Annotated in this window: 33 protein-coding genes and 1 pseudogene (2 of these 34 only partly in view); 20 read left to right on the forward strand and 14 right to left on the reverse strand. The window is 70.0% G+C overall.

Annotated elements, in window-relative coordinates; genetic code table 11:
• On the reverse strand, positions 1-66 hold the 5' portion of the coding sequence (locus ACIQM0_RS15495) for a LysR family transcriptional regulator (protein ID WP_401286422.1). 837 nt of this gene lie to the left of the window's left edge; 66 of the gene's 903 nt are visible here — the first part of the coding sequence; the start codon lies at positions 64-66; the stop codon falls past the left edge of the window.
• Positions 67-181: 115 nt separating this feature from the next.
• Here ACIQM0_RS15495 and ACIQM0_RS15500 point away from each other — a divergent pair, with 115 nt between their 5' ends.
• Positions 182-1,072: an oxidoreductase gene (locus tag ACIQM0_RS15500; protein ID WP_401286423.1), complete on the forward strand. Its 891-nt coding sequence runs from the start codon at positions 182-184 to the stop codon at positions 1,070-1,072.
• Between the two features lie 110 nt (positions 1,073-1,182).
• Here ACIQM0_RS15500 and ACIQM0_RS15505 read toward each other — a convergent pair.
• Positions 1,183-1,857 (reverse strand): annotated as a pseudogene (locus tag ACIQM0_RS15505) (NADPH-dependent F420 reductase); the annotation flags it as partial.
• Positions 1,858-2,029: 172 nt separating this feature from the next.
• On the opposite strand from ACIQM0_RS15505, the gene ACIQM0_RS15510 reads away from it, so the two are divergent.
• The 4 genes from ACIQM0_RS15510 to ACIQM0_RS15525 all read left to right on the forward strand — a co-directional run bounded on the left by ACIQM0_RS15510 (position 2,030) and on the right by ACIQM0_RS15525 (position 4,759).
• Positions 2,030-2,581: a glycoside hydrolase family 25 protein gene (locus tag ACIQM0_RS15510; protein WP_401286424.1), complete on the forward strand. Its 552-nt coding sequence runs from the start codon at positions 2,030-2,032 to the stop codon at positions 2,579-2,581.
• Between the two features lie 129 nt (positions 2,582-2,710).
• Entirely contained in the window at positions 2,711-3,736 is a 1,026-nt protein-coding gene (adhP, locus tag ACIQM0_RS15515; RefSeq protein WP_401286425.1) for an alcohol dehydrogenase AdhP, read from the forward strand.
• Positions 3,737-3,983: 247 nt separating this feature from the next.
• A complete protein-coding gene (locus tag ACIQM0_RS15520; RefSeq protein WP_401286426.1) occupies positions 3,984-4,454 on the forward strand; it encodes a MarR family winged helix-turn-helix transcriptional regulator in 471 nt (156 codons plus the stop codon).
• A gap of 35 nt (positions 4,455-4,489) precedes the next feature.
• The gene (locus ACIQM0_RS15525; RefSeq protein ID WP_363028189.1) at positions 4,490-4,759 is read left to right on the forward strand and encodes a hypothetical protein; all 270 of its coding nucleotides are present in this window, start codon (positions 4,490-4,492) and stop codon (positions 4,757-4,759) included.
• A gap of 30 nt (positions 4,760-4,789) precedes the next feature.
• Here ACIQM0_RS15525 and ACIQM0_RS15530 read toward each other — a convergent pair whose 3' ends face one another.
• Complete coding sequence (locus tag ACIQM0_RS15530) at positions 4,790-5,437, reverse strand: HD domain-containing protein (protein WP_401286427.1); 648 nt, start codon at positions 5,435-5,437, stop codon at positions 4,790-4,792.
• 463 nt (positions 5,438-5,900) lie between these two features.
• Between ACIQM0_RS15530 and chvE the strand changes: the two genes are divergently transcribed.
• The 4 genes from chvE (at position 5,901) to ACIQM0_RS15550 (ending at position 11,513) form a co-directional block, all read left to right on the forward strand.
• A complete protein-coding gene (chvE, locus tag ACIQM0_RS15535; protein ID WP_401286428.1) occupies positions 5,901-7,034 on the forward strand; it encodes a multiple monosaccharide ABC transporter substrate-binding protein in 1,134 nt (377 codons plus the stop codon).
• Between the two features lie 20 nt (positions 7,035-7,054).
• Positions 7,055-8,602, forward strand: coding sequence for a multiple monosaccharide ABC transporter ATP-binding protein (gene mmsA / locus ACIQM0_RS15540; RefSeq protein WP_401286470.1), 1,548 nt, complete (start codon positions 7,055-7,057; stop codon positions 8,600-8,602).
• 6 nt (positions 8,603-8,608) lie between these two features.
• Complete coding sequence (gene mmsB, locus ACIQM0_RS15545; protein WP_401286429.1) at positions 8,609-9,844, forward strand: multiple monosaccharide ABC transporter permease; 1,236 nt, start codon at positions 8,609-8,611, stop codon at positions 9,842-9,844.
• A gap of 133 nt (positions 9,845-9,977) precedes the next feature.
• Complete coding sequence (locus ACIQM0_RS15550; protein WP_401286430.1) at positions 9,978-11,513, forward strand: carboxylesterase/lipase family protein; 1,536 nt, start codon at positions 9,978-9,980, stop codon at positions 11,511-11,513.
• Positions 11,514-11,544: 31 nt separating this feature from the next.
• Here the strand turns inward: ACIQM0_RS15550 and ACIQM0_RS15555 are convergent, their stop codons facing one another.
• A complete protein-coding gene (locus tag ACIQM0_RS15555; protein WP_401286431.1) occupies positions 11,545-12,624 on the reverse strand; it encodes an SCO7460 family lipoprotein in 1,080 nt (359 codons plus the stop codon).
• Between the two features lie 273 nt (positions 12,625-12,897).
• On the opposite strand from ACIQM0_RS15555, the gene ACIQM0_RS15560 reads away from it, so the two are divergent.
• Both ACIQM0_RS15560 and ACIQM0_RS15565 read left to right on the forward strand, forming a co-directional pair.
• Positions 12,898-14,052 (forward strand): S1 family peptidase, encoded by a 1,155-nt coding sequence (locus ACIQM0_RS15560; RefSeq protein ID WP_401286432.1) that lies wholly within the window; start codon positions 12,898-12,900, stop codon positions 14,050-14,052.
• A 581-nt stretch (positions 14,053-14,633) separates the two neighbouring features.
• Entirely contained in the window at positions 14,634-16,124 is a 1,491-nt protein-coding gene (locus tag ACIQM0_RS15565; protein WP_401286433.1) for a UDP-N-acetylmuramoyl-L-alanyl-D-glutamate--2,6-diaminopimelate ligase, read from the forward strand.
• Between the two features lie 162 nt (positions 16,125-16,286).
• On the opposite strand, the gene ACIQM0_RS15570 is transcribed toward ACIQM0_RS15565, so the two are convergent.
• The 4 genes from ACIQM0_RS15570 to ACIQM0_RS15585 form a co-directional block, all read right to left on the reverse strand.
• Positions 16,287-17,048: a class I SAM-dependent methyltransferase gene (locus tag ACIQM0_RS15570; protein ID WP_401286434.1), complete on the reverse strand. Its 762-nt coding sequence runs from the start codon at positions 17,046-17,048 to the stop codon at positions 16,287-16,289.
• Between the two features lie 244 nt (positions 17,049-17,292).
• On the reverse strand, positions 17,293-17,808 hold the full coding sequence (locus ACIQM0_RS15575) for a DUF6630 family protein (protein ID WP_401286435.1): 516 nt from the start codon (positions 17,806-17,808) through the stop codon (positions 17,293-17,295).
• 364 nt (positions 17,809-18,172) lie between these two features.
• Positions 18,173-19,102: an LLM class F420-dependent oxidoreductase gene (locus tag ACIQM0_RS15580; protein ID WP_401286436.1), complete on the reverse strand. Its 930-nt coding sequence runs from the start codon at positions 19,100-19,102 to the stop codon at positions 18,173-18,175.
• Positions 19,103-19,170: 68 nt separating this feature from the next.
• Positions 19,171-22,380, reverse strand: a complete 3,210-nt coding sequence (locus ACIQM0_RS15585) for an alpha-L-rhamnosidase (protein WP_401286437.1) — start codon at positions 22,378-22,380, stop codon at positions 19,171-19,173.
• Between the two features lie 281 nt (positions 22,381-22,661).
• Between ACIQM0_RS15585 and ACIQM0_RS15590 the strand changes: the two genes are divergently transcribed.
• Positions 22,662-23,561 carry a GNAT family N-acetyltransferase gene (locus ACIQM0_RS15590; RefSeq protein ID WP_401286438.1) on the forward strand — a complete coding sequence of 300 codons (900 nt, stop codon included), beginning with the start codon at positions 22,662-22,664 and terminating at the stop codon, positions 23,559-23,561.
• Between the two features lie 77 nt (positions 23,562-23,638).
• Here the strand turns inward: ACIQM0_RS15590 and ACIQM0_RS15595 are convergent, their stop codons facing one another.
• A complete protein-coding gene (locus tag ACIQM0_RS15595) occupies positions 23,639-24,274 on the reverse strand; it encodes a DUF1707 domain-containing protein (RefSeq protein WP_401286439.1) in 636 nt (211 codons plus the stop codon).
• A 152-nt stretch (positions 24,275-24,426) separates the two neighbouring features.
• Entirely contained in the window at positions 24,427-26,190 is a 1,764-nt protein-coding gene (locus ACIQM0_RS15600; RefSeq protein ID WP_401286440.1) for a ricin-type beta-trefoil lectin domain protein, read from the reverse strand.
• A gap of 518 nt (positions 26,191-26,708) precedes the next feature.
• Here ACIQM0_RS15600 and ACIQM0_RS15605 point away from each other — a divergent pair.
• Positions 26,709-30,107, forward strand: a complete 3,399-nt coding sequence (locus ACIQM0_RS15605; RefSeq protein ID WP_401286441.1) for a CARDB domain-containing protein — start codon at positions 26,709-26,711, stop codon at positions 30,105-30,107.
• 105 nt (positions 30,108-30,212) lie between these two features.
• Here the strand turns inward: ACIQM0_RS15605 and ACIQM0_RS15610 are convergent, their stop codons facing one another.
• The 3 genes from ACIQM0_RS15610 to ACIQM0_RS15620 form a co-directional block, all read right to left on the reverse strand.
• Positions 30,213-31,049 (reverse strand): alpha/beta fold hydrolase, encoded by an 837-nt coding sequence (locus ACIQM0_RS15610; protein ID WP_401286442.1) that lies wholly within the window; start codon positions 31,047-31,049, stop codon positions 30,213-30,215.
• Positions 31,046-31,639: a TetR/AcrR family transcriptional regulator gene (locus ACIQM0_RS15615; RefSeq protein WP_401286443.1), complete on the reverse strand. Its 594-nt coding sequence runs from the start codon at positions 31,637-31,639 to the stop codon at positions 31,046-31,048. Before ACIQM0_RS15615 ends, ACIQM0_RS15610 begins: the two co-directional genes overlap by 4 nt.
• A gap of 73 nt (positions 31,640-31,712) precedes the next feature.
• Complete coding sequence (locus ACIQM0_RS15620; protein ID WP_401286471.1) at positions 31,713-32,351, reverse strand: LysE family translocator; 639 nt, start codon at positions 32,349-32,351, stop codon at positions 31,713-31,715.
• Between the two features lie 714 nt (positions 32,352-33,065).
• Here ACIQM0_RS15620 and ACIQM0_RS15625 point away from each other — a divergent pair.
• The 6 genes from ACIQM0_RS15625 (at position 33,066) to ACIQM0_RS15650 (ending at position 49,302) form a co-directional block, all read left to right on the forward strand.
• Positions 33,066-33,914: a sterol desaturase family protein gene (locus ACIQM0_RS15625; protein ID WP_401286472.1), complete on the forward strand. Its 849-nt coding sequence runs from the start codon at positions 33,066-33,068 to the stop codon at positions 33,912-33,914.
• Between the two features lie 86 nt (positions 33,915-34,000).
• Positions 34,001-43,423 (forward strand): amino acid adenylation domain-containing protein, encoded by a 9,423-nt coding sequence (locus ACIQM0_RS15630; RefSeq protein ID WP_401286444.1) that lies wholly within the window; start codon positions 34,001-34,003, stop codon positions 43,421-43,423.
• The gene (locus ACIQM0_RS15635) at positions 43,413-45,089 is read left to right on the forward strand and encodes a phytoene desaturase family protein (RefSeq protein ID WP_401286445.1); all 1,677 of its coding nucleotides are present in this window, start codon (positions 43,413-43,415) and stop codon (positions 45,087-45,089) included. Before ACIQM0_RS15630 ends, ACIQM0_RS15635 begins: the two co-directional genes overlap by 11 nt.
• A gap of 50 nt (positions 45,090-45,139) precedes the next feature.
• Entirely contained in the window at positions 45,140-46,837 is a 1,698-nt protein-coding gene (locus tag ACIQM0_RS15640; protein ID WP_401286474.1) for a phytoene desaturase family protein, read from the forward strand.
• The gene (locus ACIQM0_RS15645) at positions 46,834-47,889 is read left to right on the forward strand and encodes an MDR family NADP-dependent oxidoreductase (protein ID WP_401286446.1); all 1,056 of its coding nucleotides are present in this window, start codon (positions 46,834-46,836) and stop codon (positions 47,887-47,889) included. Before ACIQM0_RS15640 ends, ACIQM0_RS15645 begins: the two co-directional genes overlap by 4 nt.
• 219 nt (positions 47,890-48,108) lie before the next feature.
• Positions 48,109-49,302 carry a cytochrome P450 gene (locus ACIQM0_RS15650; protein WP_401286447.1) on the forward strand — a complete coding sequence of 398 codons (1,194 nt, stop codon included), beginning with the start codon at positions 48,109-48,111 and terminating at the stop codon, positions 49,300-49,302.
• 5 nt (positions 49,303-49,307) lie between these two features.
• Here the strand turns inward: ACIQM0_RS15650 and ACIQM0_RS15655 are convergent, their stop codons facing one another.
• A complete protein-coding gene (locus tag ACIQM0_RS15655; protein WP_401286448.1) occupies positions 49,308-50,216 on the reverse strand; it encodes a hypothetical protein in 909 nt (302 codons plus the stop codon).
• A 277-nt stretch (positions 50,217-50,493) separates the two neighbouring features.
• Here ACIQM0_RS15655 and ACIQM0_RS15660 point away from each other — a divergent pair, with 277 nt between their 5' ends.
• Positions 50,494-57,671: the 5' portion of a type I polyketide synthase gene (locus ACIQM0_RS15660; RefSeq protein ID WP_401286449.1), read on the forward strand. 991 nt of this gene lie beyond the right edge of the window; only the first 7,178 of its 8,169 coding nucleotides appear in the window; it begins with the start codon at positions 50,494-50,496; its stop codon lies off the right edge, out of view.

Consider the following 57,671-nt stretch of genomic DNA (forward strand, 5'->3'; position numbering starts at 1 on the left):
GGCGGCCCGCCCCAGGTTCTCCTCCTCGGCGATGACCGTGAGGTAGTGCAGCTGACGCAGCTCCATCCAGGGATCATAAGCCGTCTTTATCGGTCCGGAGAGTCTCTGTCTTGGACCGCCCGGAGAGCCGGATGACATAACGGAGTCACCACAACAACCCCGAGATCACATGGAGTTACGTATGAACGCCGAGCACCGCACGGAGGCCGGACACGACGCGGCGATCCGGGACCGGGCGCCGGGCCGCGTCTGGCTGATCACCGGGGCCTCCTCCGGATTCGGTCGTGCCCTCGCCGCGGCCGCTCTCGCCGCCGGGGACACCGTCGTTGCCACGGCCCGCAGGCCGGAAGCGCTCGACGGCCTCGTCGCCGCACACCCCGACCGCGCCGTCGCACTCCAACTGGACGTCACCGACACGGCGCGCATCGCGGACGTCGTCGCGGACACCTTGCTCTGGTACGGGCGGATTGACGTGGTGGTCAACAACGCCGGGATGGGGATGATCGGCGCCGTCGAGGAGACCGGCGACCGCGAGCTGCGTGATCTGATGGACCTGCACTTCTTCGGGCCCGCCGCGCTGGTGCGCGCCGTGCTCCCGCACATGCGCCGCAACGGCTCCGGCGCCGTGGTCCAGATGAGCAGCATGGGCGGCCGCTTCACCTTTCCCGGTGTCGGCGCCTACTCGGCGACGAAGTTCGCCCTGGAGGGCCTGTCAGAGGCGCTCGCCGCCGAGGTGGCCCCGCACGGGATCAAGGTACTGATCGTCGAGCCCGGATCGTTCCGGACCGGGTTCGCCGGGGGCGGTGCTCTGCACCAGACCGCTCCGCTCCCCGCCTACGAGGAGACCGTGGGCCCGGTCCGCACCGGTCTGCCCGGCTCCGACGGCAAGCAGGAGGGCGATCCGGACAAGGCGGCCGCGGCCATCCTGACCGCCCTGGCCGCAGAGCACCCCCCGCTCCGGCTGCCCCTCGGCAACGACGCCACGGACGCGGTCCTCGCCGGCCTCGACGTCTCTCGCACCGAGCTCCTGACCTGGGAGACGCTCAGCCGCAGCACCGCATTCGAGGGCTGAGGCGCCGGCGCCCCGGGGCCGTGGGCGCGGAACGGGCACCCGCACGAGCGTGCACCCCGAGGCCCCGCAGGCGAGGCCCGGACCTCGCGCCCGGACCCCCGCAACCGGTCTCAGGCCCGCCACTCGGCGGTGCGCTCGGGGGACGCCGAGGCCAGGGCCTTCTCGATCGCCGCCGCATCACCCCGGTTGCCGTACACCGGAGTCCCCGGCTGCTGGCGCCACGACGTGTCGAGCCCGCCGGCGTCCACCGTGTCGAAGCCCAGCTCGTCGATCAGCTCACGGACGGTCTGCTTGGCGGCCGTGTCGTCACCGGCCACCGGCAGGGCCTGCCGGTCCGCGGTGCCGGCGGGCCGGCCATGGGTGATGAGGTCCTGCGCGTACGTCCCGTTGAAGGCCTTGATGACGGGGTGGCCGATCTGCGTCTCCGTCCAGCGGCTCTCCGGCAGGCCCTCCTCGATGGCGGCGATGCGGCCGTCCCGCTGCGGGTAGTAGTTGCCGGTGTCGATGACCGCGACGCCCTCGGCGGCGGCGTCGAGGAAGCCGGCGGGCAGTACCGGAACGGCCTTGAGCGGAATGGTGACGACCACGACCTGGGCGCCCCGGGCTGCCTCCGCCGCGGTGACCGCGGTGGCGCCGGTCTCCTCGGCCAGGGCGGCGAGCGTCTCGGGGCCGCGTGAGTTCGCGACGGACACCTCATGGCCCAGGCCGGTGAGGCGCCGGGTGAGATTGCCGCCGATGTTCCCTGCTCCGATGATGCCGATCTTCATGGATCCGACCTTCCGACGGTGCCTGCGCTGCGTGACATGGTCCCTGCCGGTTCACCAACCCGGCACTGCCCGGAGCTATTCCGGGTGACGGAGAAACGATTCCTCTACCACTCCGACGGATGGGACCCGCAAGTCGCGGGCACTTAACGGATGAAAGCGGAATCACGCGGACCACTTGAAGGCGGTGCCCATGCTCCATGGTGTCGATGTCAGCTCGCACCAGTCGTCCTTCGACACGGCCGGTCTGGACTTTGTCTTCATCAAGGCCACCGAGGGGCGTTCGTACGTCAACCCGCATCTGACCGAGCAGACGAAGCGCGCACGGGACGCGGACTGCGTCGTCGGCTTCTACCATTTTCTGTGGCCCGGGAACATCACGGCGCAGGCGGAGTACTTCCTGAGCAAGGCGCCGGAGAAGGCGGGGGAGCTGCTGGCCGTCGACTGGGAGGAGAACGGTGAGGGCACCCGTGCGAGCAACGCCGAGAAAGACCGGTTCATCCGCGAGGTCAAACGGCTGCGGCCGCACCACCGGGTCCTGCTGTACTGCAACCGCTACTTCTGGCTGAACCACGACACCACGTCGTACGCCGGGGACGGTCTCTGGATCGCCGACTACGTCACCGCGGGCAAGCCCCGCATCAAGGCCACCTGGCGCATCCACCAGTACACCGACCATCCTCTCGACAAGGATGTCGCGAAGTTCTCCTCGCGGTCCGCGATGCACACCTGGGCGCGGGGGTAACGACCGGGCCGGTAGCGAGAAGGGGCGAGAACCGGCCATCCGAAATACTCTGTTCCGAGGCTTGTGTGCCTGGCCGGCGCGGTTTCGCGCAGGAGGCCGGGCACACCGCACCGAAGCGGAGGAGTACTCATGAGAGCCGCCGTCGTCCGCAGTTTCACCGAGCCTCTCGTCATCGAGGACAGGCCGGTCCCCACCCCGGCCGGACACCAGGTCCTGGTACGCATGGAGGCCTCGGGGCTGTGCCACACCGACATCCACGCTGCCCACGGGGACTGGCCGGTCAAACCGAGTCCGCCCTTCGTCCCCGGCCACGAGGGCATCGGCATCGTCGAGGCGGCCGGCGACCAGGTCACCCATCTCGCGGTGGGGGACCGGGTGGCCATCCCCTGGCTCGGCGAGGCGTGCGGACACTGCGACCACTGCGTTTCCGGCTGGGAGACACTGTGCCTGGCGCAGCAGAACAGCGGCTACTCGGTCGACGGCAGCCATGCCGAGTACGCCCTCGCCCACGGCACGTACGTCGTGCGCGTGCCCGACGGCATCGATCCGCTGGACGCGGCGCCCCTGACCTGCGCGGGCGTCACCACGTACAAGGCGGTGAAACTCTCCGGGGCGCGCCCGGGGACCCGCGCCCTCGTCTCCGGGATCGGCGGACTGGGCCACCTCGCCCTGCAGTACGCGCGGATCTTCGGCGCCGAGACCATCGCCGTCGACGTCACTGACGAGAAGCTGGCGCTCGCTCGGGAGCTGGGTGCCGATCATGTCATCGACGCCCGCGTCCAGAACGTCGCGGAGGAGACGCACCGGCTCGGCGGCGCCGACGCGGCCATCTCGCTCGCGGTGAGCAACGAGTCGTTCGGCGCGGCCTACGGTGCGCTGCGCCGGGGCGGCACGCTCGTCCTCGTGGCACTGCCGGCGGAGGGGAAACTGGAACTCCCGGTCTTCGACACGGTACTGAACGGCACGAAGGTCGTCGGCTCGATCGTCGGGACACGTGAGGACCTGGCAGAGGTCTTCCGGCTGCACCGGCTCGGCCGCACCCGTGTGGTCCGCGAGAGCCGCGCTCTGGCGGACATCAACTCCGCGATCGACGAAGTCCTCAACGGGAAGGTGTCGGGACGCCTCGTCTTCGACCTCGCCAGCCCGCCGGCATGACCGCCGGACCCGGGGCGCAGGGCTCCCGCCACCGGCCCGGCCAGTAGGACTGCAGCTCGATGAGGTTGCCCTCGGGGCCCCACGCATGGGCGGTGCGGAGCCCGGGACCCCACCCGGCCGCTCGCACGCCTCCGCGACCGGAACGGCACCGTGGGCCGGGCAGACGAACATCGGGGGTGCAGTGCGTTCATGACAGCGTGATCGGTAGGTGCTCACCCATCATTGGGTGGGCCCTACGATATACGTGATGAACACGAACGAGACCCCGCCCAGCCTCCTGGGACTCACGACCTATCTGATGTCCAGGACCGGCAAAGTCGCGCGCGGCCGGCTGGCGGCCCGGCTGACGGAGCGCGGGCTGCGGCTCTGGCACCTGGCCGTGCTGGCGGCACTGGTCGACTTCGGCCCTCATGTGCAACGGGAACTGGCGGCCCGGCTCTCGATCGACCGCAGCGACGTCGTGAAGATCGTGGACGACCTGGCCGTCGCCGGGCTCGTGGAGCGGGCCCGCGACGTCACCGACCGGCGCCGCGTCACCGTCACCGTGGCGCCGGAGGGCCGTACGCTGCTCGACCGGCTCCACGCGGAGGCGCTCACCATCCAGGACGGCCTGCTCGCGCCTCTGACCGTCGCGGAACGTACGCAGCTGGCAGCCCTGTTGAGGCGCGTGCACGACCACGTCCAGGACGATGCCGGGCCGCGGCGGCCAGGTCGATGACTGATTCGGGCCCCTTGGTGCGGCAGACTTCTGCGGTGACCACAGCCGCGGCTCAGCCGCCTCGTGACCGTGCGCTCGGGCGCGGTATCTCCACCCTCATCCCGCAGGCCGCGACCGAGACTCCGGCCGAGCAGGCCGCTGCGGTTCTGACCGCGATGCAGAGCGTTCCGGTCCGTGTCGGTGTGCTCCAGGCGGCGGTGGTGCTGCTGGAGGAGCGGGTGCGTGCGACAAGTGACGAAGCGGAACGCGCGGCGGCCGCGACCACCGTGGCGATGCTCCGCACCGCGATCAGCCAGGCCCGCTGACCCGGCGCGACGGCAGCGCGACGGCCCGGCTCATTCCGGCCAGGGTGAGTCGAGGATCGTACGGACGAAATCGCCCCGCTCGAACCCCGGCACGTAGTGCTCCAGTACATCCGCCTTGACGTTGCCGAACGTCGTCTCCGGCTTCTGGCGGATGCCGTCGGTGAACGCGCCGAGGATGCGCTGCTTGAAATCCGGACGTGGGTGCAGCGCGACGATCCGGGACCGGTCCTCCTCGGAGATGTCCTGGTAGCCGATGCCCAGTACGTCGTACTCGACCCCGGCGGTCACCAGCGCCACCTCGGGCTCCAGGTACTGCGGGATACCCGGTGTGGTGTGCAGCGCGATGGCCGTCCAGACCCTGCGGACGCTGTCCTCCGGGACGTGGTGCCCCTGGAGGAACCGCCGCGCCTCGTCCGCGCTGTCCACCTCGAAGCGGCGCCCGCTCGTGCGGAAGCGCTCGCCGAGACCGAGGTCGTGGAACATCGCGCCGATGTAGAGGAGTTCGGGGTCGTAGCCGAGATCGCGGTTGCGGCCCTGGAGTGCCCCGAACCAGAAGACGCGGCGCGAGTGGTGGAAGACGAGTTCGCTCGTGATGTCCCGGACCAGTTGGGTCGCCTCGCGCGCCAGTGCCGTATCCGGGACCCGTAGCCCGGCCACGGAAGTGGGTTCGTTGGTCACGGCGTTCACCTGGCCCTCCGGGGCGTTCGGCCGGCGGACGGTACGGGGGGCCCATACGTCCGGCGGGCGGTGTGACGAACCGCCCGCACCTCCACCATCCGCGTCCGTCCCACGGGCCACAACCCGGCGCCGCTCCGGGCGGGCCGCCTGCCGGTGCTCGGACCGGACGGCTGAAAGTCGTTCCTCGGCCGGAGCCGTGATGGCTGTGCCTGCGCGAACCATTGACACCCCTCCCGGCCTCTCACTACCGTCACGCCAGCATTTCGAACGAACGACGAAATATCGAACACCGTGATGCGGCTGTTTCGCCATCCGGCTCGACAGGGGTGGCCGGAGGCGGCTGCCTGCTGAGTCGAGCGTTCTTCAGCTGCACAATTGCCCGAACCGCGTCCGAAATACCGAACAACCTATGAGGGGTATCCCCGGCCCGCCCAGCCGTTTCCCTCGCATCCGGAGGATCGACATGCGTACCTCACCCACCGCGACCGTTCCGCGTGCCGCACGGACCGCTACGGTCCTCACCGCCCTTGCCCTGTCCGTCACCCTCGCCGCCTGCGGACAGAGCGGCGAAGGCGGCAGCAAGGAGAAGAAGGCGGGCGGAAAGGGCTCCACCATCGGAATCGCCATGCCGACCAAGTCATCGGAACGCTGGATAGCCGACGGCAAGAACATGGCCGCCGAGTTCAAGAAGCTCGGCTACAAGACGAATCTGCAATATGGCGAGGACGACGTCGATCAGCAGGTCTCCCAGATCGAGAACATGATCACGAAGGGGGTGGACGTCCTGGTCGTCGCCGCCATCGACGGCCGCGCACTCAGCGACGTGCTGCACCAGGCGGGGGAGCAGGGCATCAAGGTCATCTCGTACGACCGGCTCATCCTCGGCACTCCGGACGTCGACTACTACGCCTCCTTCGACAACGAGAAGGTCGGCGAGCTCCAGGCCGGCTACATCCTCGACAAGTTGGGGCTGAGGTCCGGCAGCGAGAAGGGCCCGTTCAACATCGAGCTGTTCGCCGGATCCCCGGACGACAACAACACGCGCTACTTCTTCCAGGGCGCCTGGAAGACCCTCAAGCCCTACATCGACAAGAAGCAGCTTGTCGTCCGCAGCAAGCAGACCGAACTCGACCAGATCACCACCCTGCGCTGGGACGGCGGCACCGCCCAGAGGCGCATGGACGACCTGCTGACGAGCGCCTACTCCTCCGCCCAGGTCGATGCCGTGCTCTCCCCGTACGACGGCATCTCGATCGGCGTCATCTCGTCCCTGAAGTCGGACGGGTACGGCACCGGCGCCAAGCCGTACCCCGTCGTCACCGGCCAGGACGCCGAGGCCGCGTCCGTGAAGTCGATCATCGCGGGACAGCAGACACAGACCGTCTACAAGGACACCCGCGCCCTGGCCAAACAGGCGGTCCAGATGGCCGACGCCGTACTCAACGACAAGAAGCCCGAGGTCAACGACACCAAGACGTACGACAACGAGAAGAAGGTCGTGCCCGCCTTCCTCCTCGACCCGGTGAGCGTCGACAAGAGCAACTACCTTGCCCAGCTGGTCGATTCCGGCTACATCAAGGCGAGCGACCTCCGATGACAGATCCTACGGCGGGCCCGGTGGCAGGGCCCGCCCCGGTCCTGGAGATGCGGTCCATCGTCAAGACGTTCCCCGGCGTCAAGGCCCTCTCCGACGTCTCCCTGACCGTCGCCGAGGGGGAGGTGCACGCCATCTGCGGGGAGAACGGCGCCGGGAAGTCGACCCTGATGAAGGTCCTCAGCGGAGTTCATCCGCACGGCAGCTACGAGGGCGAGATCCGCCTTCGGGGCGAGGACTGCGCATTCAAGGACATCCGGGCGAGCGAGGCGCGCGGCATCGTGATCATTCACCAGGAACTCGCCCTGGTGCCGTACCTCTCCATCGCGGAGAACATCTTCCTCGGCAACGAACACGCCCCACACGGCTTCATCAGCTGGAACGAGACGCTGCGCCACGCGGCGGACCTCCTCGACCGGGTCGGTCTGCGGGAGAATCCGCAGACCAGGATCGCGGACATCGGTGTCGGCAAGCAGCAACTCGTCGAAATAGCCAAGGCCCTGGCCAAGAAGGTCGAGCTGCTGATCCTGGACGAGCCGACCGCCGCGCTGAACGACGAGGACAGTGCCCAGCTCATCACCCTCATCAAAGAGCTGAAGAGCCAGGGCATCTCGTCGATCATCATCTCGCACAAGCTCGGGGAGATCGCCGCGGTCGCCGACTCCGTCACCGTCCTGCGCGACGGCCGGACCGTCGAAACCCTCGACGTGCACGCCGAATCGACGACCGAGGCGCGCATCATCCGGGGCATGGTCGGCCGTGAACTGGACAGCCGCTTCCCCGAACGGACCCCGTACGAAGGGGAACCGGGGGCCCACCCCGCCCTGGAGATCCGCGACTGGACCGTGCACCACCCGATCGACCGGCACCGCAAGGTCGTCGACCACGTCTCCGTACGGGCCCGGCGCGGGGAGATCGTCGGCCTCGCCGGACTGATGGGCGCCGGCCGCACCGAACTGACCATGAGCGTCTTCGGCCGCAGCTACGGGACCGACATCAGCGGCACGGTCCTCAAGGACGGCCGGGAGATCCGGACCCGGACCGTCTCCGAAGCGGTCCGCCACAAGATCGCCTACGTCACCGAGGACCGCAAGCAGTACGGCCTCAACCTCATCGACACCATCGGCCGCAACATCAGCCTCGCCGCCCTGGGCAAGGTCTCAAGGCGCGGGATCGTCGACGAGCACGAGGAGACCCGGGTCGCCGAGTCGTACCGCACCTCCATGAACATCAAGGCCCCCACCGTCTTCGAGCAGACCGGCCGACTCTCCGGAGGCAACCAGCAGAAGGTCGTCCTCAGCAAATGGATCTTCGCCGGTCCGGACGTCCTCATCCTCGACGAACCCACTCGCGGGATCGACGTCGGCGCGAAGTACGAGATCTACACCGTCATCGACCGGCTCGCCGCCCAGGGCAAGGCCGTCGTGCTCATCTCCTCCGAACTCCCCGAACTCCTCGGCATGTGCGACCGCATCTACACCATGTCGGCCGGCCGGCTCACCGGCGAAGTCCCGCGCGCACAGGCCACCCAGGAGGTCCTCATGCGCCATATGACCAGCGACAAGAGGTAGCAGGAAATGGCCCAGACCCCCACCGCCACCCCAAAGCGCACCGGCAGGGCGGCCCCCACCCCCTCCGTGACGACCGGCGCGGTCCTGCTGGACGCGGTCCGCCGCAACACGCGCCAGTACGGGATGCTCATCGCCCTCGGACTGATCGTCGTGCTCTTCGGGATATGGACCGACGGCGTCCTGCTCAAGCCGAACAACGTCACCAACCTCGTCCTCCAGAACAGCTACATCCTGGTCCTGGCCATCGGCATGATGATCGTCATCATCGCCGGGCACATCGACCTCTCGGTCGGCTCACTGGCCGCCTTCGTCTCCGCCGCCTGCGCCGTGATGATGGTCGAACACGACGTGCCCTGGGTGCTCGCACTCGTTCTCGGCCTCGCCCTCGGGGCGGTCGCGGGTGCCTGGCAGGGCTTCTGGATCGCGTACGTCGGCATCCCCTCGTTCATCGTGACGCTGGCCGGGATGCTGCTGTTCCGCGGCGGAACGCAGATCCTCCTGGGCAGCCGCTCGCTCGGCCCGATCCCCGACGGCTTCCAGAAGATCTCCACCGGATACCTCCCGGAGGTCGGACCGCACACCAACTACCACAACCTCACCCTGCTCCTGGGGCTCGTGCTGCTGGCCTTCGCCCTGCTCCAGGAGGTCCGCGACCGACGCCGCCAGAAGCGCTACGAACTCGACGTCCTGCCCCGGAACCTCTTCCTCGCCAAGTGCGCGGCCATGGCCGCGGCCGTACTCGCTTTCACCCTGACCCTGGCCAGCTACCGCGGTGTCCCGGTGGTGCTGCTCCTGCTCGCCGTCCTGCTGATCGGGTTCGGGTACGTGATGCGCAACGCGGTGATCGGCCGTCATGTGTACGCACTCGGCGGCAACCGAGCCGCGGCGAAGCTGTCCGGCGTCAAGGACCAGCGCGTCACGTTCCTCGTGTTCGTGAACATGGGCGTGCTCGCCGCACTCGCGGGCGCCGTCTACGCGGCCCGTCTCGGCGCCGGCGTGCCGCAGGCCGGCACCAACTTCGAACTGGAGGCCATCGCCGCCGCGTTCATCGGCGGCGCCTCCATGAGCGGCGGTGTCGGCACGGTCTTCGGCGCCGTCATCGGCGGCCTCGTGCTCGGCGTACTGAACAACGGAATGTCGCTCGTGGGTATCGGTACCGACTACCAGCAGGTCATCAAAGGCCTCGTGCTCCTCGCCGCCGTCGGCTTCGACGTCTACAACAAACGCAAGGTCGGCTCGTGACCACTCCTCCCCGGACGGCGGCCCGGCGCCCTCCTCGTGGTGACGATCATTTCGGTGGCGCCGCGACCAGGGGCTCTGCGATCCTGCTCACTGCGCCCGGCAGGGGCGGTGAGCGAAGGACGGCAGAGCAACCTTGACGAGTGTCTTCGACACGACATGCGGGCAGGTACGGGGCAGCGGCCCGGACCGGGGCGTCGTCGCCGTCCTCGGCATTCCGTACGCCGAGCCGCCGTTCGGAGCGGACCGGTTCCTGGCGCCACGCCCCCGCCGCCCCTGGGCGGGCATCCGCGAGTGCGTGGACTTCGGGCCCGTCCCACCGCAGTCGGCGCAGCTGCCGGGAGCCCCGGGCTGGTCGCCCGGCGACGAGGACGTCCTCAGCCTCAACGTCTGGACTCCGGCCACGGGCAGCGCCGCCCCCGGCCTCCCTCGGCCGGTGCTCGTCTGGATCCACGGGGGCGCCTACACCTTCGGGTCCGGTGCGCAGCCGGACTTCGACGGCGCCGCGCTCGCCCGCGCCGGCCTGGTCGTCGTCACGCTCAACTACCGCCTCGGCTTCGAGGGCTTCGGCCACGTCCCGGCCGACGGCGATGAACCCTGCCCGCCCAACCGCGGGCTGCTCGACCAGATCGCCGCCCTGACGTGGGTGCGCCGCAACATCGCCGCCTTCGGCGGGGACCCGGGAAACGTCACCGTCGCCGGGCAGTCCTCCGGAGCGACGTCGGTGGCCTGCCTGATGGTCATGGACGGCGCGCGGGGGCTGTTCCGGCGCGCGATGGCGCACAGCGCGGTCGGCCCCTGTTACTCGCCGGAACTCGCCGGACACCTCATGGAGATGGTGGCCGCCGAGGCGGCGGTCCCCGCGACGCGCGCCGGACTGACAGCCGCCTCGCCGCACACGCTGGTGAAGGCGTCCGACGCCGTCACGGACGGATACCGGCGGAACCCGCACTCCGGACGCCATCACTGGGACCCGGTCATCTACGGCCCGGTCGCCGACGGGGTGCACCTGCGCTCCGACCCGCTCGCCGCCCTCGCCGACGGGGCCGCCTCCGGTATCGACCTGCTCGTCTGCCACACCACCCAGGAGTACTGGCTGCTGGACGCCGTCGGCAGCAGCGCGAAGGTCACCACAGAGGAACAGCTGGACCGCTTCGCCGGGGACTTCGGGCTCCCGGAGCCCTTGACGCGGGGCTACCGAGGGCTCATGCCCGAAGCCCCCGTGGGCGACGTCCACCTCGCCCTGCACGGAGACCTGATGTTCGGCGAGTACAGCAGCCGGCTCGCCGACGCCCACGCACGGGCCGGCGGGCGCACCTTCCTGTCCCGCTTCGCACGGCAGCGGGGCGGATCGCAGCCGGTCGCGTACGCCTGGCACTGCGCGGACGTCCCGTTCGCCTTCGGGAACCTCGGTGAGCAGAGTGTCTGGTTCCTGACCGGTGGCGCGCCGACGGCCGCGGACCATCACCTCTCGGACCGGATGGCCGCCGCCTGGGCCGGATTCGCCGCCACCGGCGAACCGGGGTGGGAGCCGCTCGGCACCTCCGGCGGCCCGGTCCGGACCTGGGAGACGACGGACACCACCAGGGCACCGGCCCCCGGCCACTGGTCGGACAGCGGGACGGTCCGCGCACTGTGGCGGAGCTTCGGCTACCGGCCCCCGCGGCCGTGACACGATGCGCCCGGCGGGAGGCCGGCGGTCCTCACAGGGGCGGCAGCCGCAACGGCCCCCTGCCCTCCCGTACCTTGCCGGCCTCCCGCACCTCGCCCACCGGCTCGCCCCGCGCATCCGTCGTCACCACCACGGCCCGGTCGCCCAGGCACCGCTTCTCGCCGTCCGGCCGCTCGCAGTAGAGCACGTACCCGGTGAGCCGGTCGACTGTTCCCGGCTCCAGCCTCCACACCCCCTGGTACGCGCTCATCCGCACATTCGGGTACGACGCCCGGAGCCGCGCCCTCACCGCGGCCCCGACAGTCGCGGCGAACCTCTGCCGTGTCTCGAAGGGCTGGACGATCCGGGCGCTGCCCGTGGTGTCGATGCGCCCCTGCGAAGCGGAGTAGCTCGCGACGAAGTACGGACGCGACTGCAAGGAGGCCAGCAGACGCGTTTCGCTCAGCCGCATCGCGGTCGGCTGCGACTTCTTGCCGGCCGGGCGGCGCCGGGCGGCTGCGGGGGAGGCGATGTTCACCGAGGCACCCCGCGCGTGCGCGGTCCCACCGCTGTGCCCGTCCTCCTCCACCCAGCGCCGGACGCAGGATCCGATGTCATCGAGTACGCGTGACACGGTGGCGTCGGTCGGCGAGGCCACGATCCACGGGGCTCCGGACGAGGGCTCCACCCCGATCACCTCGTGGCCGCAGCTCCTGAACGTACGGGTGAGGAGCCGCAGCCGGGCAGCTTCGGACCGCCCCCGTCCGACCGCGTCGTCGAGGACTTTCCGGCAGTCATGCGTATGGCACGTTCCGGCCGCGGCGTCGACGCGGATCCGGACGACCGCGTCGGGGTCGCCGGTCACGGAGAAGGCCACCTCCGAGCCGCCCGCCTGCGGGAACAGCTTGCGCACCTCGACCACTCGGAGCACTCCCGGGTAGTGCTCGTCGGCCAGCGTCTCGGCGAACCGGCGGTCCTCCTTCGTGGTCAGCACCCCGCAGCCGCCGAGCACGAGCGCGACCGAGCACATCAGGGCACCGGTCAGCCGGGCTCCGATCCTGCGCGGCGTTCCCGATGAACCGCGCCCCGACGATCCGCGTCCCCATGACCCGTCTCCCGACGATCTGTGCATATCCGCTCTCCTCGTCCAGCCCGCCCCGAACGGCACCCTCCGGCACCGCCCCGTTGTTCATCTGACGTGACCGTAGGGCGAGTTCGGGGCCACGGGATGAGTACGTCTACTCAACGGGTGAGCCCGAGAGGCCACTCATGCATTGGCATGGACCTGTAAACGACTCTGGGCTACAGTCCGGAACGGCACACTCTGAGAGCGCTCTCAGGAGACGTCTCCCGGACGCCTGCTGTTCCTCCCCCACTTCGCCGGAACAACAGAAGGGCCAATGCCTTGAGACGCATCACAGCTCTGCGAACCGCTCTGTCCGCCGTGCTCCTCGTCGGAGCCTGGGCGGGCGCGGGTTTCCCCTCCGCCTCCGCCGCAGACACCCCCGCCACCGTCTCCGACGCGCCTCCGGCGTCCGCCGGACTGCTCGCCGCCATGCAGAAGGACTTCGGGCTGACGGAAAGTCAGGCCAGGGCGAGGCTGTCCGCGGAGAAGACGGCGACCGCGATACAGGGAAAGGCGAAGCGCGCCGCCGGAGCCGCGTACGGCGGCTCCTGGATCGACCAGTCGACGGGCGGCCTCACCGTGGCCGTCACCAGCGACAGGCAGAAAGCGGCCGTACGGGCGACCGGCGCGGCCGTACGCCTGGTCACCCACACCGCGCGCCGGCTCGACACCGTCAAGGCGCGGATCGACAAGCTCGACGCGCCCGCCGGGGTCAGCAGCTGGCACGTCGACCCCGAGGCCAACAAGGTCGTCGTGAACGTCGTCGCCTCTGCGCAGGGTGACAACGATGTCCGTAAGTTCGTCGAGCGGGCCCGCGCGGCCGGACCGGTCGTCGTCGAGCAGACCGCCCAGGCGCCGCGAACCTTCGCCGCCGGGACCGTGGGCGGCGACCCGTACTACACGGGCAACGTACGGTGCTCCATCGGCTTCTCCGTGTACGGCGGCTTCGTCACCGCCGGACACTGCGGACAGGCGGGCGCGGGTGTCAGCGGATGGGACGGCTCCGCCATCGGCAACTTCCAGGGCTCGTCCTTCCCCGGCGACGACTACGCCTGGGTGAGCGTGGGCAACGGCTGGTGGACCGTCCCCGTGGTCCTCGGCTGGGGCACCGTCTCGGACCAGCTCGTACGCGGCTCCGCCGCGGCCCCCATCGGTGCCTCGATATGCCGCTCCGGATCCACCTCGCACTGGCACTGCGGCAACGTACTGGCCACCAACGAGACGGTGAACTACAGCCAGGGCGCCGTCTACCAGATGACCAAGACCAGCGTGTGCGCGGAGCCGGGCGACTCGGGCGGCTCCTTCATCAGCGGCGACCAGGCACAGGGAGTCACCTCGGGCGGCTGGGGCGACTGCACCTCGGGCGGCGAGACCTGGCACCAGCCGATCAACGAGATCCTGAACCGCTACGGGCTGACGCTCCACACGGCGTGACCGCCGAGAACCTGAACCGGCACGGGCCGGCGTACCGCTCAGCCTGACCACCACCGGCCCAGGGGCCTGTCGCGCGGAGCACACCGCTTTCGCGCGGCAGGCCCTTCGCGCGCCACCGGTCCCCCCGGCGGACGCCGCCGCGCAGGATTCCGCACGACCGGTCCGCGCCCCACTCGCGCCCCCACCGGGGCACCCCCTGCTCCCGGCCGGCACGACGACGGGGACCCGGCGCGGCCCCCGGGACGTACACTCCACTCATGGGTCATACAGACGCGGTGAGGGAGTGCCTGGGACAGGCATCTCACCTGCTGTGCCCCGCCGCCCCCCAGGCGCGATGCCGCGCCCTGCACGGGCACGGCTGACCAGGACCCACCACTGCCGGCCGCGCCGCGACGCCATTCCGCTTCCGGCCGTGCCCGCCTCCTCCGTCACCGGAGTTCTTCCGCCACCGGAGTTCTTTCACCGCCTTCGCTGCACACACGGCAGCACCCCACACCATGCGCAGCTCCCGCGGCGCGCCGTCGGCAACCCCCGCGGCGGCGGCCGTCGGGTGGCGAGCCGCATTTTCGAGAGGACCCTGCATGAAACTGAGGGAGTTGCTGGCCGGGCACGATCACGAGGTCCTCCTCGGTGATCCGGAGACCCCGATCACCGCCGGAGCATGCTTCGACGCCCACCGCGTGACACCGGGTTCGCTGTACATCGCCGTACCCGGCCACCGTGAGGGCGGTCCCGAGGCCGTCGGCCCGGCACTGGCGCGGGGCGCCGTGGCCGTGCTGGTGGACAGCGAGGCACCGGAGATCCTCGCGGCGGTGCGGGCATCGCCCGACGGCGCGTGCGTGGTGCGAGTGGCGGACACCCGGACGGCAGCGGCGGTCGTCACCTCCCGCTACCACGGGGAACCCGGCCGGACCATGGACATGGTGGCCGTCACCGGCACCAACGGAAAGACCTCGGTCTCGTACATGGTCGAATCCGTGCTCAGGATCGCCGAGGGCGCGCGAGTCGGAGTGATCGGCACCGCAGGGAGCCGGATCGGTGACGAACTCATCCCGATGCCGCGTTCCGTCCTGACCACCCCCGAGTCACCGGACTTCCAGTACCTCCTGGCGCACATGCGCGACCACGAGGTCGGCACGGTCGTCCTGGAGGCCACCTCGATGGGCCTGCTGCACCACCGGGTGGACCGCGCCTTCCTCGACGTGGGTATCTTCACCAACCTCACGCAGGACCACCTGGACGACCACGGCACCATGGAGAACTACCGCGACGCCAAGCTCCGCCTCTTCCAGGGGCTGTGCCGGAGCGCCGTGGTCAACGCGGACGACCCGGTGGGCGCGGCCATCGCCCCGTCGATGCCGGGCATGGTCACCACGTACGGCATCGAAGCCGAGGCCGACTACCGGGCCACGGACCTGAGCATGAACGCCTTCGGCACCCGCTTCACCCTCCACCACGAGGGCAGCAAGTACCCGGCGGCGATCCCGGTCCCCGGACGGTTCTCCGTGTCCAACGCGCTGGCCTCCGTGGCGGCCTGCCACCTCCTGGGCCACGACCTCGCCGGACTGGTGGCCGCACTCGACCGGATGCCTCCGGTGCCCGGCCGGCTGGAACGCTTCGAGACCCCGCGCGGCACCGCGGTGATCGTGGACTACGCCCACTCCCCGGACTCCCTGGACAAGGTCCTCAGCGCCGTCCGGGACTTCTCGCGGGGGCGGGTCATCACCGTCTTCGGCTGCGGGGGAGACCGGGACGTCACCAAGCGGGCCCAGATGGGCGAGATCGCCGGGACCCGCTCCGACCTCTGCGTCCTGACGTCGGACAACCCCAGGAACGAGGACCCCGAAGCGATCATGGACCAGATCGCCCCGGGTCTGGAGGGCAGCGGAACCAGGTTCGAACGCTACGCGGACCGGCGCTCCGCGATCGCCTTCGCCCTGGAGTCCGCCGGACCCGACGACATCGTGCTGGTGGCGGGCAAGGGCAGCGAGCCGTACCAGATCGTCGGCGAACAGCTCATCCCGTTCAGCGACATGGCGACAGTGCGCGAGATCGCCGCCCTGCAGGTCTGACAGCCGGCGCTCTGCGCCCGCCGCAGAGCGCCACGTCCCCGCAGGGCGTCAGCCCCGGCCCGGGGATCGGTGAACGGCACGCTGTCACCCGGCAGTACGCACCTCGCGGCCCCGCCGCGTCCACGAACCGGTGCGAGCGCGCCCCGGCCGCCGCTGAACCGGTCACGGTGCGGCGGAAGCCGTCGGCGCTGCGGGGTCTTCCCGCCGGAAGAGCGCGGTCCACAGGAAGGACTCGCCGAACAGCGGTGACTCGGACGGCTCGTCCCGCATACGGCGCAGTTCGATCTCCGTGAGGTCGGAGAAGATCCAGCGCAACGCCTCGGGTGTGTAGGCGAGTCCGCCGTGAAGACGTGACTGGGCGTAGAAATCCCCGTCGTTCAGCTCCGAGCCCATCGCTCCGGCCGCGAAGCAGGTGAGGGCGAGGTGGCCGCTCGGTGCCAGGGCCCGGTCGAGCAGGGCGCGGTAGCTGATGCGCCGGTGCGGCGGCAGATGGTGGAAGCAGCCGGAATCGTAGATCAGGTCGTACGGTCGCTCGGGTGCGGCGGCGAGGAGCTCGAAGGCGTCCCCGCAGCGGAAGCGGACGTTGACACCCGCCTCCGCGGCCCGGCTTCCGGCCCAGGCGACCGCTGTCGGCGACAGGTCGACGGCGTCCACCTCGAACCCCCTGGACGCCAGATGGATGGCGTTGCGGCCGGGACCGCAGCCAAGATCGAGGGCCCGCCCGGGCTTGAGCAGACCCCGGTCGAGCAGTGATTCCAGGTTCTCGTCGGGCTTCGACACGAAGAACGGCACGGGCTTCGAACGGTCGGCGTAGAAGTCGTCCCACCAGGGAGCCCCGCCCGTCGTCCAGCGGTCTGCCTCCGGCGCGAACAGGCCGTCGAGCAGCCTCAGTACGTCGTCCACGGTTCTTATGTTCCGGTCCATCCGGATCCCCTTTCCCGATAGCGGAACGATAGGTCCGGACAGTACGGAAGGCCAGGTCAGCGGGGTTGCCGTGAGCCTTGTCGCGGGTCCCTGAGAGGCTTGTGCGCAGAGCGGTGGACGGGCTCCGCGCACCGGCCGGCGAACGGCTCCGCGAGGGCCCGCCGGGTGGCGCCACGGACCCGTTCCCGCTGCCGCCGAGCCCACTGTTCCGACCCTTTCTCCGCACCATCGGCCGGACCCGGAATCAGACGCAGAGACTCTGTGCGGTGAAGCCCGCGCGGGCCGCGAGCGCGGTCAGCTCCTTCACCTGCGCGGCCCGCAGGCACACCACCGGGTAGCAGTCCGACTCGATATCGAGGACGGCAAGCGCCGCACCGACGTCGCGGTAGTGCCGGCCGCACGCCTCCAGGAAGTCGTGGGTCGGCAGGAGCATGTCCGCCGCTTCGACCAGCACCCAGGGATCAACCGACGGCCGGGACGCCAGCCCCCGCAGCTGCGACCGTATCTCCTCGGGATCCTCCTTCCAGTCCAGCTCCGCCAGCAGCCGGTGCTCGGCCAGCGCGTCGACGAGCGCTATCCAGGCGAGGTCGGGCACGGGCTCATCGATACCCCGGTCCTCCAACGCGGCGGCATGGTCGCGCACGTACCCCGCGGGGTCGTCGTGAGCGTGCAGTACCCGCTCGGCGACAGCCTCATGGGCCGGAGCGAGCAGGGCCGCGACAGCGGCCAGGGAGGTACGGGCTCCGTCGGTACCGGACATGGCGTCGCTCCTTCGGCAGCCGTGCGACTGCGTCCCACAGTGTGATGAGGGCAACCGGTCCGGCGTCCTGGAAAAACCCTGCCACAGGGGTACGACAACGAGGCCCCGGAGCAGCGTCGCCATGGGGCGTCGGAGAGGCCACGGGCGACGTAGCAGCCGTCGAGGACACCGAGTTCCAGCCTGCGGAGCCGGTCCGGATCCGCCACCACGACGATCCCCGTGATCAGTCCGTCGACGATCGTGAAACCGAGAACCAGCCGCAGCCGCCCCAGAGGTGCCCTCGCGAGCGCGACCGCACCGTCGACCAGCGCGCCCCCGGTGAAGAGCGCCGCCCCGTGGCAGCCATCGCACCCTCCGGACCGGCTCAGACCCCGGCCGCTCGCGCCGCCTCGTACACCTCGGTCGCCACGTCGACGAGCTCCGTGGCGTCACGGGTGGTGCTCTGGAGGTCCAGCATGAACTCCGGAACGCCGGTGGCGGCGTGTGCCACCAGGTCCTCGACGATCTGCGCGACGCTTCCGTGGAACGGCTGCCGGTCCCTGCCCGCCACCGGCTCGGCGCTGTACCGCGCGTTGGCACGGGCACAGACACCGACCGGCCGCTCACGCCCCCGCTCGGCCGCGACGTCCCGCACCCGCTGCCACTGCTCGGCCAGTTGCGACGCGCCCATGGCCACGGGCATCCAGCCGTCGGCCCGGTCGACCAGCCGGCGAGTGGCCCGGGGGCCGTTCGCCGGGAGGAAGACGGGGATGGGACGGGCCGGTTTGGGCCCCACCTCGGACGGGGCGATCGTGGTGAGATTCCCCTTGTACGAGACGGGGTCCGGCCCCCAGACGGCCGCGCACACGTCGAGCAGCTCGTCCAGGACCGCGCCGCGCTTCTCGAAGGGAGCGACGGCCGCGGCCGCGTACTCGTCCAGGGACCAGCCCGTGCCCAGCCCCGCGATCACCCGGCCACCGCTGGCGGCGTCCAGCGAGGCGAGCGAGCGGGCCAGCTGGAAGGGGACATGCAGTGGTGCGACGAGAACACTCGTCCCGAGCCGGGCGCGGTCGGTTGCCGCGGCGGCCAGCGTCAGGGTGACCAACGGGTCGGCGACGCTGCGGTACTGATCCGGCCAGGCCAGCCCCGGGACTCCGTACAGGCCCTGGGTGGCCGGCTCGGGGAACAGGACCCTCTCGAACACCCACAGGCTCTCGTACCCGACTGCTTCCGCGGCCCGTGCCACGTCGGCCACGTCGCGGCCGAGCTCGTACTGCTTCATCTGCGGAAGGCCAAGACCGAGGGGGATCGGCATACGTGTGGCTCCCTCTAAGAGATGTATGGGACAACTACCTTACGCCGAGGCAGTGATGACGGGACGTGCTACCCGGTGAAGCGGTGGCTCCCGGAGCCGACCCGGTACACCGCGCAACCCCCTTCCTCCCGCAGGAACGTCGCGCGGGTGTGGGTGACCGAGCCCGGGGTGTCCGTGGGGACCCACACCTCGGCGCTCGTGTTGGGAGGCACGGTGCACCTCAGATCGATGCTGCCGGAGCGCAGTTTCCACCGGGTGGAGACGGGGCCGTAGACCGAGGCGAACGTGGCGCGGGCCGAGGTGACGTCGCCGCCCGGCCGGGGACGGATCACGATCTCGCGGAAGCCGGGCCGGCCCGCCGAGATTCCGGCGATGTTCGTGTACATCCACTCGCCGACGGACCCGTAGGCGTAGTGGTTGAAGGAGTTCATGTCGGGGGTCTGGAAGCCGCCGTCGGGCTGGATGGAGTCCCAGCGCTCCCACATGGTGGTGGAGCCCTTGTCTATCTGGTAGCCCCAGCTGGGGAAGGAGCGCTGCTGGAGCAGGCGGTAGGCGACATCGGTGTGCCCGGTGTCGGTGAGGACCGGCAGCAGCCTGGGCGTACCGAGGAAGCCCGTCGACAGATGCCAGTCCTTGGCCTCGATCAGCGCGACGAGCCGGTCGGCCGCCGCCTCCCTCAGTGCGTCCGGCAGCAGGTCCATCGACAGGGACAGGACATACGCCGTCTGGGTGTCGCCCTTCACCCGTCCTTCGGCGGTGACGTAGGCGGCCTGGAACGCCTTCCGTACGCGCGCGAAGAGATCGAGGAAGGCCGCGGGGTCCTCCCCGAGTTCCTTGGCCGTCCGGGCCGCGAGATCGGCGCTGTGCGCGAAGTACGCGGTGGCGATGACATCTTTCGGGGTCTCGTCGGAGACGTTCAGCCAGTCGCCGTACCCACTGGCCGGCCGCAGCAGGCCGTCGCTGTTCTTCTCCAGGTACGTCAGCCAGGCCCGGATGGACGGCCAGGCGTCCTCCAGGACCTGCCGGTCCCCGTACGCCTGGTACAGCGACCACGGGACCGTGACCCCCGCGTCGCCCCAGCCGGCCGCGCCGTTGCCGACATTGCCGACGATGGGCGCCACGTCCGTGAAGGCACCCTCCGCGGTCTGGGCGTCCCGCAGGTCCACGAGCCACTTGGTGAGGAAGCGGGCCGACTCCATCGTGTACGCGGCCGTCGGCGCGAAGACGTTGATGTCACCCGTCCACCCCAGACGCTCGTCGCGTGCGGGGGTGTCCGTCGGGATGGAGAGGAAGTTGCCCCGCTGGCCCCAGGTGATGTTGTCGTGCAGTTTGTTGAGCATCGGGACGTCGGTCTCGAACTCGAAGGTGAACGGGGCGGACGTGTGCATGACGCGACCGGTCAGAGCGCCGGCCCGGGGAGTGCGGGGGAGCCCGGTCACCTCGACGTAGCGAAATCCGTGGAAGGTGAAGCGCGGTTCGTACGTCTCGGCGCCGCCGCCCCTGAGGACGTAGGTGTCGGTCGCCGCGGCGCTCCGAAGATTCGCGGTGTAGACGGTGCCGTCGGGGTTGAGGACCTCGGCGTGCCTCAGCCGCACCGTCGTACCCGCGTCGCCCGAGAGGCGCAGCCGCACCGAGCCGACCATGTTCTGGCCCAGGTCGAAGACGAAGACCCCGGGCGTGGGCTCGGTCACCTTCTTGGCGGGAAGTTCCTTGGTCACCCGGACCGGGCCGTCCACCTGCGCGACGATCAGCCGGGGTGCGGTCCCACCCGCGCCGCGGACCTCGGACCAGGTCCGGTCGTCGAAGCCGGGTGAGATCCAGCCTGCGGTCTCCTTGCGCGCGTCGTACGTCTCTCCGCCGAGGATATCGGCGGAGAGGATCGGCCCGGAGGCGGCCCGCCAGTGCGTGTCCGACGTGATGCGCCGGCTCGTCCCGTCCGTGTACTCGATCTCCAACTGGGCCAGCAGAGCGGGGCGTTCCCCGTACTGGTGGGGCCCGAACATGCCGACATTGCCCGCGTACCACCCCGGCGCCACATATGCACCGATGGCATTCGCGCCGGGCCGCAGCAGCGCGGTGACGTCGTACGTCTGGTACTGGACGCGCTCGCGGTAGTCGGTCCAGCCGGGGGCGAGCTGATCGCGGCCCACGCGGCGGCCGTTGAGATGGGCCTCGTACAGGCCGAGAGCAGTGGCGTACAGGCGCGCCCGTGCGACGTTCTTGCGCGGCAGTTCGAACTCGCGCCGCAGCTGGTTGGCCGCGAACACCGCCGGAACGACCTTGCCCCACGGGGCGGCTCCCCACGCGGCCGCCTCCTTCGCCGCCGGCCAGCCGCTGTCGTCGAAGTCGGGTCCGCGCCAGTCGCCGGCGGGCTCCTTGTCCGTCGACTTCCAGGAGGCGTCGGTGACGACGTGCTGTTCGCCGGATGCCGTGCGCAGGGTGAGGGCGGCGATCAGGCCGGCGGCCCCTTCGCTCGCGTTGGCCGCCGATACCGCGAGGACGTTCTTTCCTGGACGCAATGGTGCGAGGACGTCGACGACCGCCGGGTGGCGCCAGCCCTCGTTGTCGGTCGCGAGGTCGGTGTGCGCGACCTCGGCGCCGTTCACGGAGACCGCGTACACGTTGTCCGCGCTGATGGCGAGGGTTGCCGCGGTGATCCCGTCCGCGACATCGATGGTGCGCCGGAACCAACGGGTGCCCTCCGGTGCGCTGTTGGCGGGTTCGCCCTCGGGGAACCAGATCCAGGAGCTGTTCTCCAGCGACGGCGCGTCCGTGAGGGACGGGGGAGCGGACACCCAGGTGGCGGACCACTGCGCGGGGTCCATGAGGCCGGTCTCCCACCACGAGGGCGCACTCCAGCCGGACTCGCCACCGGCCGTGTCCCACACCCGTACGGACCAGAAGTACCGTGTCCGCGGTGTGAGCGGGGGCCCTGTGTAGGGGACGAGAACGGATTCGCCGGACATCACCTTCCCGCTGTCCCAGATGTCCGGGTGCGACAGGCCGGACACGCTGGAGGCGACCCTGATTTGATAGGCACTCTGCTGAACATCGGCCTCGTCCGAGGCTACCGGCCAGCTCAGCCGAGGGCGCTGTGTGTCGAGGCCCAGGGGATGCTGGACGTACTCGACGGTCGGTGTGGTGACGCGTGGTGCACCGCGCCGCGTCTGCACCGGGGAGGGTGCCGATGCCGGTGCGGCGACGGCCGGTGCGGCTCCGGCTGCCACAGCGCCCACCGTGGCGGCTGCGCTCGTCAGGATGTTCCTCCTGCTGATCAATGCGGCCCCTCACAGAGAAGTGATGAATCGATTCACAGAGTGGACGTAGCTGAACGTAAAGGTGGACGAGGTGTGGGTCAATGAGTGTGCAGGGAGTTTCTTGGTGGTGTGCTATCCAGCTGCACGTCCTTCATATTGGTTGCCGTGTAAGTGAGTTGACAATTTGAACGGTTTCAATCGATCAGAGGGGTGACGCGAGTGTCGCCACCGGGCGTATCCGGCCGACCCGGCGACGTCCGCGTCGCTGGCCCCGCACGAGCATCTCTGACTAGAGTCAGAGAATGGACGCGGAACAGATCGACCAGGTGCGACGGTTCAACCGGACCGTCACCGAGCGCGTGGGCGTGCTCCAGGACAACTACCTTGCCTGCGACCGGCCCATCGGCGAGGCCCGGCTGCTGTGGGAGATCGGCGAGCAGGGCCAGGACGTACGGCGGCTGCGCGAGCGTCTCGGGCTCGACTCCGGATACGTCAGCCGGCTGCTCCGCGCCCTGCAGGCCGACGGTCTGGTCACGGTGGAGCCGCACCCCGGGGACAGGCGGGTGCGTCAGGTCCGGCTCACCCGGGCGGGGCACGAGGAGCGTGCCGTGCTCGACGGCCGCAGCGACGAACTGGCGGGCTCCCTGCTGGCCCCGCTCGACACCGGCCGGCGTGCCCGGCTCGTCGCCGCGATGGCCGAGGTCGAACGTCTGCTGACCGCCTCGACGGTGACCCTGGACGCCCTCGCCCCGGAACACCCCGATGCCCAGCACTGCCTCCGGTCCTACTCCGACGAGTTGGCGGAACGCTTCGAGACCGGCTTCGACCCCGTGCTGAGCCTGCTGCCCGACCCGGCCGGGCTCCGTGCGCCGCACGGTCTGTTCCTGGTCGCCCGGCTGCACGGCGAGCCCGTCGGCTGCGCCGGTCTGAAGCTGCCTCAGGACGGCACGGCCGAGATCAAGCGCATGTGGGTCGCGCCCCGCGCCCGGGGCCTCGGCCTCGGACGCCGGTTCCTGACGGAGCTGGAGGCGCGGGCCCGCGAACACGGCCGCGAGGTGTTGCGCCTGGACACCAACCGGGCGCTCACTGCCGCCATCCGCCTGTACCGCGCCACCGGCTTCGAGGAGGTCCCCGCCTTCAACGAGGAGCGGTACGCCGACCACTGGTTCGAGAAGAGGATCTCCACGGTCTCACCGGGGTGACGTCCCGCACGCTGTTCAGCGGCGGCCAAGGGTGGCCGGTTCGTCCCTGGCCGAACCCGGCTGCCCAAGGGCGTTGTTCAGTGGCCGAGTTGACCAGGTGTGCGACGCAACCGCTCCGACAGCTTCCGTCGCGGGGGCCGGGCGGTGATGTCACCGCCGCGGGGCTGCCCGGCCAGGAGTACACGCAGGACAGGGGAAGTGCCGGCGTCGGAGGCCGGCCGGATCTTGATCTCGCCGCTGCTGCGCTCCAGGCCGTCGGTGTCGACCACGATGCCCGGCCTGGTCACCAGAATCAGATTTCCCCCGATGCGCAGGTCTACATCGATGTGCAGGGTGCTGTGGGTGATCAACGCGTCGGTGAAGTCGAGCTTCGCCTCGCAGAACATCAGGCGGATCTCCATGCGGCGCGGAACCAACCAGCGGCCGGTGCGGGAGACATCACCGAAGCGCTGGTCGATCCGGACCAGATCCTTGGCCTGCGAGGGCATCCCTTCGGAGGGCAGGTCGGCGGTCAGCCGGGCCAGATCGCCGGCGGTGCGGGCGGACAACGCCGCGTCCAACCGCTCGTCCAGCTCGGCAGCGGTGATCCGGCCGTCGCCCGCGGCAACCTGAAGGATCTCCACGACCTGGTCCCGGTCCCGGTCGGACGCCCGCATGTCGGCCTTTGCGAGAGGCCCGGAAGAGCCGTCGGCTGGCCTGAGTTCACCCGTCATAAGGGCATTCTGGTGTACCGCCCGGAGCGCCGCAACGTTGGCGATCACGCTCCCTTGGGGAGCGGGAAACCACCGTCCCCACCGGTCTCCCGCTCCCCAGGGAGAGTGCCACCCGGAGGTCCGAGCGGCCGCACATGTGTCAGGACTCGCCCCTACTCGGCCAGGGCCCAGACCTGGTTCTGCTGATTGGGACGGGAGTTGGCGCAGGTGTCGACGAGCAGGGGATTGGTGTCGGTGGTCCGCGAGGCATACGAGTCGAGGCAGTGCCCGGGGGCTCCGGTGTTCTCCAGGAAGCCGTTGCGCCTGTATGTCCACTTCTGGGTAGCGTTGCCGTCGCAGGGGCTGAGCACGGCCCAGTAGCCGTTGTACGTGCTGTCGCTCCGCTGCACCGCGTCCAGGCACCTGCCCAGGGTGCGGACGGTGCCGTCGGGCGCCAGGGACCAGCGCTGGTTGGGGCCGGCGTTGCAGGTGTACAGGACGACCGGGTTGCCCGCCGCCGTGCCCGCGCCGCTGTCGTCGACGCACTTGCCGCCGATGCCGGTGATCTGACCGGTCGGCTGCCGGCCGGTGCAGCCCGCGCCGGGGGTGACCCGGAAGATGGCCGTGCCGTGCGGGGGCACGGTGGCGCCGATGGTGGCCGTGGTTGTCGTGGCTCCGGTCCAGAGGTCCTTGACCGAAACCGAACAGGAGCCGCCGCCCAGGAACCCGACATCGGCCGGCGTCGTGCTCGCCCGGACGGCCGTGGAGCCACGGTTCAGGAGGGACACGGCGAGGTCGCCGTCGGCCAGGGGCCGGGCCAGCACATCTACGGTGCCGTTGCGTGAGACGACCCCGGCCTGTCGGCCGAGCGGATCCTGATCGATGGCGATGATGTCCGTATTGCCCACGGTGGCAAGGGAGGAGGGGCTGAGCGCGGCGACGTCCGTGCTGAGGATCAGCGGCGAGGCCATCATCGACCAGAGTGCGAACTGGGTCCTGGACTCCTCGTCGGTGAGTGCGTCACCGGTGATGAGGAAGTCGGGGTCGTTCCAGCTTCCGGGTGCCGCATAGCGTGAGAGCAGCGAGTTGTATGCGTATTGCGCCATGACTCCGGCACCGTTGGTGCCCTTGTCCCACGCGGATCCGCCCATGTTGCGCATCTTGACGTCGTACCCGCCCCGCCAGAGCTGCCCGCTCTCGGAGGCTCCGTCGATCACGTCGTACCAGTCGGACAGATCGGATGCGCCGATGGAGAAGTATGCGGGGGACGATTCGGAGAACACCATGTCGCGCCCTGAGGCATTGGCCTTCATCGCGGCGGCGAAGTCGTTGTACGCGGAGATGTAACCCGTGGCGCTGCTCGCGGTGGACGGCATGTTGCAGCCGTCTAGTTTGATGAAGTCGACGCCCCAGGAGGCGAAGAGGTCCGCGTCCTGTCGGAAGTGGCCCCAGCTGCCCGGGAAGCCGCCGCAGGTTGTCGTTCCGATGTCTCCGTAGATGCCGAACTTGAGTCCCATCTTGTGCAGTTGGGAGCCGACGTACCCCATTCCGCCGGGAAACTTGGCGCTGTCGGCGGCGAGAGTGCCGTCGGCGCCTCGGGTCATGGTGCTCCAGCAGTCGTCGACGGTGACGGTGTCGTAGCCCTTCGCGGCCAGACCGGTGTCCACGAGTGCCTTGGCCTGCTCGAGGATGAGCTGCTGCGTCGGCCCCTGGTCCCCGTTGTTCGGCACGTTGGTGCCACAGCCGTAACGCGCCCAGTTGTTGAAGCCCATGGGCGGCGTGAGGGCCAGGGCGTTGCCGTTCGGGCTGGTGGCCGTGGGGGATGCCGCAGCCGTCGGTGCGGTCACCGTTCCTGTCAGCGTTCCTGTCAGCGCGACGGTGGCGGCCACGGCTGTGAGGGCCGTCTTCCACCCGCGGGACCGTTGGGTTCTCTTCATGATGACGCCGGTACTCCTGCCACTCAGCTTGAGCATGACAAAGGTAGGAGTTGTCAGTGCAGTACGTGCGCCGGGGTATGTCAATGGATGCTCGAAAGATCGATGCGGCAATCAACTTCAGCCACCAGTCGCACGCATGGTTCCAACTGGGGTGCTTGGCGGTCTCGTTGAGATCCGATGTATGGATGCTCCGGTGACTCGGTGAGGGATGCATCCAGTGGTGTGCGGCGCCCGGAGCCGGTGTGAGGACCGTTGACAAAAGTGTGACCTGCTAGAAACCTGTCACCTCGGCACCGCAAAATATTGACCAGATCACTCAAAATGCTAGGCAATGAGCGTGAGTTTCCCGGCAGGCGGCTCACTCTCCCTCCTGCCGGCGTACCTGATCGTTCCCCCATCGGTGCACCGGCAGCCCTCACCCCGGCCCCTGCCGGTCGCGTGACGCGGTACGCGTCGTGCGGCCGGTGACGCGTCGTCGTGCCCTCCCGGTCCCGCACCTCCACGGAACAGAGGACAGCATGAGATGGAAGCAGTTCAGATGGCGGTTCCTCATTGGTGCGGTGACAGCCGCGCTGATGACGGTCGGGCTCCTGCCGGTCACCGCCTCGGCGGCCGTACAGGGTCCCGACCTCGCCCTCGGTAAGCACGCGACGGCCAGTGGATCGAATGGCGCCTACCCGGCGTCGAATGTCACCGATGGCAGCCAGCAGACGTACTGGGAGAGCTCCGGCGCGCTCCCGCAGTGGGTGCAGATCGACCTCGGGGCCCGGTTCGACGTCGACCAGGTGGTGCTGAAGCTGCCGAACACCTGGGAAGCACGGACCCAGACACTCGGCGTGCAGGGCAGCGCGGACGGAAGCAGCTTCAGCGCCCTGTCCGCTTCGGTCGCACGGGTGTTCACACCGTCGGCGGGCAACACCGTCACCGTCGGCTTCACGGCCAAGCAGGCCCGGTACATCCGGTTGCAGGTGACGGCCAACACCGGCTGGAACGCGGCACAGCTCTCCCAGGTGGAGGTCTACGGAGAGGACGGCGGGGACGATCCGGGCCCGCCGACGACCGTCGGATCCAACCTGGCACTGAACAAGCCGATCGAGGCGTCCTCGTACACGCAGAACTTCGTGGCGGCCAACGCCAATGACGACAAGCCCGGCACGTACTGGGAGTCGAACGGCTACCCGGCGACGCTGACGGTGAAGCTCGGCGCCGACGCCGACATCGAGGCCGTCGTCGTCAAGCTCTCCCCGGACCAGGCCTGGGCGGCCCGCACCCAGGGGCTCCAGGTCCTCGGCCGCTCCCAGTCCGCCACCGGCTTCACCTCGCTCAAGGACCGGGCCGACTACGCGTTCAGCCCCACCGGCAACCAGAACACGGTGACGATCCCGGTGACCGGGCGGTACGCGGACGTCCAGCTCAAGTTCTTCTCCAACACCGGTGCTCCCGGTGCGCAGGTCGCCGAGATCCAGGTCGTCGGGACCGCCGCCCCCAACCCGGACCTGATCATCTCCGAACTGACGTGGTCGCCCGCCTCGCCGTCCGAGAAGGACGACGTCACCGTGAGCGCCACCGTACGCAACGTGGGTACGGCGCCGGCCGCTGCGACAACGGTCGATGTCAGCCTGGAGGGCGTGGTCGCCGGCAGCGCGCCGGTGAGCGGTCTCGCCGCCGGCGCCTCGGCCACCGTTCGGGTCGACGTCGGCAAGCGGCCGATGGGCACGTACAGCGTCTCTGCGGTGGTCGACCCGACCGACACGGTCATCGAGCAGGACAACAGCAACAACAGCCGCACCGCCTCCTCGAAGCTCGTGGTCGCCCAGAGCCCCGGCCCGGACCTGGAGGTGCTCGGCAGCACCTCCAGCCCGGCGAATCCCGCGGTGGGCTCCGCCGTCAGCTTCACCGTTTCCGTGCACAACCGCGGCACCACCGCGGTGAGTACACCGACGGTGACCCGACTCGTGGTGGAGAGCACCACGCTGAACGGCAACACCGGCACGATTCCCGCCGGCGGCACGGTCAGCGTGCCCATCAGCGGGAGCTGGACCGCGAAGAGCGGTGGTGCGAACCTGACCGCCACCGCGGACGCGACCGATGTCGTCGCCGAGACGAACGAGAACAACAACGTCTTCTCGCGCACCATCGTCGTCGGCCGCGGGGCCGCGGTTCCGTACACCGAGTACGAGGCGGAAAAGGGTGACTACCAGGGCACGTTGCTGACGTCCGACAAGAAGCGCACCTTCGGGCACACCAACTTCGCCACCGAGTCCTCGGGCCGCCAGTCCGTGCGGCTCAACTCCACTGGCGAGTACGCCGAGATCACCTCGACCGTTCCGTCCAACTCGATCGTGGTCCGCAACTCCATCCCCGACGCCCCCGGCGGCGGCGGAACGGAGGCCACGATCAGCCTCTACGTCAACGGCACCTTCGCCCGCAAGCTGACCCTCTCCTCCAAGCACAGCTGGCTGTACGGTGACACGGACAGCCCCGAGGGTCTGACCAACAGGCCGGGGGGCGACGCCCGCAGGCTGTTCGACGAGTCCAACGCGCTGCTGGGCCAGACCTACCCCGCCGGTACGAAGTTCCGTCTCCAGCGCGACGCGGGAGACTCGGCCTCCTTCTACATCATCGACCTCGTCGACCTGGAGCAGGTGGCACCGGCGGCCGTCCAGCCGGCCGGCTGCACCTCGATCACCGCCTACGGAGCCGTCCCGAACGACGGGATCGACGACACGGACGCCATCCAGCGGGCCGTGACGGCAAATCAGAACGGTGCCATCGGCTGTGTGTGGATTCCGCCGGGGCAGTGGCGGCAGGAGCAGAAGATCCTCACCGACGACCCGCTGAACCGGGGCCAGTACAACCAGGTCGGTATCCGCGACGTCACGATCCGCGGTGCCGGCATGTGGCACTCGCAGCTGTACACCCTGACCCCGCCGCAGGACGCGGGTGGCATCAACCACCCGCACGAGGGCAACTTCGGCTTCGACATCGACGACAACACCAAGATCTCGGACATCGCGATCTTCGGCTCCGGCACCATCCGGGGCGGCGACGGCAACGCCGAGGGCGGCGTGGGCCTGAACGGACGCTTCGGCAAGAACACCAAGATCACCAATGTGTGGCTGGAGCACGCGAACGTCGGCGTGTGGGTCGGCCGCGACTACGACAACATTCCGGACCTCTGGGGACCCGGTGACGGCGTCGAGTTCACGGGTATGAGGATTCGCAACACCTACGCGGACGGCATAAACTTCGCCAACGGCACCCGTAACTCAACGGTGTTCAACTCCTCCTTCAGGAACACCGGCGACGACTCGCTGGCCGTGTGGTCGAGCAAGTACGTGAAGAACCCGTCGGTGGACATCGGTCATGACAACCACTTCCGCAACAACACGATTCAGATGCCCTGGCGGGCCAACGGCATCGCGATCTACGGCGGTTACGGCAACACGATCGAGAACAACATCATCTCCGACACCATGAACTACCCCGGCATCATGCTGGCGACGGACCACGATCCGCTCCCGTTCTCCGGGCAGACTCTGATCGCCAACAACGAGCTCTTCCGCACGGGCGGGGCGTTCTGGGGCGAGGCCCAGGAGTTCGGCGCCATCACACTGTTCGCGGCCAGTCAGGACATCCCGGATGTCACGATCCGGGACACCGATATCCATGACTCGACCTACGACGGGATCCAGTTCAAGTCGGGCGGTGGATCCGTGCCCGGAGCCCAGATCTCGAACGTCCGCATCGAGAACTCGGTCAACGGATCGGGGATTCTGGCCCATGGAGGTGCACGGGGCAGTGCGACCCTGACCGATGTGACCATCACCGGTTCGGCCGACGGCGATGTCGTGGTCGAACCCGGATCACAGTTCGTCATCAACGGCAGCACCGGCAAGGCGTCCGCCAAGAAGTAGCTCCGGTCCTCGGACCGGACACGACCCGTCCCCCGGTCGGCACGCCACCACGGCGCGCCGACCGGGGGAGCGGTGTCGGGCCTGACACGGCCCGCTGCCATCGTCTCAGCCGCGGAGGACCGTGCGAAGGAGCTGACCGAACTCGGCGGGATGCGTGGTCACGCCGGTGTGCCCGCCGGGGAAGTGCTGGAGTTCGGTGCCGAAACGCTCGGCCAGGAAGGCGGCCGGACGGTAGGGCAGCTCACCGCGTGAGTCATCACCGCAGCCGAGTACGAGCCGGTCCGACAGTGCTTCGAGCCCGTGGATGTCCGGGGCGTAGGACATGAAGGCGGGCACGATGCGCCCGACGAAGTACGGCAGGTTGGTCATCGTCTGCTCCGCCCGCGCCGCTGCCTGCGGCGGAAGCTCGACCGCGGCCGCCGGCTCAGCCGTGTCACCGTCCTTCTTCAGCCCCGCGGCGAAGACCGTCATCGCCGGCATGAGCCCCTCCGTACGGAACGTCTCTGCCACCCGTGCGATGAGCGCGCGATGCCCGGGGGCGTCCGGAAGGACCTCCACCATCGGCGGCTCGTGCGCCACGACGCGTTCGACGTGTCCGGGACGGGCGGTGAGCAGGTGCACGGCGACGATCGCGCCCGAACTTGTGCCGAAGACGCGGGCAGGCTCACCGGGCGAGAGCAGTTCCAGCACGCGGAACGCGTCATCGGCATGCTCGGTCACCCGCTGCTCGGCCCCGGGGTCGTCAAGCGTGCTGCGGGACATACCGCGTGGGTCATAGGTCGCGACGGTGTATTCGGCGGCCAGATCGTCGGCGACCGCGTCGAAGGACGCGGCACCGCCCGCCCCTCCGGGGATCAGCAGGAGAAGCGGGCCGTGACCGCGCACCTCGTAGTGCAGGGTCGCACCGTCCACGCGAAAGCGTCCGACGGTCGGTTCCGTCATGCGGAGTCCCCTTCCCGGGACGGCGGCCAGTGCTCCAGCAGGGTGTGCAGGGCGTCGAGGGCCCTGACCCAGGACTGCTGCGGGGAACGTGCGTGCGCGAACCCGCCCGCGGCCTCCAGGGCGACGAATCCGTGGAACGTGCTGCGCAGCAGCCGGACCGCGTCGGTGAGGTCGGGCTCGGCCAGTCCGTAGCCCCGCAGCATGCCGTAGGTCAACTCGACCGCGCGCCGCGGTCCGGGCGCCTTCGTGGCCAGCTCGGGATCGATCTCCATGGGGGTCTGCGTCGCCGTGTAGCGGCCCGGATGCTCGTGGGCGTACTCCCGCCAGGCATCCGCGAACGCGACCAGCGCGTCCCTGCCCGCGCGCCCGGCGGTGGCCTCCGCGATGCGCATGGTCTTCTCGTCCGCCGCGAGCAGCGCGATCCGCCCACGCAGGTCGTCCAGACCGCGGACGTGCGTGTAGAGGCTCGCGTCCTTCACCCCGAGCCGCCGTGCCACCTGAGACATCGTCACCCGGTCGAGCCCGACCTCGTCGGCCAGTTCGGCGCCCGCGCCCGTCACCCGTTCGACTGTCAGACCAGCCCGTACCATGCGTCCTCCCGTAAACCTAGGATCTCTAGATATAAACTAGGGATCCTAGGAATGGCAACCGGGAGAGGGGCCATCAGTCCTTGCGTCCTGTCGCGGCGACGGTGACGCCGAGGCCGATCATCGCGAGTCCGCCGGCGCCGCCGACCAGGGCGAGGCGCTGCGGGGAGCGGGCGAACCAGCTTCGCGTAGTGGCGGCGACCAGCCCCCACACACTGTCGGAAGCCACCGCGATGACATTGAAGACCAGACCGAGCAGCAGCATCTGCACCATGACGTGCCCCTGTGCCCGGTCGACGAACTGGGGCAGTACCGCGGCGAAGAACACGATGGTCTTGGGATTGGCCACGCCGACCGCGAACCCCTCCCACAGGGTGCGCAGACCGCCCTGGGCGGGGCCGTCACGGGTGAAGGCGGTGTGCAGCGAACCACGCTGCCGCACCGCCTTGACGCCGAGGTGCACGAGGTATGCGGCGCCCGCCAGCTTCAGTACCGTGAAGACGAGGACCGAACGCTCCACCACGGCCCCGACTCCCAGGGCCACGGCCACGACCAGTGCATAGGCTCCGAGTGTGTTCCCCACGACGGTGGTCAGCGCGGCACGGCGCCCGTGCGCCAGCGCCCGCCCGATCACGAACAGCACGCTGGGGCCAGGGATCACGATCAGCAGGAATGACATGGCTGCGAATGCCAGCAGTCGGTCGGTGGACACCATGGAACTCATGTAAGCACGGGAGCCGTTGACGCCCACAGCCCTTTTCCCGCGCGGACCGTGAGACGGCCGCTGCGAGATCGGGCCAGGTGTCCGAATTCGATATGCCCGGCGTTCCCCGTCGTGCAGGCCGGCGGCTCCCCGGAATGCCCGGCGCCGCGGACGTGGTCGTTTCCGGTGCGATCCGCGATCCACCGGAACACCCGCAGGTGCGACATGACCTGCTGCGCGGTGCCGGCCCGGCGGGCGGGAATGAAACGAAAAGAATACTAAGTAACCCACATTGGCGACAGTGGGGCCTCTCTCTATTTCTTCCGGACCGAACGTCCGGTTCAATGACTGCGAGGCCAGTCACGGCGCTCGGGGGGAATCTCATCAAGTCATCGGTCGAGGATTGAAGCCGCTGGAAGCGGAAAAGAATGTAGCGGGCTCGTGCAGGACACCTCATGCGAGCTCACCGCATCGGGTCGGATCTCATTCTCACCCAACCGCATTCACCCTCAAGGGTGCGTGGGTTCTTGGTATCAAATTCCGTTACGCCCCTGGGCTTTCGGCTTCCGTATGAAGCCGGCAGCCCTGGTTCCCCTTGCAGCGACGCAGGCGGCGCGGCCGGTCAGCATGTCCACGGAGGTGTTTCGGGTGTACGAATACGAACGACGCGCCGACGGCTGCATTCGCTCCGCGCGGCGATTATCGGCGAGGTACCACCACCAGAGGATTCTGCGTGTCCTCGCTTATCCTCTGCTCCTGGCGGCCACCTGCGTGGTGGCTGCCGGTTCGCTGATTCTGCACTTGGATCCCGGTCGGGTCAGCCCGCTCTTCCTGGTGGGTACGCTCCTCTACCTGACCGTGCTCGAACGGCTGATCCCGCACCGGCGCGACTGGCATCCCAGCAGGACCGAATGGCGCTGGTACGGCGTCTACTTCCTTCTCACCATGGCAGGCAGTGCCCTGGCACAGTTCGGGGTGACGACCGCGGTCGGGAGGATTTCGCCGGCCGATCCCGCGCTCCCTCTGTGGGCCGAGATCCCGGCAGCCCTCCTGAGCGGTTCGCTGGCCAGCTACCTGGTACACCGGCTGGGACACACCAACCCACTGCTGTGGCGGCTGCACGGTGTGCACCACGTACCGCAGAAGGTCAACGTCGCGAACAACGGCGTCAACCACGTCCTGGACATCGCCCTCGCCCAGGGCGCCGTCCAACTCACCCTGTCGCTGGCCGGATTCTCTCGTGAGTCCGTACTCGCCACGGGGCTGTTCGTGGCCGCGCAGGGCTACTTCGTCCACGCCAACATCGACGTACGCATCGGCCGGCTCAACCACGTCCTGGCAAGCCCCGAACAGCACCGACTGCATCACAGCACGGAGCTGTCCGAGGCAGGCCACTACGGATCCGACCTGTCGTGCTGGGACCACCTCTTCGGAAGTTTCACCTGGCGGTCGGGGCGTGAGCCGGCCGCGGTCGGTCTCTGCGATCCCACGTCCTTCCCAGGAACCGGCGAGATTCTCGGGAGCCTTCTCCATCCGTGGCGCCGTGTGAAGAGGACCGGGGGCGAAAGCGTCTGACCCCGGAACCCGGGCCCCCGGCCCTGCACCACTGACTTCGGCGCTGCCTCCCGGCAGCGCGTCCACCTGATGAGGAGTGTGCGAACTTGGCTGACGCGATCAATGACGCTTCTACGGGCAAAGTTGCGATCATCGGTATCGGCTGCCGCTTTCCCGGCGAAGCATCGGACCACCGGGCCTTCTGGCAGAACCTGTTGGACGGCAAGGACTGCGTCATCCCCACGCCCGCGGACCGTTACGACGTCAACACCCTGAAGAGCCGCCACCGGGACAAGCCCGGTCGCCTGGCGGGTGGCAGGGGTGGATACATCGAGGGTTTCGACGAGTTCGAACCAGCCTTCTTCGGTATCAGCCCCCGCGAGGCCGACCACATGGACCCCCAGCAGCGCAAGCTCCTGGAAGTGGCCTGGGAGGCGCTGGAGGACGGCGGCCAACGGCCCGCCGATCTGGCAGGCAGCGACACGGCCGTCTACGTCGGTGCGTTCACGCTGGACTACAAGATCCTTCAGTTCGCCGATCTGAGCTTCGGCACGCTCGCCGCTCACACCGCGACCGGCACGATGATGACGATGGTGTCGAACCGGATCTCGCACTCCTTCGACTTCCGCGGCCCCAGCCTCTCGGTCGACACCGCGTGCAGCTCCTCCCTGGTCGCAGTCCACCTTGCGTGCCAGAGCCTGAACAGAGGAGAGAGCGGTCTCGCACTCGCGGGCGGTGTACTGCTGCACATGGCACCGCAGTACACCATCGCGGAGACGAAGGGCGGATTCCTGTCGCCCGAAGGGCGTTCCCGCACGTTCGACGCCTCGGCCGACGGCTACGTGCGTGCCGAGGGCGTCGGCCTGGTCGCGCTCAAGCGTCTGGAGGACGCCCTGCGGGACGGGGACCCGATCCATGCGGTGATCGTCGGCAGCGGCGTCAACCAGGACGGCCGGACCAACGGCATAACCGTCCCCAACGGTGAGGCCCAGGTCTCACTCGTGCGACGGGTCTGTGCCGAGGCCGGCATCACCCCCGGTGATCTGCAGTACATGGAGGCGCACGGCACCTCGACGCCCGTGGGCGACCCGATCGAGGCCAACGCACTGTCCCGCGCACTCGCCATCGGACGGGCCCCGGGCGCCGCCTGCTACGTCGGCTCGGTGAAGGCGAACATCGGGCACACGGAATCGGCCGCCGGGATCGCCGGGCTGATCAAGACCGCCCTGGCCCTCAGGCACCGCCGGATCCCGCCCCACATCAACCTCGAAAGGATCAACCCCGCCATCGACCGGGCCTCCTCGCCGTACGACATCCCCACCCGGGTGACGGACTGGCCCGAGCACGAGGGGCCGGCGCGGGCCGGGGTGAACGCCTTCGGCTTCGGCGGCACCAACGCCCACGCGGTCCTGGAGGAGGCACCCGCGCACACGGCGCACCCGGCACCCACCCGGTCCTCCCACGCCTCCCGGCCCTTCCGGTCGCAGGAGCGGAGCTGGAGCATTCTCCCCCTGACCACGCGTCACCCGGACGCCCTCCCGCAGATGGCGCAAGGCATCAGCCGCGAGCTCGCGGGCGGCCACGGACCCACGGTCGCCCTTGACGACCTCGGTCACACACTCGCCCACCGGCGCCAGCACCTCGAATCGCGTCTCTCCGTCGTCTACTCCTCCAAGGAGTCCCTGGACGAGGCGCTGGACACCTATCTGCGGGGCGATCCGCATCCCCGGGTGGTGCAGGGGCGGCAACTGGACGCCCAGGACCGGCGACTGGTCTGGGTGTTCACCGGCATGGGCCCGCAGTGGTGGGCCATGGGACGTGGGCTGCTGGCGAGCGAACCCGTGTTCCGGGACGCGGTCACCGCGTGCGACCGGGAGATCCGGAAGATCGCGGGATGGTCCCTCATGGACGAGATGGCGGCCGACGAGAGCCGGTCGCGGATGGCGGAGACCTGGCTCGCACAGCCGGCCAACTTCGCTGTACAGATCGGTCTGGCGGCCCTGTGGCGTTCGTACGGCGTCCGCCCGGACGCGGTGGTGGGGCACAGCACCGGAGAGATCGCCGCCTTCTACGAGGCGGGCGTCTACTCGCTGGAGGACGCGGTCAGGATCGCCGTCCACCGCAGCCGTCTCCAGCACACCCTGTCCGGAACGGGCACCATGCTCGCCGTCGGCCTGCCCGAGGCCGAGGCCGACCGCTGGGTACGCCCCTACGGGGACCGGATCTCCGTGGCCGCCGTCAACAGCCCCGCCTCGGTCACCCTGGCCGGGGACGGAACAGCGCTGACCGCGCTGGCCGACGCGTTGCGATCCGAACAGGTCTTCACCAAGTTCCTTGCGGTGGAGGTTCCTTACCACAGCGCCGCGATGGATCAGATCAAGGACGAACTGCTTACCGCGCTGGCAGACATCGAGCCCCGTCCGGCGACGGTTCCGGTCCATCTCACGGGCCAGGAGGGCGTAGCCGAGCACGTCGAGCTGGACGCCGCCTACTGGTGGAAGAACGTCCGTGACCGCGTGCGCTTCCGCGCGGCCGTGGACCGGCTCGCCGACGACGGATACCGGCTGTTCCTCGAGATCGGCCCCCACCCGGTCCTCGGACACTCCATCCGCGAATGCCTGGAGGCCAAGGGGCGCACCGGTGTCTCGGTGCCCTCGGTGCGCCGCGAGGAGGACGAACCCGAGCGCTTCGCGGTGTCCCTGGCGACACTGCACAACTTCGGGCTCGGCATCGCGTGGGACGTACTCCAGCCCGTCGGGGAGACCGTCCCGCTGCCCCGCTACCCATGGCGCCGCGACCGTCACTGGACGGAGCCGGGCGCCGTCGCACAGGTCCGGCTCGGGCTGCTCGACCACCCCCTGCTGGGCCGCCGCACGGACCACACCGAACCGACCTGGCAAGCCCGGCTCGACACCGAGCGGCTGCCGTACCTCGCCGATCACCGCATTCAGGAATCCGTCGTGTTTCCCGCGGCCGGCTACCTGGAGATGGCCACACAAGCCGTGCGGGAGCTGACCGGCGGTACGGACGTCGTGCTGGCCGACATCGATCTGCGCAAGGCGCTCTTCCTCGCCGAGGACGACGTCCGCACGGTTCACCTCTCCGTGTCGTTGGAGGACGGCGGCTTCGTCGTCGCCTCCGCCGCGGCCGGTCCCGAGGCGGAGCGCACCGTGCACGCGAGCGGAGTGGTGCGTACCGCGCAGCGCCGCTCGGCCGGGCCGGCGCTGCACGCGGGCCCGATCAGGGAACGGAGCCTGCGTCGGCTGGACAATCAGGAGTGCTACGCCGCGCTGGCCGCGCTGGGCTACCAGTACGGTCCCGCCTTCCAGGCCATCGAGGAGGTCTGGATCGGCACCGACGAGGTCCTGGCGCGGATCAGTCCGCCCGCGGTGATCGGGGACGGCGCGGCGGGCCACCACATTCACCCGGTGCTGCTCGACGCCTGCTTCCAGGCTCTGCTGACGCCGCAGATCCTGGCCGGGGAGACAGCGTCGGCGGGTACCGGTATCCGGCTGCCGCTGTCGCTCGAGGAGATGAGCGTCTCGCCCGTCGGGGACCAGCCCCTGTGGGTGCACGGCACGGTGCGCCGCCACGACGGGGACGAACTGGTCGGCGACCTCGCGCTGTACGCCGAGGACGGGACGGCGCTGGGCCGTATGCGGGGTTTCCGTGCGGCCGACGTGGAGAAGGCCTCGGGGGCCGTCTCCCGGAGCACTGTGGACTCCTGGCTCGCGGAACCCGTCTGGACCGACCGCCCGTGGGCGGCGGCCTCCGCGGAAGCGGCGCAGGGTCCCGGCACCGAGGAGCCGCAGGACTGGCTCGTCCTGGCGGACGACGGGGGAGTCGGGGACGCCTTCGCGGAGATGGTTACCGCGCGCGGTGATCGCTGCCGCACGGTACGCGTGGGCGACCACGACGGCCGGTCGGCGGAGAACGGGAAGTTATCCGGTGCACCGGACTGCGCAGCCCTGCTGGAGCAGCTCTTCGCCGAGCTGGACCGGGACGGCGCGCCCTTCCGCGGAACGGTCGTGCACCTGTGGAACCTCGACCTGCCCGACCTCGCGGACTGTGAGCGCAAGGACCTGGCGCGGGCCGCGGACAGCGGCGCGTACTCCCTCGTCGCGCTCGCCAGGATCCTCCTCGCCCGGCAGGCCGGCGGACGGCTGCACGTGGTCACCCGCGGCGCCCAGCCCGTCTCACCGGGGGAAGGGGCCGAACCGCTCGGGGCGCCCGCCTGGGGCGTGACGCGCGTGCTCCGGCACCAGGAACTGGCCGGTCACCGTGGCAAACTCGTCGACCTCGACCCCGCACAGGAGCCCGGCGCACCCGGCGTCCGCGCGGACGCCGAGGCATTGCTGCGCGAGTTCCTCAGCGATGACGAGGAGGAGATCGGGCTGCGCGGCGACCGCCGGGCGACCAGCCGCATCCGGCCCGCCGAGGGGCTGACACGCCCGCTGCCGCTGCGCCTGCGGGCGGACGGGAGCTATCTCGTCACCGGCGCGTTCGGGGCGCTGGGCCGGCTGCTGTGCCGGACGCTGGTGAAGCGCGGGGCCCGTCGGCTCATCCTGATGAGCAGGACCCCCGTACCGGGGCGCGACGCCTGGCGGGCGACCGACCCTGCCACGGCTCAGGGCAGGGCCGTCGCTCTCCTCAGGGAGCTGGAGGCCGCCGGCGCACAGACGGTCCTGGCACCGGTCGACGTGACGGACGAGCACGCGCTGACCGCCTGGCTCGACGAGCACCGGCGGGGCGGAGCACCGCCCGTGCGTGGCGTGTTCCACCTGGCCGGCCAGGTACGGGACAGGCTTGTCGCCGACATGGACCGCCCCACGTTCGACGCGGTGCTCGACCCGAAGGCCGTGGGGGCGTACCTGCTGGACAAACACCTGCGGGACGAACCACTCGAACACTTCGTGCTCTTCGCCTCGATCGCCTCGCTGCTGACGACCGCGGGCCAGACCAACTACGCCGCTGGCAACGCCTTCCTGGACGCGCTGGCCCATCGGCGGCGTGCGCAGGGTTTGCCGGCCCTGAGCCTTGACTGGGGCCCCTGGGCGACGGGAATGATCGAGGAACTGGGCCTGGTCGACCACTACCTCCGCAGCCGGGGAATGAGCTCGCTGTCCCCGGGAGCGGGGATGACCGTACTGGAACGCGTCATCGGACAGGACCGGGCACAGCTGCTCGTCGCCACGGTCGTCGACTGGCCGACCTTCCTGGCCTGGTACGACTCCCCGCCACCGCTGGTCACCGAATTGGCCGCGGCCGCTCAGGAACACGCGGTGGAGGAGGGCGGCGGATTCCTCGACGCGTTCCGCGACGCAGGGGAGACGGAACGCCGTCGCCTGGTGACCGACCGGTTCACGGCGCTCACCGCCACGGTCCTCCGGGCCGCGGCGCACGAGATCGACCCCGCGGCCGGGCTCACCGGGCTCGGGCTCGACTCACTGCTCGCGATGGAGCTGCGCGCCAGGACACAGGCCGATCTCGGCATCGCCCTGCCCGTGGTCGCCCTGCTGAGCGGTACCTCCGTCGGCGAACTGGCCGGCCGGCTGTACGACGGCCTGGCAGAACGGGTGGCGGCGGGTAGCGCGGGGGAGAGCGACGCGACGGCCGTCGAGGTGTTCACCGACGAGCTGAACCACCCCCTGACCCAGAACCAGAAGGCGCTCTGGTTCCTCAAGCAGCTCAATCCCGACGGCTACGCGTACAACATCGGCGGCGCCGTGGAGGTGCGCGCCGAACTCGAACCCGAGCTGATGTTCGAGGCGGTGCGCACGCTCATCGCGCGCCATCCGTCACTGCGCGCCAACTTCCATCTGGAGGACGGCGTGCCGGTGCAGCGCACGACCTCCGGGACGGAGCCCGACCTCGGACTGTTCGACGTCCAGGGCCAAAGCTGGGAGGACATCCAGCGAACGATCATCCGCGAGTACCGCAAGCCGTACGACCTCGAACGCGACCGGCTGGTGCGGTTCCGGCTGTTCAAACGGGGGCCGAGCCGCTGGATCATCATGAAGGCCGTCCACCACATCGTCTCGGACGCGATCTCGACCTTCACCTTCATCGAGGAACTGCTCGCCGTGTACGAGGCACTGAAGCAGGGCCGGGAACCCTCGCTGCCGCCGGTGGGCGCCAGGTACCTGGACTTCCTCAACCAGCAGAACCGGTTCCTGGCAGGCCGCGAGGCCGGCGGAATGCTTGAGTACTGGCGCTCCCACCTGCCCGCCGAGGTCCCGCTCCTGGACCTGCCGACCGACCGGCCCCGTCCAGCGGTGCAGACACACAACGGCGCCTCGGAGTTCTTCGTCCTCGATGACGAGCTCAGTGCCCGGGTCCACGCGCTGGCACAGGAACACGGCGTGACGCCGTTCATGGTGCTGCTCAGCGCCTACTACGTACTGCTGCACCGCTACTCCGGCCAGGACCACGTCGTCGTCGGCAGCCCGGTGACCGGCCGTACCCACCAGGAGTTCGCCTCGGTCTACGGCTACTTCGTCAACCCGTTGCCGCTGCACGCGGACCTGTCCGCGGGCCCCACGGTCGCGGAGTTGCTGGAGCAGGTCCGCAGGACGGTCCTGAACGGCCTGGACAACCAGGAGTACCCGTTCGTCCTGCTGGTCGAGGAACTGGGGCTCCAGCACGACCCCAGCCGCTCGGCCGTGTTCCAGGCGATGTTCATCCTGCTCACCCACAAGGTGGCCACCGAGCAGTACGGATACCGGCTGGAGTACATCGAACTCCCCGAAGAGGAAGGACAGTTCGACATCACCCTGTCCGTCTACGAGGACGAGGCGGAGGGACGCTTCCATTGCGTGCTCAAGTACAACACCGACCTCTTCCTGTCTCAGACCGTGCGCCGCATGGCCTCGCACTACGTCCAACTGCTCGACAGCATGACGCGAGCGCCCGCCGAACTGCCCACCCCGAGGCTGGAGATGCTCGGCACACAGGAGCGCGAGCAACTGGTCACCGAGTGGAGCGGCGCCTCCCGGCTGCCGGCCGTCGCCGAGCGGCAGCCGGACCGGGACAGGCCGGTCCATCACCTGATCGGGGATATCGCCGCCGCACAGCCCGAGGCCGTCGCCGTCTCGGTACCGACCCTGCGGGGAGGCACGGCAGACCTGACGTACGGGGAGCTCGACCGCAGGGCGAACGCCAGGGCCCGGCGGCTGCGCGAGCTGGGCGTGTTGCCCGGTTCCGTCGTGGGGCTGTGCCTCGACAAGTCGCCTGAGCTGGTCGTCACCCTTCTCGCGGTGCTCAGGGCGGGAGGCGCCTACCTGCCGGTCCATCCCGATCAGCCGGCCGACCGCGTCGCCCACGTACTGGGCATCGCGGAGGCCGACCTCATCGTCGTCGACGACACGCGTGCCGCATGGGCCGAGGGCCTGCCGGCCACCGTGGTGACCCCGGCCGGGCTGCGCCCGACGGAGACGGAGGGGCCGGCCCCGCAGGGGACGGCCGACCTCGACTCGCCCGCCTACGTCATCAACACCTCGGGATCCACCGGCCGCCCCAAGGCCGTGCGGGTCAGCCATCGCAGCCTCGCCTCCGCGTACGGGGCCTGGTTCGAGGAGTACCGGCTGGCGGACGAGGCACGTGTCCATCTCCAGATGGCGGAGCCCTCGTTCGACGTGTTCACCGGTGACCTGGTGCGCGCCCTGTGCTCGGGCGGCCGCCTGGTACTGGCCGACCGGGACCTGATCTTCGACACAGCCCGGCTGTACCGCACGATGCGGACGGAACGGGTCGACTGCGCGGAGTTCGTCCCCGCCGTCGTACGGGGTCTGATGGACCACTGCGAGCGCGAGGGGGAACGGCTCGACTTCATGAGCCTGCTGGTAGTCGGTTCCGATGCGTGGAAGGTGGCCGAGTACGAGCGGCTGCGCGGTCTGTGCGGTGCGGCCACCCGGGTGATCAACTCCTACGGCGTCACCGAGGCCACCATCGACAGCGCCTTCTTCGAGGGGCCCGCGGACGGCCTCGAGCCCGGCCTGATGGTGCCGATCGGCCGGCCGCTGGCGAACAGCACACTCCATGTCCTCGACGAGCACGGCGAACCGGTCCCGCCCGGTGTGCCGGGCGACCTGTGGATCGGCGGCGAAGGCGTCGCGATCGGGTACGCCGGGGACCCGGACCAGACGGCGCAACGCTTCGTGACGTGGAACCTGAGCCGCGAGCCCGGCGCCGCACCGGTACGGCTGTACCGGACCGGCGACGTGGCACGCTGGGACACACACGGCCGGATGCACCTCCTCGGACGCAGCGACCACCAGGTCAAGCTGCGCGGTCACCGGATCGAGATCGCGGAGATCGAGTCGCATCTGACGGGCTGGCCGGGCCTCGCCCGCGCGGTGGTGGCCGTCCGCCCCGACGCCGCGGGGGACGCGACCCTCTGCGCCTACTGCGTGGCGGAGCCGGGGGAGGCGCTGGACCGGCGCGCCTTGCGCCGCCATCTCGCGGGAGCCGTACCGGCCTTCATGGTCCCCTCCCATGTCGTCGAGCTGCCCGGACTGCCGCTCACCCTGCACGGAAAGATCGACGTCGCCGCGCTCCCGGTGCCGGCCGTTGCGGACCGGCAGCAGTCGTACGAAGCGCCGGTGACCCTCTACGAACGGAGCATGGCCCGGCACTGGGAAGCCCTGCTCGGGATGGACCGGGCGGGACTGGGGGACGACTTCTTCGAATCCGGCGGCAGTTCGATCAAGCTGATCGAGCTCCTCCACCACCTGCGGACCGAGTTCGGCATCGGCGTCCCCGTCAGCCGCCTGTACCAGGCCACGACCCTTCACGGCATGGCCGCGGCCGTGGAGGACCTGGTCAACAGCACGACGTCCGAGGAACTTCCCTACCTGACCTTCAACCCCGGGCAGGGGCAGCCCGTTTTCTGCTTCCCCCCGGCGGGTGGCCACGCGCTCGTCTACCGCAGCTTCGCGGAGCAGCTCCCCCAGTACCGGATCGTCGCGTTCAACTATGTGCCCGGCGACGACAAGGTGGCCCGCTACGCGGACCTGGTGGAGTCCGTCGGGTCCGAGGGCCCCTGCCGGCTGCTCGGGTACTCGCTGGGCGGCAACCTCGCGTTCGAGGTGGCCAAGGAACTCGAGTCACGCGGGCGCGAGGTCTCGCACGTCGTGGTGCTGGACTCCCGCCGCATCCTGGAGAGGTACGAGCCTGGCGAGGAGGGCGTCCGGACCTTCGAGGCGGAGCTGGGCCGCCACCTGTACCAGCACACCGGCTCCGAGATCGTCGCCAAGACAGTGCTCGAACACGCGGCCGAGTATCTGGAGTTCTGTGGCAGAACCCCCAACACCGGGACGGTGGCGGCCTCGGTCGGCGTCGTGACCGACGAGGAGAAGGCAGGCCTCTACGCCGTCGGCGCCCCGGGCGCCTGGCACGGCAGCTCCACCGGCGGGACCCACGTTCTGCGGGGCTCCGGGACCCACGCCGACATGCTCGACCCCAAACACCTCCCGCGCAACGCCGCCCTGGTACGCGCCCTTCTCACGGGGGACGCGGACCATGCCGGATGAGGACGACTGGGACACCCCGCACCGCACGCCCGGCAGCGCTCCCCGCGTCATCGTCATCGGCGCGGGCATGGCAGGCCTGTCCACCGGCTGCTACGCACAGATGAGCGGGATGCGGACCCGCATCTTCGAGAAACACGTGCTGCCCGGCGGATGCTGCACCGCCTGGTCCCGTGACGGCTACCTCTTCGACTACTGCATCGAGTGGCTGATCGGCACCGCCGCGGGCAACGACGCCAACCAGGTCTGGCGTGAACTGGGCGCGCTCGACGGCAAGACGGTCAGGAACTTCGACCTGTTCAACAAGGTCGTCGACGAGGGCGGCAGATCGGTGACCTTCTGGAACGATCCGGCACGTCTGGAGGAACACCTGCTGCGCGTCTCGCCCGCCGACGCCCGGCTGATCCGCTCCTTCTGCCGTGACCTGAGGCGGTTCACGGAGATCGAGCTCTATCCGTTCCTGACCGCGCCCGCCCTGCGGACCGTACGGGAGAGAGCGGCGACACTGCGCACCGTACTGCCGGCCTTCCGCCTCTTCTGGCGCACCGCGGCCACGCCGATGCACCGATTCGCTGACCGGTTCGAGGACCCGCTGCTGCGCAGAGCCTTCCGGAACATCTTCTTCCAGGATCCCGAGGGCTTCCCCCTGCTCCCGTACCTGTTCAACATGGCCAGCGCCTACCACGGCAACGCGGGCTTCCCGCAAGGTGGTTCGCTCGGCCTCGCCCGGTCGGTCGAGGAGCGGTACACCGGACTCGGCGGGACGGTGACCTACCGCGCCCGCACCGAGAAGGTACTGGTGGACAACGACCGTGCCATCGGGATCGAGCTCCGCAACGGCAGGAAGTACTACGCCGACCACATCGTGTCGGCCTGCGACGGACACACCACGATCTACGGACTGCTGGAGGGCAGATACACCGGCCCGAGGATCGACAAGCTCTACACCGAACTGCTGGAACGCCCCGGAACGCTGTTTCCCGCCGTGGTCTCCGCCTTCGTCGGCATCCGCGGCGCGCTTCCCGCCGAGGACGCCCACAGCACCACCTACCTGCTCCCGCCCGAGGAGGCCGCCGAACTGCCGGGCGCGCTCCAGAGCAGCCTGGTGGTCCAGCTGCGGTCGCGCTACTCGGACGGCTTCGCCCCGCCCGGGAAGTCGGTGGTCCACTGCACCTACTTCAGCGACTACACCTACTGGAAGGCGCTGCGCCACAGCGACCGCAAGGCCTACTGGGCGCAGAAGCGCCAGGTGGCCGACTTCGTACGGCGGTTCCTGGAGAGGCTCTGGCCGGGCACGGCCGAGCGGATCGACCTGGTGGACGTGGCCTCGCCGGCGACGACCCGGCGGTACACCGGGAACCACAACGGTTCGATCCTGGCCTGGAAGGCGTTCTCCGACGCCGACGACGTATCAGCCGAGCTGGTCGGCAAGGACCGGATGCGGCTGCCCGGACTCAGCGGGTTCTCCATGGCCGGCCAATGGGTCGGCATGGGCGGCCTGATCCGTGCCGCGTCCACCGGCCGCTTCGCCACCCAGTACCTGTGCGAAGAACTGGGCCTCCCGTTCAGGGCGTGGGAGAGCTGCGGCACCGCTCCCTGGCACCCGGACAGGCTGGGGCAGCTGCCCCAGCTCGACCGGTGGTCCTCCAAGGAGGGAACCGGCGCGTGACGACAGAGAAGAACGGCCCCGTGACACGGGCGCCGCGCGACAGGCAAACCATGATCATCATCGGGGCCGGACTCGGTGGTCTCTCCACCGGCTGCTACGCCCAGATGAACGGCTACCGGACCCAGGTGCTGGAGATGCACGAGATCCCGGGAGGCTGCTGCACCGCCTGGGAACGCGGCGACTTCACCCTGGACGCCTGCGTCAGCTGGATGCTCGGCAGCGGCCCCGGCAACGAGATGCACCAGATCTGGCTGGAGCTCGGCGCGTTGCAGGGCAAGGAGGTACGCCACTTCGACGTGTTCAACATCGTGCGCGGACAGGACGGCAGAGCGGTCTACTTCTACTCCGACCCGGACCGGCTGCAGGACCACCTCACCGAGCTCTCGCCCGCCGATGCCAAACAGATCCGGGAGTTCTGCCGCCAGCTGCGCTCCTTCCGCAAGGCGCTGGCCGTCTACCCCTTCCTCAAACCGGTGGGGCTGATGGGGCGTGTGGAGCGCTGGCGCATGCTGGCCTCGTTCGTCCCGTACTTCAACGCGGTGCGCAAGTCGATCTCGGTGCTGATGTCGGACTACTCGGCCCGGTTCAAGGACCCGCTGCTGCGAGAGGCGTTCAACTTCGTCCTCTACGAGAAGCACCCGGCGTTCCCCGTACTGCCGACCCACTTCCAGCTCGCCTCGCACGCCAACCTCTCGGCGGGCGTGCCCGAAGGCGGATCGCTCGGCCTCGCCGAGTCGATCGAGCAGCGCTACCGGAGGCTCGGCGGCCGGGTCACGTACAACACCAAGGTCGAGGAGGTCGTCGTCGAGGACGACCGAGCCGTCGGCGTCCGCCTCAGCGACGGCCGTGAACTGCGCGCGGACATCATCGTGTCCGCCTGCGACGGCCCCACCACGATGATGAAACTCCTGGGGGGCCGCTATCTGAACGACGCCTACCGGCGGCTCTACACCGAGACCATCAACGAACCGGGCATGGTGTTTCCGGGCTACTTCACCCTCTTCCTGGGGCTCAAACGGCCCTTCCCCGAGGGCGACCCGTGCACCACCTACCTGCTGAACGAGGAACAGGCGGCCGAACTGACCGGCATCCGCCACCGGAGCATCAACGTTCAGTTCCGCAGCTGCCACTATCCGGAGCTCTCGCCGAGCGGGACGACCATCGTCTACGCTACCTACTTCTGCGACATCGCCCCCTGGCGCGCCCTGGACGAAGGCCCGGAACAGATCACCCGGAGCCGGGGCGGCCAGGAGCTCCACACGCTCCCCGTGCGGCACGGCCGCGGCTACTACGCGGCCAAACGGCGGGCACGCACGGCGCTCGTGAAGTTCCTGGAGGAGCGTTACCCGGGCCTTGAGGACGCCATCGCGGTGCGCGATGTGTCGAGCCCGCTCACCCAGGTCCGTTACACGGGCAACCACGACGGGACGGTCCTGGGGTGGCAGCCGTTCGTGGAGAGCGGCGAGACCCTGGAGGAACTCGTCAAGAAACACGGCCCCGGGCTTCCCGGCCTGGAGAACTTCTACCTCTCCGGCGTCTGGGCGACGACGGGCGGACTGATCCGGGCCGCCGCGGCGGGCCGGCACGTCGTGCAGTTCGTCTGCCGTGACGACGGCAGGCCGTTCACCGCTTCCCTCGACGAGACCCGGCCGCCGCCGACCCATCTCGTCATTCCGGTCGGAGGGCGCCCCGAGGGCTCCGCCGCGGCCCCTTTCGACCTCACCGGTATGGAACAGGAGCAGAAGTGAAGATCAAGGAGTGGGTCGTCCGCGAACACGTCGAGGGCGCTCCCGACGTCGACCGGATCTACGAGAAGATCGTCCGCGACATCGACGTGGACCTGGCACCCGACGAGATGCTGCTGAAGACGCGGTACGTCTCGGTCGATCCCTATCTTCAGGGCATCGCGCTGGACACCCCGCTCGGCCGGCACATGGGCGCCGACTCGATCATGGAAGTGCTGGAGGCGGGCCCGCGGGCCGCGCACCAACCGGGTGACCTGGTGCAGGGATTCGGCGGCTGGCGGTCCCATCTGGTCAGCGCGGGCGAGGAATCGCTGTGGCAGACGGGAACCTTCCCGATGGTGTTCCCCGCCTTCCGCCGCCTCGACCCGTGCTGGTACGACGACGCGCTGCCCCTGGCGACGGCGCTGAGCGCGATGGGCGGTCCGGGCATGACCGCTTGGGGCACGCTCTCCACGTTCCTCGACGCCGGGCCGGGAGACACCCTGGTGATCAGCGGTGCCTCAGGCGCGGTGGGGACACTCGTCGGCCAGCTGGCCCGGATCGCGGGCGCCCGTGTGGTCGGCACGACGTCGAGTCCGCAGAAGGCGGAGTACCTGTCGCAGCTGGGGTTCGACGCGGTCGTCGTCTACCGGCAGGGCGACAGCGCCGAGAGCGTGCGCGACGCGCTCGCCCGAGCGGCTCCCGACGGCGTCGACCGCTACTTCGACAACCTCGGCGGCGCCGTGACCGACGTGGTCTTCTCCCTGCTCAACGTGGGCAGCCAGGTGGCGGTGTGCTGGCAGTGGGCGACCCAGGTCGGCCAGGACGCGGTGGGACCCAGGCTCCTGCCGTACATCATGTTCCCGCGCGCCACCGTGCGCGGGATCTTCTCCCTGGAGTGGTTCACCGACGAGAACTGGCAGTCGCTCCACACCGAGCTGGGCGGCAGGGTACGGCGGGGGGAGGTCGTCTGTGACCACACCCTCCACCACGGCTTCGACAGCATTCCCGCGGCCTACGGGAGCCTGTACCACGACCGGGGGGCCAACCTGGGGAAGGTGCTTGTCGAGCTGTGACCGCAGGGCGAGGGCGGGAGCGCGCCGGCGCACGGAACGGTAGCGGGCGACCTCAGTACCCGTGAGCCCCCGCCGCCGTTCCTCCTTTCCTCCACCCCGATCCGTCCAACAGCCCGTTCTGTTCCCGTCGAACACGCATTGCCAGGAGGTACTTTGTCCGCCGCAGTAAGCACCAGCAAGAGTGCTGGTCCCGAACCATTGTTGGCCCCGCTCCACCGCATGGAGTTCGACATCCCTGGCCCGCCGCGGCTCACCGAGCTGACGGACGGGTCGCCGGCCTGGCTCGTCAGCCGGTATCCCGATGTCAGGCAAGTGCTCAGCGACAGCCGGTTCGGCCGCTCCGAGCTGTACGCGTCGGACGGGCCGCCCTTGGCCCAGCTGCCGGGGCTGGTCAACGACCCGGACCTGATGTTCAACCAGGACGGCCCCGACCACCTGCGACTGCGCCGCACCATGCGCCGCGCGTTCACTCCGAGAACCGTCGCCCGGTGGCAGCCCTGGATCGCGGCGATCGTGGAACAACTGCTGGACGGCCTGGCCCGCGGAGACGGGCCGGTGGACATCGTCGCGGAGTTCACGCTGCCGTTGCCGGTGGCCGTGATCAGCCGCCTGATGGGGCTCGACGCGGCCGCGCGTGAGCGGATGCGCCACTGGAGCGATCACGCGTTCACGGACGGTTCCCGCTGCGGTGACGAGGTGGGCGCGGCCATGGCCGAGTTCTCCGCGTTCGGCGCAGAACTGCTGGCCGCACGGCGACGCGATCCCGGGGACGACCTGGTGAGCGGCCTGGTCCGGGCCGCCGACGAGGAGGGCGGCATTCCCGAGGCGCAGCTGGTCAGCCTCGTCTGCGGGCTGGTGGTCGGGGGCCACGACAGCACGATGACCATGCTCGGGAACTCACTCCTGTACCTGCTCACCGAGCGACAGGAGGCCTGGCCGCTCCTGGCGGCCGCAGGGGAGTCGGCCGGCGCGGTGGCCGACCGCCTGCTCCACCTGATTCCCCTGGGCGACGACCGCGGGAGCACACGTCGCGCGACCGAGGGCGTCGAGGTCGGGGGCGTTCTCATCCCGGCCGGAGCGGTGGTCCTGGCGGACTGCGGAATGGCCAACCGTGACCCCGACGTCTTCCCGGCAAGCACGGCGGACGACCTGTTCGCACCGCTGGAAGCCCCCACCCTGTCCTTCGGCGCCGGACCGCACTACTGCCTGGGCGCCTGGCTGGCCCGGATCGAACTCCAACTGGCCCTGCACCGGCTGGCGGCCAGGTTCCCGGGACTCCGGCTCGCACAACCGCCACAATCCGTCCGCTGGCGCGTGGGGACCACCTCACGCAGCCCGGAACACCTCCTGGTGACCTGGACGCGGACGGAGCCGGCCCGGCGGCTTCCACACCCTGCGGCTCCGGGCGCGTGAGCGGGTCAGACCGGCTGCACGAGGCCGCTGACCGGATACGAGACGGTGTCCTGGGCGGGACGGGACAGATGGACGGCGGTGTGGAAATGGCCGTCCGTCTCCTTCCCCCGGGGGTCCTCGCCGGCCGCGGTCACCGCTTCGACGGCGAACTGCCGCTCCTCGTCACTGGTGAACCGACGCTGGACGAACGTAGGGGAAGCCGCCTTCTCCGTGACCAGTCCGAAGGAGTCCAGGCACTGCGCGATGGGCCGGTAGGAGCCGGTACGCAGCACCAACGCCGCCACCCACACCGGGGCGTCGGCCGATTCGAGAAGTGGCCGGAAGGTGCGCGACGACAGGAAGCTGGCCCCGCCGGTGACCGTGATCAGACGAACGCGCCGCGCCGCGCGCAGGAGGGCGGCGGACGGCGCCGCGACCTCCAGATTCTCGCGGAAGCCCTCGTCCAGCAGGCCCACCTCGCGAGCGTAGGCGACGGCATTGGGCGCCGCGTCGAGGCCGAACACGGGGACCGCGTCCGGGCGGCGCCGGGACCGGTAGAACTCGCGGTCCCAGGTGATCAGTTCACTGGTGGTCATCGCTGACGCCCTGGACGAGGTGTAGTGGCCGTACAGGTCGTCCAGCGTCAGATCGTGGTTCAGCAGGGCCGCGTTGATGCCGTAGGAGCAACAGATGTCCAGTACCGCTCCGCCTCCGGTTGCGCACACGCCGGTCGCGATCAGCCTGCGGTGGATTCCCTGGGCGTGGTGCGGGGTCCGGTAGCCCAGCGGCTGGAATGCGCGGAAGAAGGCCCGGGGGTCGGGCCGGTCGTAGATTTCGTCGAAGGGCGTCATCGACTCCTGAGCCCCGGGCATCGCATCGTCGCCCGCCCGCTTCTCGTGATCATTGCCCGTTTCGCCCGATGCCTGAACTGTCACACGCACTCCTCTGTCGGCCTGCCCCGCCCGCCGTCGTCCCGGTCAGCATCGGTCCGAAGGAGAAGGAACGGAACAGGCACAGAAAGGAACCGGCCAACCACCGGCCAGTGAAAGGGCGATCAGGCTTCAGCCCCGGCCCGGACGGCCCCGACGTTTCCGGCTGCCCGGACGTGCCGACCGCCAACACGCCCGGTTCGAAACGATGATGGACGCAATCGTCCGTGGATCCATACTGTTTCAACATCAACTGCTGTCCGATGAGGATGTGTTCGTCCCGGTGACATCACGCGTAGCCCCGATCCGGCCACTGCCCGAGCTGCTCCGGGAACATGCGCGCAGCTTCGGCTCGAAGGTCGCGTTCCAGGACCCCATGTCCTGTGTGACGTATGCGGATTTGGAACTACGCACGGGACGGCTGGCCGGCCATCTGGCCGGACTCGGGCTGCGGCACGGCGAGCGGGCGGCGGTCCTCCTCGGCAATCGCGTCGAAGCCGTGGAGAGCATGCTCGCTGTCACCAGGGCGGGCGCGGTCGGCGTGCCGATGGACTCGCGGAGCACGCGAGCCGAGCTGGCTCACATGCTGGACGACAGCGGAGCCCGGGTCATCTTCACCGACCGGTCCCATCTGGGCCTGCTGGGGCCGCTCCTGCCGGAGCACCCGCACCTGAGCGTGGTGCTCCTCCGGTCGGCGGGTGGCGACGCCGCGGTGGGTACGGAGCCCGGCACGTTCTCCTACGAGGACATGGCCGCCACCGAACCGTCCGTTCCCGCCCCGGACGACCTCGGGCTCGACGAGGTGGCATGGCTGCTCTACACCTCCGGGTCGACCGGCACCCCCAAGGGCGTGCTGTCCACACAGCGCAACCGCCTGTCGCCGGTGGCCGCCGGTTTCGTCGCCGTCCTCGGTATGTCGGCCGATGACCGGCTGCTCTGGCCGCTGCCTCTCCACCACGCCATGGGCCAGATCCTCTGCGTCATCGGGGTGACCGCGACCGGAGCGTCCGCCGTCATCCTGCCGCGGTTCTCCGCAGCGGACGTGCTGGGTCAACTGCGCCGGACGGAGAACCCGTTCACCCTGCTGGCCGGAGTGCCGGCGACGTACGCCAAGCTCCTCGACGCCGTACGCGCCGAGGGGCTGACGGCCCCCGCGCTCCGTGGCTGCGTCAGTGGCGGTGCGGCCGCCGGTCCCGTCTTCGAGCGGGCCTTCGAGGAGATCTGCGGGGTCCCGTTCCTCGAGCACTACGGGAGCACCGAGGCGGGGCCCGTCACCATGCCGGCACCGGGCGCCGCCCGTGCGGCCGGCTCGTGCGGCCGGGTGCTGCCGGGCACCCGGGTGCGTATCGGCGACGGCAGCGCGAGCAGCGCCGACGGCGGTGAAGCGTCGGGCGAGGACGAGTTGTGGGTCTCCGGGCCCGGCGTCATGGCCGGGTACCACGGCAGGCCCGACGACACCGCCCAGGTGCTGCGCGACGGGTGGTACCGCACCGGTGACCTCGCCCGGATCGACGCCCGCGGCGAAGTCACCATCACGGGCCGGGTCAGTGAGCTGATCATCCGCGCGGGCGAGAACATCCACCCCTCCGAGGTGGAGGCGGTTCTGCTGGCGCTGCCGGACATCAAGGACGCTGCTGTGACCGGCCGGACCGATGACGTACTCGGTGAGGTGCCGGTCGCCTATCTGGTCCCGGAGAAGGCCGGGGCACTCGACAGGAGAGCCGTCCTCGCCGCCTGCCGGGAGCAGCTGTCACCGTTCAAGATCCCCGCTGCTTTCTATGAGGTGGAGGGGATCCCGCGCACCGCCTCGGGGAAGGCCAAGCGGTACGCGCTCGCCGACCGCCCGGCGAGGCTCCTGGAGGCCGAAGCACCCTCGCCCGCGGGAATGGACGCGGTGGATCTGCAGGCTCTGGTACGGGGCGTGGTCGCCGGCGTACTGGACTGCGCCGCCGACGAGGTGGAGCCGGGCACCGCGTTTCGCGATCTGGGTCTTGACTCGTTGACGTCGACCGAACTGTCCAGCCGTCTGTCGGCGGCGACCGGTCTCTCCCTGTCCGAGGCCGCCGCCTTCGACTTCCCCACGGCGACGGAGATGGCCGCCCACCTCGCGGCTCGGCTCACCGGTGAACCGGGCGGCGCCGCGCCCACCCGCCCGGACGGAGACGGAACGGACGACGACCCCGTGGTGATCGTCGGGATGGCGTGCCGTTTCCCGGGCGGGGTGGAGTCCCCGGAGGATCTGTGGCGGCTCGTTGATGACGGTGTCGATGCCATCACCCCGTTCCCCACCGACCGGGGATGGGACATCGACGGGCTGTTCGACCCGGATCCCGGGCGGGCGGGCCGGACGTACGTACGCGAGGGCGGCTTCCTGTCCGGTGTGGACCGCTTCGACCCGGCCTTCTTCGGTATCTCGCCCCGCGAGGCACTGGCGATGGATCCGCAGCACCGGCTGCTGCTAGAAGTCGCCTGGGAGGCCTTCGAACATGCCGGAATCGATCCCGGTACGGTGCGTGGGACGGCTACTGGTGTGTACGCGGGGCTCATGTACAGCGACTACGCCGGGCGGTTCGCCGATACCCCCGAGCACGTGGAGGGGCATCTGGGTATCGGGAACGCGGGCAGTGTCGCCTCGGGCCGGATTGCTTACACGCTGGGTCTGGAGGGGCCGGCGATCACGGTGGATACGGCGTGTTCGTCGTCGTTGGTGGCTCTGCATCTGGCTGTCCAGGCGCTGCGCAGGGGTGAGTGTTCGCTCGCGCTGGCCGGCGGGGTCACGGTGATGTCGGGGCCCAGTTCCTTCGTGGAGTTCAGCAGGCAGCGTGCGCTGGCCCCGGACGGCCGTTGCAAGGCGTTCGGCGCGTCGGCGGACGGTACCGGGTGGGCGGAGGGCGCGGGAATGCTGCTGGTGACACGGCTTTCCCACGCCCTGCGGGCGGGGTATCGGGTGCTGGCTGTGGTACGTGGGTCCGCGGTGAATCAGGACGGTGCGAGTAACGGTCTGACGGCGCCGCACGGGCCGGCTCAGCAACGGGTGATCCGTCAGGCCCTGTCCGATGCGGGGCTGGAGCCCGCGGAGGTGGACGCGGTGGAGGCGCACGGTACGGGGACCCGGCTCGGTGATGTCATTGAGGCGGAGGCGTTCCTGGCGGTCTACGGTCGGGCCGGGGTGCGGGAGAACCCGTTGTGGCTGGGCTCGGTGAAGTCGAACTTCGGGCACACGCAGGCCGCGGCGGGCGTGGCTGGTGTGATGAAGATGGTTCAGGCGATGGAGCATGGTGTGCTGCCCCGTACGCTGCACGCGGACGAGCCCACATCGAGGGTGGACTGGTCCTCGGGCGCGGTGTCGCTGCTGACCAGGGCGGTGCCGTGGCCGCCGACCGGCCGGCCCCGGCGGGCGGGTGTGTCGTCCTTCGGGATCAGTGGGACCAATGCGCACGTGGTACTTGAACAGGCGCCCGCGGCGGACCGGTGCGCCCCGGACGGCGGCTTCGTGACCGGGCCGGAGATCTCTGCGGCGGCCGTGCCGTTCCCGGTGTCGGCGAGGAGTGCCGCAGGGCTCCGGGCGCAGGCCCGAAGGCTGCACGACGACGTGGCCGCGCGTCCCGGAGCACGGCTGCTGGACGTCGGGTTCTCGCTGGCCACGACCCGCGCCGCCTTTGAGCACCGTGCGGTGGTGGTTGCCGGTGACCGGGACGAACTGCTCGCTTCCCTCGGCGCGGTGGCCGAAGGAAGGCAGCGGCCGGGGGCGAGTACGAGTGGCCCGCGCCCGGCGGGCCCGGTCGTGTTCCTGTTTGCCGGTCAGGGCGGCCAGAGGGCCGGGATGGGCCGGGATCTGTATGAGGCCCATCCCGTTTACGCCCGTTCCTTCGACGAGACCTGCGCGTTGCTGGATCCGTTCCTGCCGAAGCCGTTGCGCGAGGTGGTGTTCGCGGACGACGGAGCCGAAGGACCGGAGGGGAGCGGGCTCCTGCACACGACACGGTTCGCGCAGCCCGCGCTCTTCGCCCTGGAAGTGGCCCTGTTCCGGCTGCTGGAGTCCTGGGGGGTATGCCCGGACATGGTGGCGGGGCACTCCGTCGGTGAGGTGGCGGCGGCACATGCCGCGGGGGTGCTGTCCCTTGCCGATGCGTGTGCGCTGGTGGCGGCGCGGGGTCGTCTGATGGACGAACTGCCCGCGGGCGGGGCGATGGGAGCGGTACGGGCCGACGGGAACGAGATCGCCGCGTATCTCGCCGGCAGGGAGCGGGAGGTGGACATCGCGGCCGTGAACGGCCGCTGGGTGGTCGTCTCCGGTGACGAGCCGGCGGTGCTGGAGGTCATGGCGTACTGGCGCGGGCAGGGGTGCGAGACCAGGCGGCTGCGGGTGAGTCACGCGTTCCACTCCGCGCGCATGGAGCCCATGCTCGACGCGTTCGCCGTGGTGGCACAGGGGATTACCTACTCCCGGCCCGTGCTTCCCCTGGTGTCGGCGGTGACGGACCGGTCCGCGACGGACGCGGAACTGTGCTCGCCCGGCTACTGGGTGGACCACGTACGCCGCCCGGTCCGCTTCACCGACACGGTGCGGGATATGCGGGAGCGGGGCGCTACCCACTATGTGGAGCTCGGCCCGGACGGTGTGCTCTCGGGCATCACACGGGACTGCCTGTCCGACATGCAGGCAACCGTGCCGGTGACGGACGAAGCCGCGCCCGCACCCCTGGTCGTCCCGGTACTGCGAGGGCCCCGGCCGGAAGCCGAGGCGCTGCTCACCGCCGTCGCCGCACTGCACGCCCACGGTGTGAGCGTCGACTGGCACGCCGTCTTCGCCGGACGCGGCGCACTCCGTACGGGACTGCCCAGGTACGCGTTCCAGCGCGGGCGGTACTGGCTGGAGGCCGACCGGCCGGAAGCCCGGACGGAGCTGGACGCCGAGCTCCACCCGTTTCTGCGTTCCGCCACGTCGACAGCGGATGACGGCGGCCTGCTGCTGAGCGGCGTGCTGTCACCGCGTGACCACCCCTGGCTGGCCGACCATGGGGTGCTGGGCGCCGTGCTGCTGCCCGCGACGGCGTTCGTCGACATGGCAGTGCACGCCGGAGACCGGGTGGGCGCCCCCGTACTGGAGGAACTCACCCTGACGGCGCCTCTGGCGCTGTCGTCCGACGAAGCGGTCGAGCTGCAGGTGAAGGTGGCGCGACCGGATGAGGACGGGCGGCGAACAGTGGTGTTCCACGCACGGCCGCGCACTCCCGGGTACGAAGGGCCCTGGAACCGCCACGCGTCGGCAATCCTCGCGTCCCGGGAGCTGCCGGAGCCCGCGGCCGCGGCCGTGCCCGGTCCGTGGCCGCCCGCGGGCGCGGTCGCCCTGCCGCTCGGGGCAGGGCCCGGTGAAGGCTTCTACGACCGGCTCGCTCATGGCGGGCTCCGCTACGGTCCGGCGTTCCAGGGTCTGCGGGCCGCCTGGCGGCTGGGCGATGACCTCCTGGCGGAGGTCGCGCTGCCGGAGGAAGAACACGGCAACGCGGGCCGGTTCACCCTGCATCCGGCCCTCCTGGACTCGGCGCTGCACACCATGATGCTCGGGGGAGTCACGCCGGCGCCGGACGACAGCGGCAGCAGCGGCAGCGGGGTGTCCCTGCCGTTCGCCTGGAGCGAGGTGCGATGTCACGCGTCCGGTGCCCGCCGGCTCCGGGTGCGTGTCTCGCCGACGGCGCAGAGCGGAGCACGGCTGGAGCTGACCGACGGGTCCGGCGCGCCCGTGGCCACGGTAGGGTCCCTGGTCCTGCGGCCGCTTCCCCGCGAGCAGTTGAAGGACGTCCGGGCGCACGGCGACTGCCTGTTCCGCCTGGACTGGATGCGCCTGCCCGATTCCCCCGTCCCGGCTCCGGCGCCTCGGGTGTGGGGTCTCCTGGGCGAGCCGGGACCGTGGCTGCGCGGCGCCCTTCTTCCGTCGGGCGACGGGCCGAAGGCGTATGCGGATGTGGCCTCTGCTGGCGCCGACGCGCCGGATGTCGTCATCGCCTGTCCGCCGCTCACCGGGGTGGAGGGAGTGGACCGTGCGTCGGCCGCACACCGCATGGCCGGATGGGCGCTGCGGCTCGTGCAGGACTGGCTGGCCGAGGAGCGCCTCAGTAACTCCCGCCTGGTCGTCCTCACTTCGGGCGCCGTCGTCACAGGACTGGAGAGAGCCGCCGGCGCCGTGAATGGCGATGCCGCTCTCGTCTGCGCGCCGGTATGGGGGCTGCTCCGCTCGGCGCAGACGGAGAATCCCGGCCGGTTCGTCCTGGTCGATGTCGACGGCGCCGCCGCATCCGAGACGGCCATGGCCCAGGTCCTGGCGAGCCGGGAGCCGCAGACGGCCGTGCGGGAAGGAGCCGTCCACGTACCGAGGCTGGTACACGCCTCCGGCGCAACGGCGCAGGAGGGTCCGTCGCGCCGCATGGCCCCCGGGGGGACCGTCCTGATCACCGGGGGATCGGGCTCCCTGGGCGCCTCCTTCGCCCGCCACCTCGTGGTCGAGCAGGGTGTACGCCACCTGTTGCTCGTCGGGCGGCGCGGAGCCGCCGCGCCGGGGGCTGTCGAGCTGCGTGCGGAGCTTGCCGGGCTGGGTGCCGAGGTGACGGTGGCCGCGTGCGACGTCGCCGACCGCGCCGCGCTCGCCGCGCTCCTCGCCACTGTGCCGCAGGAGCATCCGCTGACCGGCGTGGTGCACACCGCGGGTGTGCTGGACGACGGTGTGATCGCGGCGCTCACACCGGAGCGCATGGACCGTGTGCTGCGGCCGAAGGTGGACGCGGCGGTTGCCCTGCACGAGTTGACCCGGGACAGCGACCTGGCGGTCTTCGCCCTGTTCTCCTCGGTGGCCGGTGTGTTCGGATCCGGTGGCCAGGGCAACTACGCGGCGGCGAACTCGTTCCTGGACGCGCTGGCACAGCACCGCAGGAGCCTCGGTCTGCCCGGCACCTCTCTGGCCTGGGGCCCTTGGCAGCAGACCGGCGGAATGACCGCCGAGCTCGCAGGTGCGGATCTGCGCCGGATGGCCCGCTCCGGCCTCGTCCCGCTGCGGACCGATGAGGGCCTCGCGCTCTTCGACACCGCCGTCGGGAGCGGGGACGCCGTCCTGGTCGCGGCACGCCTGAACCCGGAGATGCACGGGACCGCCGATGCGCCCCTCTCCCGTCTGCCAGGCCGCGGGCGCGTCCGCCGGACACCCGCGGAGCCCGAGGCCCGCGTTTCCCTGCGACGACGGCTGGCCGGCACGCCGTCCGCCGAACATGGCGCACTGCTCCTGTCGGAGGTACGGACGGAAGCCGCCGCGGCGCTCGGATACACAGCGGGACAGTCCGCGGTCGAGGCGGACCGCCCACTGGCGGAGCTGGGCCTCGACTCACTGGCCGCGGTCGAACTGCGCAACCGGCTCGCGACGATGACGGGCCTCGCCCTGCCCGCCACGCTCCTCTTCGACCACCCCACACC

This window comes from Streptomyces sp. NPDC091387, assembly GCF_044756945.1.
Lineage (GTDB): Bacteria > Actinomycetota > Actinomycetes > Streptomycetales > Streptomycetaceae > Streptomyces.

What these genes read in the sequence shown, in the direction of transcription:
- ACIQM0_RS15500 (WP_401286423.1), top strand. Translation starts at nt 182, where the DNA reads ATGAACGCCGAGCACCGCACGGAGGCCGGACACGACGCGGCGATCCGG.
- ACIQM0_RS15510 (WP_401286424.1), top strand. Translation starts at nt 2,030, where the DNA reads ATGCTCCATGGTGTCGATGTCAGCTCGCACCAGTCGTCCTTCGACACG.
- adhP (WP_401286425.1), top strand. Translation starts at nt 2,711, where the DNA reads ATGAGAGCCGCCGTCGTCCGCAGTTTCACCGAGCCTCTCGTCATCGAG.
- ACIQM0_RS15520 (WP_401286426.1), top strand. Translation starts at nt 3,984, where the DNA reads ATGAACACGAACGAGACCCCGCCCAGCCTCCTGGGACTCACGACCTAT.
- chvE (WP_401286428.1), top strand. Translation starts at nt 5,901, where the DNA reads ATGCGTACCTCACCCACCGCGACCGTTCCGCGTGCCGCACGGACCGCT.
- mmsB (WP_401286429.1), top strand. Translation starts at nt 8,609, where the DNA reads ATGGCCCAGACCCCCACCGCCACCCCAAAGCGCACCGGCAGGGCGGCC.
- ACIQM0_RS15555 (WP_401286431.1), bottom strand. Translation starts at nt 12,624, where the DNA reads ATGCACAGATCGTCGGGAGACGGGTCATGGGGACGCGGATCGTCGGGG.
- ACIQM0_RS15565 (WP_401286433.1), top strand. Translation starts at nt 14,634, where the DNA reads ATGAAACTGAGGGAGTTGCTGGCCGGGCACGATCACGAGGTCCTCCTC.
- ACIQM0_RS15570 (WP_401286434.1), bottom strand. Translation starts at nt 17,048, where the DNA reads ATGGACCGGAACATAAGAACCGTGGACGACGTACTGAGGCTGCTCGAC.
- ACIQM0_RS15575 (WP_401286435.1), bottom strand. Translation starts at nt 17,808, where the DNA reads ATGTCCGGTACCGACGGAGCCCGTACCTCCCTGGCCGCTGTCGCGGCC.
- ACIQM0_RS15580 (WP_401286436.1), bottom strand. Translation starts at nt 19,102, where the DNA reads ATGCCGATCCCCCTCGGTCTTGGCCTTCCGCAGATGAAGCAGTACGAG.
- ACIQM0_RS15590 (WP_401286438.1), top strand. Translation starts at nt 22,662, where the DNA reads ATGGACGCGGAACAGATCGACCAGGTGCGACGGTTCAACCGGACCGTC.
- ACIQM0_RS15595 (WP_401286439.1), bottom strand. Translation starts at nt 24,274, where the DNA reads ATGACGGGTGAACTCAGGCCAGCCGACGGCTCTTCCGGGCCTCTCGCA.
- ACIQM0_RS15600 (WP_401286440.1), bottom strand. Translation starts at nt 26,190, where the DNA reads ATGAAGAGAACCCAACGGTCCCGCGGGTGGAAGACGGCCCTCACAGCC.
- ACIQM0_RS15605 (WP_401286441.1), top strand. Translation starts at nt 26,709, where the DNA reads ATGAGATGGAAGCAGTTCAGATGGCGGTTCCTCATTGGTGCGGTGACA.
- ACIQM0_RS15610 (WP_401286442.1), bottom strand. Translation starts at nt 31,049, where the DNA reads ATGACGGAACCGACCGTCGGACGCTTTCGCGTGGACGGTGCGACCCTG.
- ACIQM0_RS15615 (WP_401286443.1), bottom strand. Translation starts at nt 31,639, where the DNA reads ATGGTACGGGCTGGTCTGACAGTCGAACGGGTGACGGGCGCGGGCGCC.
- ACIQM0_RS15620 (WP_401286471.1), bottom strand. Translation starts at nt 32,351, where the DNA reads ATGGTGTCCACCGACCGACTGCTGGCATTCGCAGCCATGTCATTCCTG.
- ACIQM0_RS15635 (WP_401286445.1), top strand. Translation starts at nt 43,413, where the DNA reads ATGCCGGATGAGGACGACTGGGACACCCCGCACCGCACGCCCGGCAGC.
- ACIQM0_RS15640 (WP_401286474.1), top strand. Translation starts at nt 45,140, where the DNA reads ATGATCATCATCGGGGCCGGACTCGGTGGTCTCTCCACCGGCTGCTAC.
- ACIQM0_RS15650 (WP_401286447.1), top strand. Translation starts at nt 48,109, where the DNA reads ATGGAGTTCGACATCCCTGGCCCGCCGCGGCTCACCGAGCTGACGGAC.